The organism is Isoalcanivorax pacificus W11-5, assembly GCF_000299335.2.
Lineage (GTDB): Bacteria > Pseudomonadota > Gammaproteobacteria > Pseudomonadales > Alcanivoracaceae > Isoalcanivorax > Isoalcanivorax pacificus.
Genome location: NZ_CP004387.1, coordinates 1,317,559 through 1,375,229, shown reverse-complemented (window position 1 = coordinate 1,375,229; position 57,671 = coordinate 1,317,559). Strand labels below are relative to the sequence as shown.

General features: G+C 63.4%; 51 protein-coding genes (2 of these 51 only partly in view). 31 read left to right on the top strand and 20 right to left on the bottom strand.

All coding sequences use genetic code 11. The features are described from left to right. The 8 genes from S7S_RS06120 to S7S_RS06080 all read right to left on the bottom strand — a co-directional run. Positions 1 to 2,389: the 5' portion of a hypothetical protein gene (locus S7S_RS06120; protein WP_144401607.1), read on the bottom strand. Its footprint begins 449 nt before the window's first position; only the first 2,389 of its 2,838 coding nucleotides appear in the window; its start codon is at positions 2,387 to 2,389; the stop codon falls past the left edge of the window. Positions 2,390 to 2,430: 41 nt separating this feature from the next. Then, positions 2,431 to 3,623, bottom strand: a protein-coding gene (locus S7S_RS19195; protein ID WP_144401581.1) for an IS3 family transposase whose coding sequence is annotated in 2 segments (ribosomal slippage) — positions 2,431 to 3,315 and positions 3,318 to 3,623 — 1,191 coding nt in all. Because the reading frame shifts where the segments join, the coding sequence is not laid out codon by codon here. A gap of 33 nt (positions 3,624 to 3,656) precedes the next feature. After that, entirely contained in the window at positions 3,657 to 4,439 is a 783-nt protein-coding gene (locus S7S_RS06105; RefSeq protein WP_008738021.1) for a hypothetical protein, read from the bottom strand. Between the two features lie 281 nt (positions 4,440 to 4,720). Beyond that, complete coding sequence (locus S7S_RS06100; protein WP_008738011.1) at positions 4,721 to 5,587, bottom strand: hypothetical protein; 867 nt, start codon at positions 5,585 to 5,587, stop codon at positions 4,721 to 4,723. A 241-nt stretch (positions 5,588 to 5,828) separates the two neighbouring features. Next, positions 5,829 to 7,349, bottom strand: a complete 1,521-nt coding sequence (locus S7S_RS06095) for a fumarate hydratase (protein ID WP_008738009.1) — start codon at positions 7,347 to 7,349, stop codon at positions 5,829 to 5,831. Between the two features lie 99 nt (positions 7,350 to 7,448). Next, positions 7,449 to 8,333: an alpha/beta fold hydrolase gene (locus tag S7S_RS06090; RefSeq protein WP_008738008.1), complete on the bottom strand. Its 885-nt coding sequence runs from the start codon at positions 8,331 to 8,333 to the stop codon at positions 7,449 to 7,451. Further along, entirely contained in the window at positions 8,330 to 8,605 is a 276-nt protein-coding gene (locus tag S7S_RS06085) for an acylphosphatase (RefSeq protein ID WP_008738007.1), read from the bottom strand. Before S7S_RS06085 ends, S7S_RS06090 begins: the two co-directional genes overlap by 4 nt. Further along, a complete protein-coding gene (locus tag S7S_RS06080; RefSeq protein ID WP_144401606.1) occupies positions 8,602 to 9,927 on the bottom strand; it encodes a YihY family inner membrane protein in 1,326 nt (441 codons plus the stop codon). Before S7S_RS06080 ends, S7S_RS06085 begins: the two co-directional genes overlap by 4 nt. 128 nt (positions 9,928 to 10,055) lie before the next feature. Here S7S_RS06080 and arsC point away from each other — a divergent pair, with 128 nt between their 5' ends. The 16 genes from arsC to mnhG all read left to right on the top strand — a co-directional run bounded on the left by arsC (position 10,056) and on the right by mnhG (position 24,226). Beyond that, positions 10,056 to 10,412: an arsenate reductase (glutaredoxin) gene (gene arsC / locus S7S_RS06075; RefSeq protein ID WP_008738005.1), complete on the top strand. Its 357-nt coding sequence runs from the start codon at positions 10,056 to 10,058 to the stop codon at positions 10,410 to 10,412. A gap of 28 nt (positions 10,413 to 10,440) precedes the next feature. Then, positions 10,441 to 11,040, top strand: coding sequence for an NAD(P)H:quinone oxidoreductase (wrbA, locus tag S7S_RS06070; RefSeq protein WP_008738001.1), 600 nt, complete (start codon positions 10,441 to 10,443; stop codon positions 11,038 to 11,040). Continuing rightward, complete coding sequence (locus S7S_RS06065; RefSeq protein ID WP_008738000.1) at positions 11,037 to 11,396, top strand: DUF2069 domain-containing protein; 360 nt, start codon at positions 11,037 to 11,039, stop codon at positions 11,394 to 11,396. The genes wrbA and S7S_RS06065 overlap by 4 nt, the downstream gene beginning before the upstream one ends. A gap of 10 nt (positions 11,397 to 11,406) precedes the next feature. Continuing rightward, positions 11,407 to 12,081 carry an RDD family protein gene (locus S7S_RS06060; RefSeq protein WP_008737999.1) on the top strand — a complete coding sequence of 225 codons (675 nt, stop codon included), beginning with the start codon at positions 11,407 to 11,409 and terminating at the stop codon, positions 12,079 to 12,081. After that, entirely contained in the window at positions 12,081 to 13,058 is a 978-nt protein-coding gene (locus S7S_RS06055; protein WP_008737998.1) for a stage II sporulation protein M, read from the top strand. Before S7S_RS06060 ends, S7S_RS06055 begins: the two co-directional genes overlap by 1 nt. Continuing rightward, on the top strand, positions 13,055 to 14,530 hold the full coding sequence (locus S7S_RS06050; RefSeq protein WP_008737996.1) for a DUF4129 domain-containing protein: 1,476 nt from the start codon (positions 13,055 to 13,057) through the stop codon (positions 14,528 to 14,530). The genes S7S_RS06055 and S7S_RS06050 overlap by 4 nt, the downstream gene beginning before the upstream one ends. Then, positions 14,527 to 15,948: a DUF4350 domain-containing protein gene (locus tag S7S_RS06045; protein ID WP_008737989.1), complete on the top strand. Its 1,422-nt coding sequence runs from the start codon at positions 14,527 to 14,529 to the stop codon at positions 15,946 to 15,948. The genes S7S_RS06050 and S7S_RS06045 overlap by 4 nt, the downstream gene beginning before the upstream one ends. Then, positions 15,945 to 16,928, top strand: coding sequence for an AAA family ATPase (locus S7S_RS06040; RefSeq protein WP_008737988.1), 984 nt, complete (start codon positions 15,945 to 15,947; stop codon positions 16,926 to 16,928). The genes S7S_RS06045 and S7S_RS06040 overlap by 4 nt, the downstream gene beginning before the upstream one ends. Further along, a complete protein-coding gene (locus tag S7S_RS06035) occupies positions 16,925 to 18,256 on the top strand; it encodes a DUF58 domain-containing protein (RefSeq protein ID WP_008737981.1) in 1,332 nt (443 codons plus the stop codon). The genes S7S_RS06040 and S7S_RS06035 overlap by 4 nt, the downstream gene beginning before the upstream one ends. Before the next feature lie 268 nt (positions 18,257 to 18,524). Continuing rightward, positions 18,525 to 20,828: a putative monovalent cation/H+ antiporter subunit A gene (locus tag S7S_RS06030; protein ID WP_041025939.1), complete on the top strand. Its 2,304-nt coding sequence runs from the start codon at positions 18,525 to 18,527 to the stop codon at positions 20,826 to 20,828. After that, positions 20,825 to 21,247, top strand: coding sequence for a Na+/H+ antiporter subunit B (locus S7S_RS06025; RefSeq protein WP_008737977.1), 423 nt, complete (start codon positions 20,825 to 20,827; stop codon positions 21,245 to 21,247). Before S7S_RS06030 ends, S7S_RS06025 begins: the two co-directional genes overlap by 4 nt. Then, positions 21,247 to 21,594 (top strand): Na+/H+ antiporter subunit C, encoded by a 348-nt coding sequence (locus tag S7S_RS06020; RefSeq protein WP_008737975.1) that lies wholly within the window; start codon positions 21,247 to 21,249, stop codon positions 21,592 to 21,594. The genes S7S_RS06025 and S7S_RS06020 overlap by 1 nt, the downstream gene beginning before the upstream one ends. Further along, positions 21,591 to 23,105, top strand: coding sequence for a Na+/H+ antiporter subunit D (locus tag S7S_RS06015; RefSeq protein WP_008737974.1), 1,515 nt, complete (start codon positions 21,591 to 21,593; stop codon positions 23,103 to 23,105). Before S7S_RS06020 ends, S7S_RS06015 begins: the two co-directional genes overlap by 4 nt. After that, the gene (locus S7S_RS06010) at positions 23,102 to 23,575 is read left to right on the top strand and encodes a Na+/H+ antiporter subunit E (RefSeq protein ID WP_008737973.1); all 474 of its coding nucleotides are present in this window, start codon (positions 23,102 to 23,104) and stop codon (positions 23,573 to 23,575) included. The genes S7S_RS06015 and S7S_RS06010 overlap by 4 nt, the downstream gene beginning before the upstream one ends. Positions 23,576 to 23,589: 14 nt before the next feature. Beyond that, the gene (locus tag S7S_RS06005) at positions 23,590 to 23,862 is read left to right on the top strand and encodes a cation:proton antiporter (RefSeq protein WP_008737972.1); all 273 of its coding nucleotides are present in this window, start codon (positions 23,590 to 23,592) and stop codon (positions 23,860 to 23,862) included. Further along, entirely contained in the window at positions 23,855 to 24,226 is a 372-nt protein-coding gene (mnhG, locus tag S7S_RS06000) for a monovalent cation/H(+) antiporter subunit G (RefSeq protein ID WP_008737971.1), read from the top strand. Before S7S_RS06005 ends, mnhG begins: the two co-directional genes overlap by 8 nt. Before the next feature lie 49 nt (positions 24,227 to 24,275). Here mnhG and S7S_RS05995 read toward each other — a convergent pair whose 3' ends face one another. Together S7S_RS05995 and S7S_RS19985 are read right to left on the bottom strand one after the other, a co-directional pair. After that, a complete protein-coding gene (locus tag S7S_RS05995) occupies positions 24,276 to 25,229 on the bottom strand; it encodes a TIGR00341 family protein (RefSeq protein ID WP_041025938.1) in 954 nt (317 codons plus the stop codon). Beyond that, on the bottom strand, positions 25,183 to 26,214 hold the full coding sequence (locus S7S_RS19985; RefSeq protein WP_041025937.1) for a diacylglycerol kinase family protein: 1,032 nt from the start codon (positions 26,212 to 26,214) through the stop codon (positions 25,183 to 25,185). Before S7S_RS19985 ends, S7S_RS05995 begins: the two co-directional genes overlap by 47 nt. Positions 26,215 to 26,339: 125 nt before the next feature. Between S7S_RS19985 and S7S_RS05985 the strand changes: the two genes are divergently transcribed. The 6 genes from S7S_RS05985 (at position 26,340) to S7S_RS05960 (ending at position 32,609) form a co-directional block, all read left to right on the top strand. Continuing rightward, positions 26,340 to 26,819, top strand: a complete 480-nt coding sequence (locus S7S_RS05985) for an RDD family protein (protein WP_008737969.1) — start codon at positions 26,340 to 26,342, stop codon at positions 26,817 to 26,819. A gap of 198 nt (positions 26,820 to 27,017) precedes the next feature. Then, the gene (locus S7S_RS05980) at positions 27,018 to 27,641 is read left to right on the top strand and encodes a PepSY-associated TM helix domain-containing protein (RefSeq protein ID WP_008737968.1); all 624 of its coding nucleotides are present in this window, start codon (positions 27,018 to 27,020) and stop codon (positions 27,639 to 27,641) included. A gap of 8 nt (positions 27,642 to 27,649) precedes the next feature. Beyond that, positions 27,650 to 28,156 (top strand): DUF2271 domain-containing protein, encoded by a 507-nt coding sequence (locus S7S_RS05975; RefSeq protein ID WP_008737967.1) that lies wholly within the window; start codon positions 27,650 to 27,652, stop codon positions 28,154 to 28,156. A gap of 16 nt (positions 28,157 to 28,172) precedes the next feature. Next, positions 28,173 to 28,994: a DUF4198 domain-containing protein gene (locus tag S7S_RS05970; RefSeq protein ID WP_041025936.1), complete on the top strand. Its 822-nt coding sequence runs from the start codon at positions 28,173 to 28,175 to the stop codon at positions 28,992 to 28,994. Between the two features lie 46 nt (positions 28,995 to 29,040). Continuing rightward, positions 29,041 to 30,453, top strand: a complete 1,413-nt coding sequence (locus S7S_RS05965) for a sulfite reductase subunit alpha (RefSeq protein ID WP_008737959.1) — start codon at positions 29,041 to 29,043, stop codon at positions 30,451 to 30,453. A gap of 350 nt (positions 30,454 to 30,803) precedes the next feature. Beyond that, positions 30,804 to 32,609, top strand: coding sequence for an acyl-CoA dehydrogenase (locus S7S_RS05960; protein WP_035205006.1), 1,806 nt, complete (start codon positions 30,804 to 30,806; stop codon positions 32,607 to 32,609). A gap of 397 nt (positions 32,610 to 33,006) precedes the next feature. Here the strand turns inward: S7S_RS05960 and S7S_RS18790 are convergent, their stop codons facing one another. Both S7S_RS18790 and S7S_RS05950 read right to left on the bottom strand, forming a co-directional pair. Continuing rightward, positions 33,007 to 33,804 carry a helix-turn-helix domain-containing protein gene (locus tag S7S_RS18790; protein WP_008737951.1) on the bottom strand — a complete coding sequence of 266 codons (798 nt, stop codon included), beginning with the start codon at positions 33,802 to 33,804 and terminating at the stop codon, positions 33,007 to 33,009. 74 nt (positions 33,805 to 33,878) lie between these two features. Further along, positions 33,879 to 34,892, bottom strand: a complete 1,014-nt coding sequence (locus tag S7S_RS05950; RefSeq protein ID WP_008737950.1) for an AraC family transcriptional regulator ligand-binding domain-containing protein — start codon at positions 34,890 to 34,892, stop codon at positions 33,879 to 33,881. Between the two features lie 175 nt (positions 34,893 to 35,067). Here S7S_RS05950 and S7S_RS05945 point away from each other — a divergent pair, with 175 nt between their 5' ends. Further along, the gene (locus S7S_RS05945) at positions 35,068 to 35,499 is read left to right on the top strand and encodes an SRPBCC family protein (protein WP_035205002.1); all 432 of its coding nucleotides are present in this window, start codon (positions 35,068 to 35,070) and stop codon (positions 35,497 to 35,499) included. A gap of 59 nt (positions 35,500 to 35,558) precedes the next feature. Continuing rightward, positions 35,559 to 38,105 (top strand): efflux RND transporter permease subunit, encoded by a 2,547-nt coding sequence (locus S7S_RS05940; protein WP_008737948.1) that lies wholly within the window; start codon positions 35,559 to 35,561, stop codon positions 38,103 to 38,105. Between the two features lie 49 nt (positions 38,106 to 38,154). Here S7S_RS05940 and grxD read toward each other — a convergent pair whose 3' ends face one another. The 3 genes from grxD to S7S_RS05925 form a co-directional block, all read right to left on the bottom strand. Then, positions 38,155 to 38,475, bottom strand: coding sequence for a Grx4 family monothiol glutaredoxin (gene grxD / locus S7S_RS05935; RefSeq protein WP_035204999.1), 321 nt, complete (start codon positions 38,473 to 38,475; stop codon positions 38,155 to 38,157). A 97-nt stretch (positions 38,476 to 38,572) separates the two neighbouring features. Continuing rightward, positions 38,573 to 40,786, bottom strand: coding sequence for a TonB-dependent receptor family protein (locus tag S7S_RS05930; protein WP_008737945.1), 2,214 nt, complete (start codon positions 40,784 to 40,786; stop codon positions 38,573 to 38,575). Between the two features lie 156 nt (positions 40,787 to 40,942). Beyond that, positions 40,943 to 42,493 (bottom strand): hydantoinase B/oxoprolinase family protein, encoded by a 1,551-nt coding sequence (locus S7S_RS05925; protein WP_008737943.1) that lies wholly within the window; start codon positions 42,491 to 42,493, stop codon positions 40,943 to 40,945. A 240-nt stretch (positions 42,494 to 42,733) separates the two neighbouring features. On the opposite strand from S7S_RS05925, the gene S7S_RS05920 reads away from it, so the two are divergent. The 5 genes from S7S_RS05920 (at position 42,734) to S7S_RS05900 (ending at position 46,657) form a co-directional block, all read left to right on the top strand. Continuing rightward, on the top strand, positions 42,734 to 43,921 hold the full coding sequence (locus S7S_RS05920) for an aspartate aminotransferase family protein (protein WP_008737941.1): 1,188 nt from the start codon (positions 42,734 to 42,736) through the stop codon (positions 43,919 to 43,921). Continuing rightward, positions 43,918 to 44,832, top strand: coding sequence for an ornithine carbamoyltransferase (argF, locus tag S7S_RS05915; RefSeq protein ID WP_008737939.1), 915 nt, complete (start codon positions 43,918 to 43,920; stop codon positions 44,830 to 44,832). Before S7S_RS05920 ends, argF begins: the two co-directional genes overlap by 4 nt. A 55-nt stretch (positions 44,833 to 44,887) precedes the next feature. Then, complete coding sequence (locus tag S7S_RS05910) at positions 44,888 to 45,943, top strand: ABC transporter ATP-binding protein (RefSeq protein WP_008737936.1); 1,056 nt, start codon at positions 44,888 to 44,890, stop codon at positions 45,941 to 45,943. A gap of 127 nt (positions 45,944 to 46,070) precedes the next feature. Further along, complete coding sequence (locus S7S_RS05905; protein ID WP_008737935.1) at positions 46,071 to 46,325, top strand: type II toxin-antitoxin system HicA family toxin; 255 nt, start codon at positions 46,071 to 46,073, stop codon at positions 46,323 to 46,325. Further along, positions 46,322 to 46,657 (top strand): type II toxin-antitoxin system HicB family antitoxin, encoded by a 336-nt coding sequence (locus S7S_RS05900; protein ID WP_008737933.1) that lies wholly within the window; start codon positions 46,322 to 46,324, stop codon positions 46,655 to 46,657. Before S7S_RS05905 ends, S7S_RS05900 begins: the two co-directional genes overlap by 4 nt. A 32-nt stretch (positions 46,658 to 46,689) precedes the next feature. Here the strand turns inward: S7S_RS05900 and S7S_RS05895 are convergent, their stop codons facing one another. The 5 genes from S7S_RS05895 to S7S_RS05875 all read right to left on the bottom strand — a co-directional run bounded on the left by S7S_RS05895 (position 46,690) and on the right by S7S_RS05875 (position 53,435). Further along, positions 46,690 to 47,820, bottom strand: coding sequence for a GGDEF domain-containing protein (locus tag S7S_RS05895; protein ID WP_008737930.1), 1,131 nt, complete (start codon positions 47,818 to 47,820; stop codon positions 46,690 to 46,692). 76 nt (positions 47,821 to 47,896) lie between these two features. Further along, positions 47,897 to 49,042, bottom strand: a complete 1,146-nt coding sequence (locus tag S7S_RS05890; protein ID WP_008737928.1) for a GGDEF domain-containing protein — start codon at positions 49,040 to 49,042, stop codon at positions 47,897 to 47,899. A 406-nt stretch (positions 49,043 to 49,448) separates the two neighbouring features. After that, positions 49,449 to 50,936, bottom strand: a complete 1,488-nt coding sequence (gene glpK, locus S7S_RS05885; protein ID WP_008737926.1) for a glycerol kinase GlpK — start codon at positions 50,934 to 50,936, stop codon at positions 49,449 to 49,451. Between the two features lie 74 nt (positions 50,937 to 51,010). Further along, positions 51,011 to 52,648, bottom strand: a complete 1,638-nt coding sequence (locus S7S_RS05880) for an ATP-binding protein (protein WP_008737924.1) — start codon at positions 52,646 to 52,648, stop codon at positions 51,011 to 51,013. A gap of 64 nt (positions 52,649 to 52,712) precedes the next feature. Beyond that, on the bottom strand, positions 52,713 to 53,435 hold the full coding sequence (locus tag S7S_RS05875; RefSeq protein ID WP_008737922.1) for a response regulator: 723 nt from the start codon (positions 53,433 to 53,435) through the stop codon (positions 52,713 to 52,715). 846 nt (positions 53,436 to 54,281) lie between these two features. Here S7S_RS05875 and S7S_RS05870 point away from each other — a divergent pair. Beyond that, positions 54,282 to 57,179 (top strand): ribonucleoside-diphosphate reductase subunit alpha, encoded by a 2,898-nt coding sequence (locus S7S_RS05870; RefSeq protein ID WP_008737921.1) that lies wholly within the window; start codon positions 54,282 to 54,284, stop codon positions 57,177 to 57,179. Positions 57,180 to 57,304: 125 nt separating this feature from the next. Beyond that, positions 57,305 to 57,671 carry the 5' portion of a ribonucleotide-diphosphate reductase subunit beta gene (locus S7S_RS05865; protein ID WP_035204996.1) on the top strand. It continues 914 nt past the right edge of the window, so only the first 367 of its 1,281 coding nucleotides appear in the window; it begins with the start codon at positions 57,305 to 57,307; its stop codon lies beyond the right edge, outside the window.

Sequence of the window (57,671 nt, the reverse complement as noted above, 5' to 3'; positions counted from 1 at the left end):
CAAGCTGGTTGGCGCTATCGTAACTGAGAGAAACTGTGTCGGATGGGTTGTTCAGATCAGCCGATGAAATCAAATTACCCGCCGGATTGTAGGCCAGCGTATGGTTCATCAATACTGTGCTACCGGCATCGACACGGAATCCTGCCAGACGATGATAGCCGTCCACGCTGGAGGAATAGATATCACCATTACCAAATTGCAAGGTGGAAGGCATACCATTCACATGATAACCAGAGACCGTCGCATAACTTCCCGCCGAGAGTGGCCAGCCATACGAATTGGGATTGTGCAGAACCACTTCGCCAGATGGATAGGTGGTGCTGGATAGATGGCCATCCGGCGAATACGCGTAGGCCAGTGCAAACTGGTTGGCATCGACATGGAGGCTTTCGGAAAGAAGCCGTCCTTCCGCATCGTACGACATTTGCCAGGTTACGGGATGATCAACAATATCCGTCAGGTAGTATCCCTCGAGGGATGGAATGTATTCATATATCTCTTCATTACGGTTTCGCTCAGACATCAGCATATTGCCCACTGTGTCATAGGTGTAATCTTCACTCCACCGGTTGCGCACAATAGTATCCTGAAGATCGTCCAGAGGCTCCTGGATATAGGCAGTGGCATACATTCCGGTCTTTCTGTTCATGGCATCGTACTGGTACTGGATATTCAATCCGGATTGCCCACCCAGATCCGGGGTAAAAAACTCTACCGATATGTTTCCAGCCGTGTCGTACCCGTAAACCACCTCACCCGTCTCCGGATCATGGATACTGGCCAACTGGTTATAGTTGTAATAGGCATACAATCTCTGGATATCGGCCTGCGATACTCGCACGACTTCCCCGGCGGAGTTTCGTTCAATCACAATTTCATCAAGGTCATCCACCTGGATGCTCTCCAGCTCCCCCTCATCCGGACTGCTATAGGTGGCATAGGAATATATGGCCAGGTTTCCCATCTCGTCCTCTACCGTCTTGCTACCCGGCCCGTATGAAAATAATTTGTCACCATCATCGTGCTCTATCCTGAGCAGGCGGCTGTACCCATCGTAGATATATCCAAATTCAGAGCCATTGACCGACTCCTCCGTGACTCTGTCTTCATGGTCGTATGACCTGGCGATGCTAATGGATGGAGAGCCGGTTCCGGATATCTGCTCCTGGTATACGCGGCCAAAACCGTCAAAATGCTTGGTATTTTCGTATCCTTGCCGGGTTATTTCGACAGAATTGGCCGACCAGGAAAGCGCTATTGGTGCCGAAGCCGCCGGAAATATTCCTTCCAGGCGTCCTATGACATCATAGGACCATGAAGTGATTCCATTTGCATTTTCCTCACTGATTACTCTGCCGTAGGAATCCATTTCTCTTTCTATAAAGCCACCATCCGGGAAGCTGATATCTCCGGCCTTGCCATATTCATAATTTGAATAATTAAAGGGTGCGTTATTTCCTATCTGTTCGGAAGAAATTTCCCCTTCAGGTGTTCTGGCATAGTATGCCCAGCGGCCATCCTCAAAGGCTTCTATAACATTCCCGTTGGCATCCATGTTGTATAGGAAGGCAATCTTCTGCCCGTAATTCCATTGGCGGATAATACCTACTATCCATTTATCCAAGTCATAGAAGAATCTGACTCCCTCTTCCCGGGTACCAGATGGCCCGGTCCTGGTAATCGTCTGATAAAGCTGCGGAGCGGGATGCCACCCCTGCGCCAGGAAATCACTATACTGAGTAATATAAGTTCTGGATTCACGTTCTATCTGTTTTTCCGTCAGGTACGGTATCCGATATCTATCGTCAAAATGAATATAGAGTCCCGTCCCCCTGTTGCGCTTGTATGTTTCCTGCGAGACCTGTTGACCTTCCCAATAGTATCGCTCGGTAGAAGGCACACCACTCACGGGGGTATACTCCACCGAATCCAGCAAACCGATCTTCCAGACCGCCCCACTCTGACCACCCGATATCCCAAAATGCCGATACAGCGTCACCCCGTCATCACTCGTCACGGTAGTAGTGTCACTGACAGGTGAAGAGGCTGTTTGCGCGTATGTGTATGTCTCGGATGAGACTGGCACCGTCCCATTACGGCGCTGATACTGGTTCACCACGATGTTCCAGGTTGTATCCAGAACATCGGCATTGAATTGTTGCAATCCGTAGGTAAACTCATGCACTCCCCCGTGGGGGTTTGTCACGCTGCGCAAAGACCCCGCTCCAGAAGTTCCAGCCCCATTATAGGGCCAATAATCATAAGTCCAGGAAAGCCCCTCTGGGTCCGTGACCTGCGAAAGATACCGCGTCCTTCCTGCGTCCCCAAAATCGCCCGAAGCGTAACTGTAAACCCAGTCATCACCGTCATAGCTTATCTGTGTCAGCAAGGGGCTGTGATCTTCCCCCGATAAAACGGACACGCTTCATTTCACGCTGCCATTCTCTCGTATTCCACCGGGCTCAAATAGCCCAGACCTGAGTGCAGCCTGCTACGATTATAAAATTGGTTGATGTATCCCGACAGCGCCAATCGGAGCTGATGCTCGGTATTGAATTCCTCTCCATGGATAAGCTCTGCCTTCAAACTGTGAAAGAATGATTCCATATGGCCGTTATCCGTACAACGACCCGGTCGATTCATACTACTGCGAATACCGTGGCGCTCAAGCTCATTCTGCAGGAGGTGGGCGCCATACTCGGAGCCACGATCTGAATGGAAGATCATCCGCCGCTGCGGCACTCTTACTCTCAACGCCTGCTTGAGTGCCCGCAACGTCAGTTCTGCTGTCTTGTTCTTCCCCAGAGCCCAACCCACAATTCTCCTGGAGTAAACGTCCATCACCGTGGCCAGGTAATGCCATTCTTTCGCCACACGGATATAGGTCAGATCCGCCACCCATTGCTCATTCACTCCAGCAGGTGGCCCCGAATCCGCCCGAAGATTCTGATGGCGGGCGAAGAATTTCTCTATACCAGGCACCCGTCGATAGAGTGTTGCTGCCCGGCCAACCAGCCCCGCGTCCCGCATAAGCCGCTCCACGCGCTTTTGCCCCACCCGGATGCCTTGTCGAGCCAGTACTTTATGGACCCTTGGGCTGCCGTAGCGACCCTCACTTTTCCTGTGAGCCCGCTCGATATAGCCGGCCAGTTGGCGGTCCTCAAGCGCTCTCGCGCTGACAGGACGCTTCAGCCATGCGTAGTAGCCGCTCCGGGAAACCCCAAGCCATTCACACAGGTATCTGACACCTAGTTCTCGTCCGTGGACTTGGATGAATCCAAATCGCTCTGATGTTGTTCCGCCAGATACCGTTGCCACTTTTTTAGGAGGTCGTTCTCCTTTTTGAGGCGTTCATTCTCGCGTTTTAGCCGGGCCGTCTCGTTCAGCTCGGCGGCCCTGGGTGCTTTGGGATTCTTCATCACATCTACACGTTTGCGACCGTCAGACCTGATCTTGCCTTCCCGATACTCTTTACGCCAGCGCGATAGCATAAAGGGGTGGATGCCAAGTCCCTCGGCAACCTGCTGGATCTGGATTCCCTCCTGGTAGCTCATCTCGACGGCGCGGATCTTGAAATCGTCCGCATACCGCCAAGTTTTTCTTGGATTGTTGTACTTCGGCATTTCTACACCTCATCGGTTAGGAGAAGGTGTCCGTCAAAGCGGGGGAACTACACTGTCGCCTGAACTGCCCTGATAGGCGAATGTCACAATACGCCCATCGCCAGCCGATATCTGAGTCATCACCATGCCCATACCACCTAACGTTCCGGTTGGTACATAGCTGATATCCAGAGTATTTCCGTTTCTGTCGGTCACTTTAGTGACATACCAGACAGCCGGATAAGCAGTATCCGGCTCATAGCTAAAGGCATCAAAATCGTATCTCCTGCCATCCGGAGAGCGCATATAGAAGGTGCCATCCTGATTGCAATAGACCAGATCATTTCTTGATGATACGTATTCCGCCCCAAGATCAGCACTGACAGGCAGGGTCACAAACGCCAGCGCACGTGTGCTGCCGTCTCCCGCCACATATACAGGGTTACCTGACATAGTGGTGCTCCACAATCGGCTGCACATTCTGTCTGGGTCGGTAATTCGTATTTGCCCGTAATGCATACTCCAGCCAGCCCCAAGATAGCTGTATTCCGGAATAACGCCTGGATCAAGCGAGGTATAAGTTCTCTGGAGGATGATATCCAGGCCACCGTTCCCCGGTACCACCACATCTTCTGCGCGGGCAACCAGCTTGCCGGAGAATTTATCTACCGTAACCTGCGCCACATCACCGAAGTAACCAATCGAGGCGCTTAGAGATGGATCCGAATAAAAATCCGGAAGAAGGTTTTCGACATCCAAGGGGTCCGCCTGCGCACCTCCCCCTGACAGCATCATGATCACCGGCAAAAATAATATTAATATGACACTGGATTTCATTTCCCACCCCAGATATCCGTTTCAACTTTGAACAGATTAAAATCGAGTACCGGGATGCTCGTACGTTTTTGCCCTCATTCTTTGTAGGAAATCTCTTACAATGTCTTTTTTGCGGGACAAGTCATATTTTCTTTAATATCATAAAGCCCTGATTCAGAATTCCATTATCGGATAAATAAAACCTCTCCCTAAAAAAAATATAGCGACTAATCATATCTCCCAATCAAAGCTTCAGTTTCGATTGGCTGTTTCCGCTATAACCTCGCCGCACATTCGCCTTCTCAAAACAACCCGCCTTCTTGCGGACAACTCTCCGCTGTCAGGTTCTGCGACAACACAAACCGGTCTGCATCGGTACGCGCCTCAATATCCGCCACGCGCAGATAAGTCATGCGCCAGTATTCAGGGTTTTCCACAAAGCGGGATTCAATCGCCAGGTCGCCACGGGGCAGTTCGGCCTCGCGCATGATCACGGTCAGGGTACGGCCCGAACGGGCGATCTGATAGCCCTTGTTTGGATACGCCAGTTCGATACAGGACAGGAAAGTCTTCAGGGTGGTCTTCAGGGGTTGGCTCAGATTGTGCGCGATCGGCTTGTCCGGCACGCCGGCCAGCTCGCGTTGCACGTTGGCCTGGCTGATACGCTGCAACAGCGCTTCGCGCCGCTCCCGCTCCTTCTGCTCCGCCGCCGCCAATTGCGCGCGCAGCAGTTCTGCCTCCTGGCGCCGGCGCTCGGCCTCGCGCCATTCCTGTTCGCGGGCTGCTTCCACCGCCTGCCACTCGCGCGCCATCATTTCGGCAATGGCGCGCTCTTCTTCAGCCCGCAGGCGTTCGGCTTCTTCTTCCTCGGCTTTCATGACCTGCGCAGTACAGGCTTCCAGGACCAGTTCGAATTCTGTTTCCGGCAGCATCAAGCCACGTGTATGCAGGTCACCGAGATAGGCACAAGGGCCATGCAGCGCACCCAGTTCATCGATTCCCGCATAGGTGAGCCCGCCGACGCGTGCCGGAGGCGTCACCTGGGGCACCCAGGGCATCACCACATCGGAGATCGGGGTACAGCCAGCCGCCGCGAGCAGCAAAGCCAGCAAGGCACAGACGCCGCACGCACGGGCGCGGCGGCGCAATAACACAGCAGTCAAAAACATCCGCACGACCAAAACAGACAGATCAATCCGTATTTTGACAGGTGTGTTGCCGCAGTTTCCCTTGCGGCAACCTGAATAACAGGATGATCGCAACACGTCAGCCATGCTGGCGTGCAGCCATCAAACGGCCCTTGTTATACCGGATTCGACCGGCAACGTCATTGCCACCAGAGGTCGCGATGGCAACAGTGGCGCACAGGCCATAAAAAACACGCCCCTGTTTCGGGGCGTGTCGGCTGGCTCAGGCGCTTTCGGTGACCGGAATTCTGCCGATCTTTGCCTGCCAGATTTTCGGGCCGGTGCGGTGCACTGAAGTGCCTTCGCTGTCGACGGCCACCGTCACCGGCATGTCCTGCACGTCGAATTCGTAGATGGCTTCCATGCCCAGGTCCTCGAAGGCCACCACACGGGAGGACCGGATCGCCTTGGATACCAGGTAAGCCGCGCCACCCACGGCCATCAGGTAGACAGCCTTGTTGTCGCGGATCGCGTCAATCGCGGTCTGGCCACGCTCGGCCTTGCCGACCATGCCGATCAGGCCGGTAGCTTCCAGCATGGTGCGGGTGAATTTATCCATCCGCGTCGCGGTGGTGGGGCCAGCCGGGCCCACCACTTCGTCACCGACCGGATCGACCGGGCCGACGTAGTAGATAAAGCGGTTGGTGAAATCCACCGGCAGCGCTTCGCCTTTGGCCAGCATGTCGACCATGCGCTTGTGCGCCGCATCACGGCCGGTCAGCAGCTTGCCGGACAACAGCAGCGTGTCGCCGGATTTCCAGGTCTGCACTTCTTCCGGGGTAATGTTGTCCAGATTGACGCGCTTCGACTGGCCATCGTCGCCCCAGGCGATGTCCGGCCATTCGTTGATGTCCGGGGCTTTCAGATCGGCCGGGCCACTGCCGTCGAGCACGAAATGCGCGTGGCGGGTAGCGGCACAGTTGGGGATGATCGCCACCGGCTTGTTGGCGGCGTGGGTCGGGTAATCGACCACTTTCACGTCCAGCACGGTGGTCAGGCCACCCAGGCCCTGGGCGCCGATCCCCAGCGCGTTCACTTTCTCGAACAGCTCCAGACGCAGTTCTTCGGCGCGGGTCTGCGGGCCACGAGCCTGCAATGCGTGAATATCGATCGGGTCCATCAGCGATTCTTTCGCCAGCACCATGGCTTTTTCTGCGGTGCCGCCGATACCGATGCCGAGCATGCCCGGCGGGCACCAGCCGGCGCCCATTTTCGGCACCTGCTCCAGCACCCAGTCGACGATGGAATCGGACGGGTTGAGCATGGCGAACTTGGATTTGGCTTCACTGCCGCCGCCCTTGGCCGCGACCTGAATGTCCACAGTGTTGCCCGGCACGATGTCGTAGTGAATCACGGCCGGGGTGTTGTCTTTGGTGTTGGCACGCTTGCCGTCCGGGTCGGCCAGCACCGACGCACGCAGCACGTTGTCCGGGTGGTTGTAGGCGCGGCGCACACCCTCGTTGATCATGTCGGTCAGGCTCATGTCGCCTTCAAAGGTCACCTGCATGCCGACCTTGCAGAACACGGTGACGATACCGGTGTCCTGGCAGATCGGGCGGTGTCCGGTGGCGGACATGCGCGAGTTCACCAGAATCTGCGCCATGGCATCCTTGGCCGCCGGGTTTTCCTCACGCTCGTAGGCTTCGTGCACAGCGCGGATAAAGTCCACGGGGTGGTAATAAGAGATGTACTGCAGGGCATCAGCGACGCTCTGGATCACGTCGTCCTGGCGAATCACCGTCATGGGTCACTCCGGCTCGGGATATCGGGGGCGCGCATTATAGCCTGATGGCGCCCCGGCGGGCACCTTGCGTGCCCCCGCCGAAGGTCAAAGAAAAGGGTGTCAGCCGGCCGTCTGGACCGCTGTTTGCGCCAGATGCGCCAACAGCAGCTCATTGATCCGCTGCGGCCTCTCCAGATGCAGGAAATGCCCGGCCCCGGAGATCTGCTCCACCTGCAGGCCAACGGGGAAATCCCGCGCCTGCACGGCATGGTCCAGCAGCCGTGGGCTCATGCAGCCATCCTTGCGGCCGAGCATCACCAGGGTCGGCACGGCAATCGGCCGCGCCATCCAGCTGCGCGCCTCGCGGTGGGCGGCAGTCCAGAAACGCGGCAGGTGGCGGTACCAGTTCAGCGCACCGCTGAGCGCGCCCGGCTCGGCCAGTACACGCTGGGCATTGGCCAAATAGTCACCGCCGTCCCAGTCCGGTGACCAGCGCTGCCAGAGCCACTCGACCCCGGCCAGATCGTTGCGGCGCAGCACCCATTCGGGCACCAGCGGCAACTGGAAGAAATCCATGTAGGCGGACAACAGCAGTTGTTCCGGCACCCGCAGTACCGCCTGCGGCAGGCGCTTCAGTGGTGGTACCGCCAGCGTCGAGAGCGACAGGAACAGCTCCGGCGAACGGGCCGCCGCCAGGTAGCCCACCGCCGCGCCCCAGTCGTGGCCGACCAGGTGCACCGCGCCGCCAAGCTGATTGGCAAAGGCGCAGACATCCTCGACGGCGGCGCGCAGTGAATAATCGCCGTCCGGCGCCAGGCAACCGGGCGCGTAGCCGCGCATCGCCGGGGCCACGGCACAGTAGCCCGCCCCGGCCAGTGCTTCGAGCTGATGCACCCAGTTCAGATGACAATCGGGAAAGCCATGCAGCAACAGTACGGGTTCCCCATCCCCCGCCATCAGCGCCGGGAAGCGCAGATTGCCGTTGACCAGTTCAACGTGTTTCACCGCCGGACCTCAAAAATATTGTTATCGGTTGTGTCGTCGGGCAGCCGTTCGGTTTCCACCGTGTCTACCCGGGCCTCTGGCGGGCCATGGTGCAACCAGTCAAGCATCTGCTGCAATGCCCTGTCGCCGCCACGCAGTTGCGCTTCGACACTGCCGTCCTCGCGGTTGCGGACCCAGCCGGTGAGGCCCAGCGCCTGCGCCTGCTGCTGCGTACCGGCACGGAAACAGACCCCCTGCACCCGGCCACACACGCGCACACGCAGGGTTTTCATGCCGACACTTCCTGTTCGGGTGCGGTGCTGGCCGGGCGCTCGTCGCGGGCAGTGTCGGTTGCTGCCGGTTCGCTTTCTTCCCCGAACAGCGCCTCCAGCGACAGCGCCAGCGGCGCCTGCATGCCTTCGCGGGCCTCAAGGCAGCGCTGCTGCAGCGCGGCTTCCCAGGGCCGCCGCAGGGGCGCGCTGACGCGCAACTGTTTTGCAGCCGGCCAGGGCACCATGTCGGTGAGTTCCCCCAGGGTCAGCGTACGCAGGTCGCGGGTCAGCACGTAGGCGCCTTCCTCGGTACGCCGCACCAGCCCGAGATCGAACAGCAGGTTGCGGAACTCGTCCCAGCGCGCGCCACCGCCGGCCAGCATGGTCCGGCGCATCAGTGCCGGCTTGAGCACGGCGCCATGCTGCTGCTTGCGCCACAGCACCTCGAGGACGCGCAGCAACGCCTGCAGCCGGGGCACATCACGGCGATGCTCATGGAAGATCACCAGCGTGCGCACCAGTTCGGCGCCGGCCAGTACGATCACCCAGGAAATGAACAGCCACAACAGAAACAGCGGCACGGCCGCGAACGCGCCGTACACCACTTCATAATTCGGCGAAAAGCGGACAAACAGCACAAAGGCGCTCTTTGCCAGCTCGAACATCACCGCCGCCACGAAACCACCGATCAGCCCCTGGCGGATCGGCACGTGACAGTTCGGCACCACGACGTACAGCAACGTCAGCAGCCCGGTCGTGAACAGCACCGGCAACAGCGACAGCCACAGCCTTGCACCGCCAAAAAACGCCACCGTGTCGGTCACCAGCGACACCGACGCCAGATACGAGCTGATGCCCAGCCCGGCGCCCAGCAGCAGCGGCCCGAGTGTCAGCACCGCCCAATACATCATCAGGCTCACCAGCCCCTTGCGCGGCACCGCCACTTTCCAGATCCGGTTCATGGTCTGCTCGATGGTGCGCAGCAGCAGCACGGCGGTAATGATCAGCACCACGCCGCCGATCAGCGTCAGGTTGGTGGTCTGGCGGGAAAATTCGCTGAGATAGTCCTGTACCTGGGTGCCGGCCGACGGCACGAAATACTCCAGCAACCAGTTCTGGAACGTACCGCCACGTTCCTTCAGTGCGGGCACCATGGCGAGCACGGCGTAGGTCACCGTCATCACCGGCACAATGGCGAACAGCGTGGTGTAGGTGAGTGCCGCCGCACTTTCGCGGCACCCGTCCTCTTTGAACTGGCGTGTGAGCAGCAACACGAAATCGCGCACGGTACCGCCAGCGTGTCGCGCATGCTGCCGGACGATATGCCAGGTTGTTGAATCCATACCATTCATGTGTGTCCATCCCTGCCATCGGAGTGCGGTCTGACTGCCGGTCGACGGATTCAGCCGCGACATGGCGCAAGCGTGTCGACTAGAATATCCCGTCCCATACCGGAACACACGATCAGACTATGTCCAGTTACATCATCTATCACAATCCGCGCTGCTCGAAATCCCGCCAGACCCTGGCCCTGCTCGAAGAGCACGGTATTGCGCCGGACATCGTACTTTATCTGCAAACGCCGCCGAACGCTGCGACGCTGCGCAAACTGGTACGCCAGCTTGGCCTGGCACACCCGCACGCGCTGCTGCGCACTGGCGAAGCCGAGTATGCCGAAGCCGGCCTGTCGGCAAAAAGCAGCGCCGCCGCCGTGATCGACGCCATGGTGAAATACCCCAAGCTGATCGAGCGGCCGATCGTGGTGCATGGCGACCGTGCCGTCCTCGGCCGGCCGCCGGAGAACGTCCTCGCGCTGCTGGATCATTGATCCGGCCACGACCCAAGGAAGCGTGTCCATGGAACCCTACGTTCTGGTGCTCTACTACAGCCGCACCGGCAGTATTGCCCGGCTCGCCCGGCAGATCGCCATGGGCTGCGAAAAAGGCGGCCTGCCGGCCCGGTTGCGCACGGTAGCGCCTGTATCGGCGGTCAGCGAAGCGACCGCCCCGGCCGTGCCCGATGAGGGCGCGCCCTATTGCACGCTGGACGACCTGGCCGGGTGCAGCGCACTGGCCCTGGGCTCTCCTACCCGTTTCGGCAACATGGCCGCCCCCCTTAAATATTTTCTCGACCAGACCAGTGAGCTGTGGATGCAGGGCACCCTGATCGGCAAGCCTGCCGGCGTGTTCACCTCCACCAGCAGCCTGCATGGCGGCCAGGAAAGCACTCTGCTGACCATGATGATGCCGCTGCTGCACCACGGCATGCTGATCACCGGCATCCCCTACAGCGAAAAGGGTCTGCTGGAGACCACCGGCGGTGGCACGCCCTACGGCGCCAGCCACGCTGCCGGCATCAACAATGACACCACCCTGAGCGACACCGAAACCACGCTGGCCCGCGCCCTGGGCGAGCGGCTGGCACGCACCGCGCGACAACTGGCGGGGCGGTCATGACCGGGAGCTTCACCTTGCTGCTGAACCTGAACCGACTGTTTTTCTTCCTGCTGCTGGTGGCCGGCATCGGCGGCCTCTGGGGGCTGGCGCCGCCGGATGTGCCCGGCATCGCCAAGGTGTTCATGTCCCTGCTGCTGTATACGCCGCTGCTGCTGTTCATTCCCGCTGCCGTGCACGGCAGCGCGCGCCAGCTCACCTGGCTGAGCTTCGTGCTGATGTTCTATTTCTGCGGCTTTGTGGTGCAGCTGTTTTACCCACCGCCCATGCTCTATCTCGCCATTGTGCGCGTGGCACTGGTGTGCGCCCTGTTCACCACCTGCCTGCTGCTGATCCGCAGCCAGCCCGGCGACCGGTGAGCCGGTACGGATGATCGACGACCAGCATCACATCACCACCCCGGAGGGGGTGCCGCTGACGCTGGACCTGGCCGGCCCGGTGCCCCGCGCCCTGGCCTATTTCACCGATCTCGCCATCCGCATCGTCGTCTACATCATTGCCGCAGTGCTGTTCGGCCTGCTCGGCGGGCTCGGCAACGGGCTGATGCTGATCCTGATTTTCCTGCTGGAATGGTTCTACCCGGTATGGTTCGAAGTGATGCGCCAGGGCCAGACGCCGGGCAAGAAATCCTTCGGCATGGCGGTGGTGCGCGAGGACGGTACGCCGGTGGATTTCAGCGCCAGCCTGGTGCGCAATCTGCTGCGCACCGCCGACCAGTTTCCGCTGCTGTACCTGACCGGTTTCATCACCATGCTGCTGGACAGCCGCTTCCGCCGTCTTGGTGATCTGGCCGCCGGCACCCTGGTGGTCTACAGCCGCAGCGTGCCGGCGCGCAGTGCCACCCAGCACCACCAGACCCTTCCCCCCGACTGGACCACCAGCATCCAGGACCGCCAGTTATTGCTGACCTTCCTCGAACGCAGCCCCGGCCTCTCGCCGGCACGGCGCGGCGAGCTGGCGCGGCTGGCGTTCCCGGAGCTGGCACCGGAGGACGCTGAAGAGCGGCTGCGGCGCATGGCGCTGCATGTGCAGGGAGGCGGCTGATGCGCCAGCAACAGTTCGAGGCCCGCTACGCCGGCCTCTGGCAACATATCGAACAGACGCTCTCGCGGCTGGAGAAACCGGGCGAGCGCCACACCACGCCACCGGCGCTGAGCGCCGCCGAATTTCCCGCCGCCTACCGCCGCCTGTGCCATCACCTGGCGCTGGCGCGCCAGCGCGGCTACAGCCTGGACCTGGTGGAACAACTGAACGCGCTGGTGCTGCGCGGCCACCGCCAGCTCTACCAGTACCGCCCGCCGCTGCTGCCCCGGCTGCTGTACTTCGTGCGCGAAGGTTTCCCGCAGGCGGTGCGTGCGCAGTGGCGCTGGCACCTGGCCAGCGCGCTGGCCTTTGTATTGTCACTGGCGTTCGCCTGGATACTGGTGGCGATGCAGCCGGACATGGCCTACAGCGTGCTCGGCGAGAGCATGACGCTGTCGCTGGAGGACATGTACGGTGACAGCACGCTCAGTGATGGCCGCGACAGCGGCGATGACCTCACCATGTTCGGCTACTACATCTACAACAACATCGGCATCGCTTTCCGTACCTTTGCCGGCGGTCTGGCGTTCGGCATCGGCGCGCTGTTTGTGATGGTGTTCAACGGCGGCTTTTTCGGCGCCGCCGCCGGGCACATCGTGCACATTGGCGCCAGCGACAACTTCTTCACCTTTGTCGTCGCCCACGGCGCACCGGAGCTGACCGCCATCGTGCTGGCCGGCGGCGCCGGGCTGAAACTCGGCGTGGCCGTGCTTGCCCCGGGCCCGGTGTCCCGGCTGGCTGCACTACGCCACGCCGCACGCGCCACCGTACCGGTCATGTATGGCGTGTTCTTCATGCTGTTACTGGCAGCGTTTATCGAGGCGTTCTGGTCCCCCCGTGATCTGCCCGCCGCTGTGAAGTACACCGTCGGCGGCCTGAGCTGGGCGCTGGTGGCGCTGTACCTGTTCGCCGGTGGCCGGCGCAGGGCGCCGCTGTGAGCAACGGCCACCAGGCGCGTATCGCGCCGCGCCCCCCCTGGCAGGCGATTGACCTGGGTACGCGCCTGTACCGTCAGTGGTGGCGGCCACTGACGCTGATCTGGCTGCTCACGACACTGCCCGTGGCGGCATTGCTGTGGGCCTGGGCCGGGCCGGAAAGCCTGTTGGCACCGTTGCTGTTCTGGTGGCTCAAGCCACTGTGGGAACGGCCCCTGCTGGAGTACTGCGCGCGTGCCCTGTTCGGCGAACACACCCCGGTCCTGACGCTGCTGCGGCAGTTTCCCCGTTACGGCCTGTCCTACCTGTTCGACCAGCTCACCTGGCGCCGGCTGAGCCCGTCGCGGAGTTATTTCGCGCCGGTGTTCCAGCTCGAAAAAGGCGACCGCAAACAGATCCGTACACGCCTGCGCGCCCTGCAACTGCCGCCCACCAGCCACAGCGGCACGCTGACGTTGCTGGTGCTGCATCTGGAGCAGGGGTTGATGATCAGCCTGATGATGCTGGCCTGGGTGCTGGTGCCCTGGGAGGTCCATCTGGACCTGCAATACTGGCTGGCGGATCACATCGGGCAATATGGCCGCGCGCTGCTGGTGTGCTGGTATCTGGCCATGGTGCTGATGGAACCCTTGTACGTCTGCTGCGGTTTCGCGCTCTACCTGAACAAGCGCACCTGGCTGGAAGGCTGGGATCTGGAACCGGGCCTGCGCCGCATTGGCGCGCAGCGCCGCCCCGGCGTCACCGCCCTGCTGCTGGCCGCCCTGCTGCTGCCAGCCTTCGCGCCTCCCCCGGCGCAAGCCGATACTGCTGCCCCGGCCCGCGAGCAGGCCATCGAAATCATTGCCGACGACGACTTCATGTCAATGCGGCTGGAGCAAGGCTGGCGCCAGCGCGACGAATACCGCAACGACCTGCTCGACCGCGCCATCCGCTGGCTGCTCGATCAGGATTTCGACGGCAACGAACGCCCCCGCAACGACCTGTCCCTGGGCTGGCTCAATGACCTGCTGCGGATTATCGCCTGGGGCGCCCTGATTGCGGTGCTGTGCTGGTTACTGTGGAGCCAGCGGCATCGCCTGGGCCTGCCCGTGACCGACCCGGCGCCGCGCCGCACTGCCCCCACGGTGCGCGGCATGTCGATTGCCCGCGACAGCCTGCCGGACGACCCGGAGCAGGCGATCCGCGCCGCACTGGCCGCCGGCGATATCCGCCTGGCGCTGAGCCTGCTGTACCGGATCACCCTGTCCGAACTGCACCAGCGCCACGGCCTGCGCATTGCCCTTGGCGCCACCGAGGGCGAAGTGCTGCGCCAGCTTCAGCAGCGCCAGCCGTCTGATCCGCTGACCGGGTTTCTGGGGCGGCTGACACCGGTCTGGGTGGCGCTGGCCTGGGGCCACCGCCCGGCTGCCCCCGAACAGGTCAGCCAGTTGCTGGACGACTGGCGCGCCAGCCTCGCCACGGAGAGCACGGCATGATCTGGCGCGTGGTGATCATCCTGCTGCTGGTCGGCGCAACGGCGCTGGGCCTGAGCCGCTGCGAACGGCGCGAATTCGTGGTACACGAGCCGCCCGCCGCCGAGGCACGCCGCAACCCGCTGCTGGCCGCCGGACGTTTGCTCGAAGCCCGAGGCCTTGAGGTACGCCACCTGACCGGCAGCCCATCGCTGTTCCCGCTGCCGCCCACCGATGTGCTGCTGGTGCTGGACGAGCGCCGCGCCGGCCTGAACCCGGCGCGCGTCCGCGCCCTGTATGAATGGGTCGAAGCCGGCGGCGTCCTGATCGCCGTGGCGCCGACCCTGAACGACGTCCAAGCCGAACACGCGATTGACGACGCCCGCTGGCTGCGGCGGGACCCACTGCTCTACCCACTCGGTGTCACCGCCCGCATCAACGAACAGACGCTGCACGCCGACGACGACCAGCCCTTTGCCGACATGCTCGACAATGCCGGTGACCTGTTCAGCCGGCTGTGCCTGGCCGCCGAAGGCACCCAGCTGGAAGAAGACTGCCTGCGCAGCCTGTGCGACAACCCGCAGCCGGTGCATGACACCCGGGTCTATGTGGAGGACGACGACCGTCCCCGCTTCGCCGCCTTCGATGTGCACGCCACCCTCTGGCACGATGCCCTGTACGCCCCCCAGTACGGCGAAGCAAACCACACCGACACGCCACGCAAGAGTGTCGAATGGCTGGACGGCCCCACCCACCCCAAACAGCCGGGCGCCACCGCCGTGCCCGAGACGATGAAAGACAAGAAGCTGCTGGCGGTGACCGACCGCTTCGCTCCCTATTTCAGTGGCAACGCCGACAGCGACATCGGCACCCAGATCATCCAGATCAGCCTCGGCGAGGGCCGTGTGCTGGCCCTGTCCGATCTCGGCCCCTGGCACAACACGCAACTGCATTATCTGGATCATGCCTGGCTGCTGACGCATTTCGCCCAGGATCACCGCGCCGTCTGGTTCGTGCGCGGTGTCGACGCCGACCGACTGCCGGCCTGGCTGTGGCGCCATGCCGCGCCCCTGCTGATCGCGCTGCTGGTGCTGGTGACGCTGCTGGTCTGGCGGCAACTGCCACGCCGGGGGGCATTGCTCGATGACAACAGCGTCCCCCCTGGCGATTTTCTCGACCACCTGCTCGCCAGCGGCCGCCTGATGTGGCGGCACGGCGAGCCGGACGCCCTGCTGGCCGGCCTGCGCGAACAGGTACGCACGCGGCTGGCGCGGCACCCGGAAGCACGGGGTGCCGGAACAGACCGGCAGATCACCGTGGCCGCCCGGCTCTCCGGCCTGCCGGCCAGTGACATCCGCCGCGCCCTGGACACCACACCACAAGATGCCGACGACCTGCTGCAACAGGTCGGCACCCTGCAACAACTCAGGAGAAGCCTGTGACCGATATTTCCCAGACGCCCGCCGGCCTTGAACAGGCCGCGCACCTGGCACGCCGCATCGAACAGAGCCTCAACCGCGTGCTGGTCGGCCAGCACCAGGTAGTGCGCGAAGTGCTGCTGGCGCTGATCACCGGCGGCCATGTCCTGATCGAAGGCGTACCCGGCCTCGGCAAGACGCTGTTGGTGCGGGCGCTGTCGCGTAGCCTGGCGCTGAACTCGGCACGCATCCAGTTCACCCCCGACCTGATGCCCACCGACATTACCGGCCACGCCATCTACGACCCGAAAAGCGAGCGTTTCCGCATCCGCAAAGGCCCGGCCTTCACCCAGCTACTGCTGGCCGACGAGATCAACCGCGCCCCGGCCAAGACCCAGGCGGCACTGCTGGAAGTCATGCAGGAACGGCAGATCACCATCGAAGGCAGCGCCTTCCCGCTGGACATGCCGTTCATGGTGCTGGCCACGCAGAACCCGATCGACCAGGAAGGCACCTACCCGCTGCCGGAAGCCGAACTGGACCGGTTCCTGTTCAAGGTGCTGATCGACTACCCTGACGCCGCCGAGGAAACCCGCCTGGTGCGCATGGTGCTCGACGGCACCATCGCCGACAGCCTCGACGTGGCCAGCCTGACACCCCTCACCGACGGCCAGGGTGTGCTGGCCATGCAGCAGGCCGCACGTGGCCTGAGCCTGGACGAGGCCGTACTCGACTACGCCGTGCGCCTGGTGCGCGAAACCCGCGACTTTCCCGGCCTCGCCCGGGGCGCCAGCCCGCGCGCCAGTATCGCGCTGGCCCGCGCCGGCTGCGCCCATGCCCTGATTGAAGGACGCGATTTTGTCATCCCCGATGACATCAAGGCGGTCGCCCGGCCGGTACTGCGGCACCGCCTGTGCCTGAGTGCCGACGCGGAGATCGAGGGTGTGCGCATGGAGCAGTTGCTCGACCGGCTGCTCGACCAGGTCCCGGCGCCACGTCAATGATGATCCCCACCCGGCGCCTGCAGACGGCCGTGGCCCTGTGGAGCGGGCTGGCATTGCTGATGGCGTTTTCGCCACTTTTCAGCAGCCAGCTACCGCGCCTGCTGTGGTGGCTGTGGCTCGGTGCCGGGGCATTGCTCGGCACCCTGGCACTGCTGGACCTGATCCTTGCCCGGCGCCGCCCCGCGCCTCAGGCCGAGCGCCAGTTGCCCGCCGCCTTCGCCGCCGGCCTGCCCGGCACCGTGCGGGTCAGGGTCCGCTCGGTGACCCTGCCGGCGGGCAGCCTGCTGGCCGACCAGCATCCCGGCGACGACGCCCACACCGGGCTGCCGTTGAGTCTGGCGCCGGCCACGGAAGAAGACACCCTGGTGGACTATCCCTACCGCCCGGCACGCCGGGGCGTGGCCCACTTTGGTGCCATCCGGCTGTGGTGCCCCAGCCCGCTGGGTCTGTGGCAACTGCGTCACGACCTGCCCGCCGCCAGCGCCATCCCGGTGTATCCGGATTTCTCCTGGCTGCAAGGCGAGGGTCTTGCGGATACGCCACAGACACAACGCCAGCAGGGCCGCCACCTGCGGCGCAGCGCCGGCGACGGACAGGAGTTTCACCAACTGCGCGACTACCGGCCGGGCGACACCCTGCGGCAGGTCGACTGGCGTGCCACCGCCCGCCGCGGCAGCCTGATCAGCCGTGAATACCGCGACGAACAGAACCGCCATCTGATCCTGCTGCTCGACGGCGGCCAGCGCCTGGCCACCGCCGTCGGCCCCCGCACGGTGTTTGATCACGCGCTGGATGCATCGCTGTTGCTGGCCTCCAGCGCCCTCGACCAGGGCGACCGCCCCGGCCTGATGCTGTTTTCCGGCCAGCAGCCCTTGTGGGTACCGCCGTTGCGCAACCGCAGCGGCCTGCACCTGCTGCTGAATCAGGTCTACCCGCTGCACCCCGGCGAGCTGACCAGCGACTACAGCAGTGCCGCCGGCGACCTGCTGCTGCGCTGGCGGCGGCAGGCACTGGTGGTGCTGATCACGCGCCTGCAACCGGACGACAGCGACGACCTGCTGCACGCCATTCGCCTGCTGCGCGGCCGCAGCCGTATCCTGATCGGCGACATGCAGCTGCCAGACCAGCAGGCGCTGGCCCGCGCCGACGTCAGCGATGTGGACCAGGCCCTGCGCATCGCCGCCGACGCCCACTTCCAGCAGGAGCGCCAGGCGCTCTATGCGCGCCTGCGCCACGCGGGCGTGATGGTGACCGACGGCACACCGCAAACGCTTCCCGGCCGTCTCAACCGTCTCTACCTGAGCCTGCGTCGCGCCGGCCGCCTGTAGCCGGCCCTCCCTCCGCGCCCAGAAAAACATCAATATTTTCTAGTACTTATATATAGGTAGTGGTCAGGTGATGATTTGCCAAGCCGCGCTGAACACGGGTAGCATCCGTCCACTGGTGACACAGATCACGTTGTCATCAGGCCGGTTCTGGCGCTTCACTTTTTTGCCAGGTCAGCCGTTCAAACAATGACTGTCACTGCATGAATCAGGCGCGCCGGCGCCCCGGGTGATCCCCGCACCGACTGGCAGCGCCCCGGAACTGGATCCTATGCTGCTTGCTGTTCTGTCAGGTTTCCTGATTGCCGCGCTGGCGCCGGCCCTGTATCGGCTGACGCCGCGCTTCGCCGCGCCGCTGCTGGCTCTGCTGCCGGCCGGCCTGTTCATCTGGTTCGTCCAGTTGCTGCCGCAGATCAGCGCCGGCGGCAGCCTGCGGGTGAGCCACGCCTGGATTCCCGGCCTGTCGATCCATCTCAGCTTCCTGGTCGACGGCCTGTCCCTGCTGTTTGCATTGCTGATCAGCGGCATCGGCACCTTCATCGTCCTGTTCGCCGGGCGTTATCTCGGCGGCCACCGCGACCTGCCGCGCCTGATGGTGCTGCTGCTGTGCTTTATGGCCGCCATGCTCGGGCTGGTGCTCTCGGACAACCTGATCAGCCTGTTCGTGTTCTGGGAACTGACCAGCATTACTTCCTACCTGCTGATCGGCTTCAACCACGAAGATGCCAAAGCCCGCGCTTCAGCGTTGCAGGGCCTGTTCGTCACCGTCGGTGGCGGGCTGGCGCTGATGACCGGGCTGATCATGCTCGGGCTCGCCGGCGGCAGCTTCGAGCTGTCTGAAGTGCTCGACCAGCGTGAGGTATTGCAGGCGCACCCGCTGTTCGTGCCGATGCTGCTGTTGATTCTTGCCGGTGCCTTCACCAAGTCGGCGCAGTTTCCGTTCCATTTCTGGTTGCCGAATGCGATGGCCGCGCCGACCCCGGTGTCTGCCTACCTGCACTCGGCCACCATGGTGAAAGCCGGCGTGTACCTGCTCGCACGGCTGCAACCGGCGCTAGGCGGCAACAACCTGTGGCTGGTGCTGCTGGGGCTCACCGGCGCCGTCACCATGCTGCTGGGCATCTACCTGGCCTCGCGCTCCACCGGCATCAAGCGGCTGCTGGCCTATTCCACCGTGATGGCGCTGGGCACGCTGACCATGCTGATCGGCATCGGCACCGATAAGGCCCTGGCGGCAATGATCGCCTTTCTGGTCGCGCACTCGCTGTACAAGGGCGCACTGTTCATGATCGCCGGCGTGCTCGACTACAGCACCGGCAGCAAGGATTTTCTCGCGGTGCGCGGCATGGCGCGGCAGATGCCGATTACCACCCTGACCGCCATCCTGGCAGCGCTGTCGCTGGCCGGCGTGTTACCCCTGTTCGGGTTTATCGCCAAGGAGATGATGCTCGAATCCGTACTGCACGCGCCGCTGCTGGCGAAGGTGCTGACCCTGTTCGCGTTCCTGGCGGCCACCCTCGGCGTCACCGCCGCGCTGGTGATCGGTGTGCGCCCCTGGTTCGGCACGCCGCTGCCGACACAAAAGCCGTTCCGCCAGGCGCCTGCGGCATTGCTTGCCGGGCCGGTGGTGCTGGCGTTGCTGAGCCTGATGTTCGGTCTGTTCCCGGACTGGCCGGAAGCCACCCTGCTGGCCGCCGCGGCCAGCGCCAGCGCCGGCCACGCGGTGACGCCGGGCATGGCGCTCTGGCACGGCGTCAACACCCCGCTGCTGATGAGCCTGGGCGCGCTGGCGCTGGGCGCGTTGCTGTTCGCCCGCTGGGCCACCTGGCGGCGACTGACACAGGCGACGGAAACCCTGGCGCTGCGCGTCGGCCCGGAACGGCTCTATGCGCTGATGATGGATGGCCTGGTGCGCTTCTCCGCCTGGCAGACACGCGTGCTGCAGAACGGCTACCTGCGCTATTACCTGATCACCACGCTGATGACGATGACAGCACTGGTGTGGACGGCAGCCAGCCTCAATCACGACAGTTTCACCTTCCATCTCACGCTCAGCGGTATCGCCCCGCATGAATTCGTCATCGCCGGCACACTCGCCGCTGCGGCCATCGCGGCGGCGCTGACCAGCGAACGGCTCGGCGCCGTCGCCGCACTCGGTACGATCGGTTTTACCGTCGCGCTCACCTACGTGCTGTTCAGCGCGCCGGACCTGGGCATCACCCAGGTGCTGGTGGAAACGCTGACGGTGATCCTGCTGGTGCTGGTGCTGTTCCGCCTGCCCGGTTTCCTGAGGCTGTCGTCAAGGCCGGTGCGGCTGTTCGATGCCCTGGTCGGCCTGATCGTCGGCGGCACCTTCACCGTGCTGCTGCTGGCCGTCACCGCCACCCGCTACTACCACAGCATTTCCAGTTATTTCATCGAGCACAGTGTCTCTGACGGCTTCGGCCGCAACATCGTCAATGTGATCCTGGTGGATTTCCGGGCGCTGGATACCCTCGGTGAAATCGCCGTGCTGGCGCTGGCCGCCATCGGTGTGTTTGCCATGATCAAACTGCGCGCGGAGGACCATGCATGAACATGCAATCGCTGATCCTGCGCACGGCGGGGCAGTTCATCCTGCCGCTGCTGCTGCTGTTTTCACTGTTCCTGCTGTTGCGCGGCCACAACGAACCCGGCGGCGGTTTCATTGCCGGGCTGGTGGCGGCGTCTGCGGTGTCATTGCATCTGTTCGCGGTGGACACCGCCGCCGCGCGGCGCATTCTGCTGGCCGCACCGCGTGACCTGATCGGCTGGGGGCTGACCCTCGGCGTGCTGTCCGCCGTGCCATCGGTTTTCCTGGGCGAGCCGTTCTTCACCTCGATCTGGTTTGAACTGACACTGCCGCTGCTCGGCACCCTGAAGCTCGGCACACCGCTGTTTTTCGATGTCGGCGTGTACATGGTGGTGGTCGGTTCGGTGCTGACCATCGTGCTCAACCTGGCGGAGGAACACTGATGGAAACCCTGATGGCGTTTGTCGTCGGTGTGCTCTATGCCACCGCCATCTACATGATCCTGCGCCGCTCGATCGTGAAACTGGTGATTGGCCTGGTGCTGCTCTCCAACGCCGCCAACCTGCTGCTGTTCACCAGCGCCGGCATGACCCGTGGCGCACCGCCGCTGGTGCCACACGGTGCAACAGTGCCGGCCGGCGTAGTCGCCGACCCACTGGCGCAGGCACTGATCCTGACCGCCATCGTGATCGGCTTCGGCGTCCTGGCGTTTGCCGTGGTGCTGATCCGCCGCGCCTACGAAGTGGTGCAGGCCGATGACATGAACCAGATGAAGGATACCGATACTTGAGCAGTTCCCTGTCCCTCACGGTGGCCCTGCCGATCCTGATCCCGCTGCTCAGCGGAGCGCTGTCGGTGACCGGCTGGCGTTCGCTGCGCGTACAGCGTGGCATTGCCCTGCTCGGCACCGCCGCGCTGCTGGTGGCCTCGATATTGCTGCTGCATGCCACCTGGCAGGCCGATTTCGTGGTCATGGAAATGGGCAACTGGCCGGCGCCGTTCGGCATCGTGCTGGTATCGGATCTGCTCGGTGCGATCATGGTGCTGCTCACCGGCATCACCGGCTTTGCCACCGCCGTGTACTCACTCAGCACCATCAGCGAACGCTACAGCCGTTTCGGCTACTACCCGCTCATGCACCTGCTGCTGGCCGGCGTCAACGGCGCCTTCCTGACCGGCGATATCTTCAACCTGTACGTCTGGTTCGAGGTAATGCTGGTGGCGTCCTTCGCGCTGCTGATCCTCGGTGGCGAACGGGCGCAGATGGAAGGCGCCATCAAATACGTGACATTGAACCTGGTGTCCTCGGCCATGTTCCTGTCCGCCATCGGCCTGCTGTACGGGCTGGTCGGCACGCTGAACATGGCCGATATCGCAGTGAAACTCGGCGAGGTGGAAGACACCGGCCTGGTGACCGTGATCTCGATGCTGTTCCTGGTCGCGTTCGGCATCAAGGCCGCCGCGTTTCCGTTTTTCTTCTGGTTGCCGGCGTCGTATCACACGCCGCAGGTGGCGGTGTCGGCGCTGTTCGCCGGGCTGCTGACCAAGGTCGGCGTGTATTCCCTGTTCCGCGTGTTCACGCTGGTATTCAGCGCCGCCGAACCGCTCACGCACACGCTGCTGCTGTGGACCGCCGGCCTGACCATGCTCACCGGCGTGCTCGGCGCCGCCGCGCAGTTCGAGTTCCGGCGCATTCTCTCGTTCCACATCATCAGCCAGATCGGCTACATGATCATGGGGCTGGCGCTGGCACCGCTGTCGGCCCTGGCACTGGTGGGCGGCATCTTCTACATCATGCATCACATCATCGTGAAGGCGAACCTGTTCCTCATCAGTGGCCTGGTGTTCTGCCTGCGCGGCAGCTACGACCTGAAACAACTCGGCGGGCTGTACCGCGAAAAACCGCTGCTGGCGATCCTGTTCCTGATCCCGGCGCTGTCACTGGCAGGGCTGCCGCCGCTGTCCGGGTTCTTTGCCAAATACATCGTCATCCGCGCCGGCGTCGAAACCGGAAGCTGGTGGCTGGTGGGCACCGCCCTGGTGGTGGGCTTGCTGACGCTGTATTCGATGATCAAGATCTGGGCCGAGGTGTTCTGGAAAGCTGCGCCGCAGGACACCGGCCTGACGCCACCGCAGACCGGCAGCCTGGTGCCGCTGTACCTGACCATCGCCGGCCTGGCAGCATTGACCGTGTGTGTGGGCCTGTTCGCGCAACCGGTGTTCGAGCTGGCCGAACGGGCCGCTGAACAATTGCTGAACCCGTCACTGTATATCGACGCAGTACTGGGAGGACGTTCATGAACGCCCTGACCTGGAACATTGTCCTGGCGCTGATCTGGGTCGGCATTACCGGCGAATTCAGCAGCGCCAATCTGGTCATCGGTTTTGTGCTCGGCTACGTGATCCTGGCGTTCGCCATGCGCGACGTGAAACATTTCACCCACTACGCGAGCAAAGTGCCGAAGGTGATCCGCTTTATCGGCTTCTTCGTGCGCGAGCTGGTGATGTCGAACCTGCGCGTGGCCTACGACGTGCTGACCCCGACGCACTACATGCGCCCGGCCGTGATCGCGGTCAAACTGGAAGCCCGTACCGATGGCGAGATCACCATTCTCGCCAACCTGATTTCACTCACTCCCGGCACCCTCAGCCTGGACGTCTCCAGCGACCGCAGCGTGCTGTACCTGCACGTGATGTACCTGGACGACGAACAGGCCGTGCACGCCAGCATCAAGGCGCTGGAAGCCCGGGTGCTGGACATTCTGCGCTGACCGGAGCCACGCCCATGCCCGCCTTCGTCATCTGGATCAGCTACGTGATGCTCAGCGCGACACTGATCCTTGCCTTTATCCGCCTGGTACGCGGCCCGTCGCTGCCGGACCGGGTCGTGGCGCTGGAACTGATGGCCTCACTCACCGTGGGCTTTATCGGCGTCTATGCGCTGACCAGCGACCAGACCGCGTTTCTTGACGTGGCCATGGTGCTGGCGCTGACCGCCTTCCTGGCGGCGGTCGGCTTTGCCCGCTACCTGGAACGCGGAGGACACCGCGATGATTAACAGCCTGCTCGCCAGCGTGTTCGTGCTCAGCGGCTGCTTCTTCATGTTGCTGGCCGGCCTCGGCGCGTTGCGCATGCCGGACCTGCTGATGCGCATGCACGCCACCACCAAGGCCGGTGCGCTCGGCATCGGCCTGATCATGGTCGGCGTGGCCATTCATTTTCTCGACAGCGGCGTCACCACGCGGGTGATGGCGATCGTGCTGTTCATCATCCTGACGGCGCCGGTGGCAGCACACGCCATCGGCCGCGCCGGGTATTTCGTCGGCGTGCCGCTGTGGGAACACATGGTCAAGGATGAGCTGAAGGGACGCTACAACGAAGAAACGCATACGCTGGCCTCGCCGCCGGAAGACGAGCATTGATGCAGCGGCGGGATGCGCTGCGCGCTTCCCGCCGCACCGGCAACCCTTTTCACAACGCCAGCCGGTAGGCGATCTCCAGCGACACCGGACGGCCAAACTCCTGCGTCAACTGCTCTTTCAATGCCCGCACGTCGTCCGGCTCCAGCCGGCTGGCACTGGCCGCGTCAGCGCGGATCAGCAGGTCCGGCTGGCGCAGCGTCACCGTAATGTTGCTCAGGCGCAGGAGCTTGCCGTGCACCACATACTGGCCGCTCAGCAGCTGATTCTCGATCTGCCAGTGATGCTTGATGTTGTTGAAGGAAATACCGAGAGGAATCGAGATCAGCACCAGCAGCAACATGGTCCAGCCCAGGCCCCGGGTGGCACGCTTGATCGGTGCATAGCCCAGCACCATGAAGGTCACCACCCCGGCCAGCGTGATGCCAACCAGGTTGGTGAGGAACAACAGCATTGCGCCGCTGATCACATGCCAGTCCAGCCAGCCGACACCGATGCCGGCCACGCACAATGGCGGCACCAGGGCCACGGCGATCGCCACCCCGGGCAGGCTTTTCATCACATTCTCGCGGGCGTGTGCGTAAGCACCGGCAATGCCCGAGCCCACCGCGACACCGAGGTCCAGCAATGACGGTTGCAGCCGCCCGTTGATCTCCGGCGTGATCTTTTCCAGCGGAATGATCAGCGTCACCAGGGCCGACGCCAACAGCGCCAGCCCCATGCCGACGGCAATCGATACCGCAGAATCCTTCAGCAGCGCCGAGTCGTTGCGCAGCGCCCCCATGGACAGCGAAATGATCGGCGCCATCAAGGGCGCCAGCACCATCGCGCCGATGATCACGGCGGCACTGTCGAGAAACAGCCCGAGCACCGCCACCACACTGGAGAGAATCATCAGCGTGACGAAATCATTGCGGATGCGGGCATTGTCGCGCAGCAGCAGGAACAGATCCTTGAAATCATCCTCCACGGCCCGCGTGAAAAACGGCAGGTGCTTCTGGATCATTTCCACCCGCGCCTCGTTCTGCGGCAGGTTCTCGGTGCGCATGGTGTCCTTTTTTTCGCTGCCGGCTTCCTGCCGTGCATGGAACGCCGCGCTGCAATTGATGCGCACCGCGCGCGGCTCGACCAGCACCGCCAGGGGTATCCGCCTCACGGCGACGGCCGTCGACAAAATAGGTCAGTGAACGGCCGGCCTGCAGCGTCAGCCGGTCACTCTTGATGAAACTCACGGCGCCGGGCAGCTTTTTGCCCTGGCGGCGGCGTTGCAGCATGCCGATAAACAGAAACGCCAGGTATTCGGTCACCGACGTCGGCGCAATCAGTACCGCCGATACCTTTCCGTCCTGGGACGAGGTGCTGGCATTGACCAGCCGCGCTGCCGCACTTTGGGCGTCGTTCTCCACCAGCACCATGCCGGTGATCGCCGTCCTGATCTCCACGTCCTTGCCGGTGGTCAGGGTGACCGGGAACGGGCGAATGCCGAACAGGTGGGCAACGCTGACAAAAAACGAACGGATCAGATACCAGGCCCGGCTGCGCCAGGTCGGCTGGGTGCTGACATAGCCCTTGCTGCGCTGATCCAGAAACGGCGTGTCACCGAGCATCACCATGCCCAGCACCACTTCGTCATTGCACAGCGCCACATCCACCGCGCTGCTCTCACTGTCAAAGGCCAGCGCCAGTGTCTCCGGTAACTTGCGCGGCAGTTCAAACAGCCGGTAAGTCACTGACGACTGATGCAGGGGCACCATGCCGACAGAAAAGTCGTGCAGCCGTGCGTCATGAATGACCCGCGACAGGTCGGCATCATTCACCACCGCCACCACGTGGCGGCTGTCGGCAAGATGCGCTGCGGGGTCCTTGAGAAAGAGATCCAGCTCAATGCTGGTCAGGGTGATGTGTTGTTCGGCCGCATAGGCCGTGACTTTTTCCAGCAGATTGTCAGCGCCGGCCCGGTAGACGGCCAGCGCGGCACTCACTTGCGACATACCGCATCCTCTGATGTCCATATCGGCATCCCCGCATGGTACACCACAGGGTGACAACGTCGCCGCCTTCCCCTCACGCCGCTATAGTAAAACGCCCTTCGCCCACCTCTGACCAAGGACGCAGCATGACCAGTAACCCCTATGCCGCCCCCGGCACCCCGCTGGAAAACAGCCACAGTGCCGCCGACGGCCCGCACTATCTCGGCTTCTGGCCTCGCCTGGCCGCCTCCATCGTCGACAATCTTCTGTTAATGCTGGTCACCTGGCCGCTGCTGTTGCTGATCTACGGCTTCAGCTACCTGGAGCAGCAGAGCGTGGTCGCCGGCCCCGCCGATGCCCTGATCAGCTGGGTGCTGCCGGCTGTGATCATCATCGTCCTGTGGCGGCGCATCCAGAGCACGCCGGGCAAACTGATGTTCCGCGCCCGCGTCGTCGATGCCGACTCCGGGCAGCCTGCCAGCACCGGTCGCTATGTGCTGCGTTACCTCGGCTATATCCTCTCGGCGATACCGCTGGGCCTGGGCTTTATCTGGGTCGCCTTCGACAAGCGCAAGCAGGGCTGGCACGACAAGATGGCCAACACCGTGGTGGTGCAGCGTCGCTGACCGCTCCCGGCCTTACATTATTTACACTCCCCGCCGCTTCCCCGCACGAACCCGGCAAACGAAGGCCCCGCCTTCATTTGCCGGGTTGCCGGAATCATGCAAAAAAAACGAAAGTGCCTCCCGGCACTTGAAATCCATTCTCATTTGCATTGAAGTATCGCCGCCGACACACCTTTGCACCGGGGAAACCGCCACACCGTGACTGACACCACCGCCGGACAACGCAGCTTCTGGCTGCGCCATCTGCACCGCTGGCACTGGATCAGCTCCGCGCTGTGCCTGATCGGCATGCTGCTGTTTGCCTTCACCGGCATCACCCTGAACCACGCCGCACAGATCGAAGCCCGGCCGGACATTACCGAACACGACATCGTGCTGCCCGAATCGCTGCTCGCCAGCCTGTCCATGCCGGACAGCCCGGACGCCCCACTGCCGCCGGTACTGCGCGATTTCCTGATACAGCAAATCGGCGTTGACCCCGGCCACCGGCCAGCAGAGTGGAGCGACAGGGATATCTACCTGGCGCTGCCGCGCCCCGGTGGCGACGCCTGGCTGAGCATTGATCTGGCCAGTGGCGAGCTGCTCTATGAACACACCGACCGGGGCTGGATCGCCTGGCTCAACGACCTGCACAAGGGCCGCAACACCGGCACCGCCTGGGCCTGGTTTATCGACATCTTCGCCGTGGCCTGCCTGGTGTTCTGCCTCACCGGGCTGTTTCTGTTGCACCTGCACGGACGGCAGCGCCCGGCCACCTGGCCGCTGGTGGGCCTGGGCCTGGTCGCGCCGCTGCTGCTGATCATTCTGTTTATTCATTCGTGAGGGATACGATGCGCACGCTTGTTTCCGCTGCCCTGCTGCTGGCCACCGCTTCCGCCGGTGCCGCCGAACTGTCCGTCAGCGTGGATATTCCGCGCCTGAACGTGGCCGAGTATCACCGCCCTTATGTGGCCATCTGGATCGAGCCGGAACAGGGCACGCCGACCACCCTGGCCGTCTGGTACGACGTCAAGCTGCGTGACAGCGAAGGCGAAAAATGGCTCAAGGACATGCGCCAGTGGTGGCGGCGCGACGGCCGTGGCCTGTCGATGCCGGTGGACGGCGTGTCCGGTGCCACCCGTGCCGTGGGCACCCACACCGTCAGTTTCCAGAGCGGCCAGGCGCCGCTGGGCGACCTGCCACCAGGCCACTACACCCTGCTGGTGGAAGCCGCACGCGAAGTCGGCGGCCGCGAAGTGCTGAGCATTCCCTTTACCTGGCCGGCGACCGGCGCCTTCAGCGAAGGCGTGACCGGCGACACCGAACTGGGCGGCATACGCCTCGACATCACCCCCTGATCATCGGAGACCATTCATGAAGCAGCCTGTTGCCACCCGCCTGTTGCCCGTGGCCCTGACACTGGCCAGCCTGGCCCTGCCGCTCACCGCCCAGGCCCACCGCGCCTGGATCTTGCCGGCCGCCACCGCACTCTCCAGCGACAACGCCTGGGTCACCTTCGACGCCGCCATTTCCAACGACATCTTCCACCCGGATTACCACGCCATGTCGCTGAACAATCTGGTGGTGACCGCCCCGGACGGCAGTGCCGCAGAGATCCAGAACGCCCACTCGGGTAAATACCGCAGCACCTTTGATCTGAACCTGACCCAGCGTGGCACCTACAAGGTGACCTCCGCCGGCAGCGTCGTGATCGCCCTGTGGGAAGAAAACGGCGAGCGCAAACGCTGGCGTGGCAACGCCGAGGGCCTGAAGGATGCCATCCCGGCCGGTGCCGACAACGTGCGCGTCATCGAGAGCGCCCGCCGCCTGGAAACCTACGTGACCGCCGGCGCGCCGACCCTGGAAGTGTTCACACCCACCGGCAAGGGCCTGGAGCTGGTGCCTGTCACCCACCCGAACGATCTGTTTGCCGGTGAAGAAGCCACCTTCCAGTTGCTGCTCGACGGCCAGCCGGCGGTGGGTGCGGCAGTGGAAGTCATCCCTGGCGGCATGCGCTACCGCAACCAGCAGGACGACATGACCGCCACCACCGACAAGCAGGGCCGCTTCAGCCTGACCTGGCCGGCGGCCGGCATGTACTGGCTGAGCGCCGAACTGCAGGATGACAAATCGTCGATCCCGAACGCCAGCCGCCGCGCCAGCTACACCGGCACTTTCGAAGTCCTGCCCCAGTAACCCGCCGCGGGCCGGCCACGCCGGCCCGCAACAACCTGGCTGACCGATGTTCCGTCACCCGCTCACCTGGCTTTGCGCTGCCGCCCTGCTGCTCACCGTCATCGCCTTCGGTGACAGCCCCTGGCTGCGCACCCCGGCGATCAGCGCCACCCTGGTCGTGCTGCTGTATCTGGCCGCCTGCGGCTACTGGCTGCTCTGGCAGCCCCGGCAGGCGCAGCGCCGGCTACGGCAATTGCTCGGCCGGCAACAAGAGGGACCGGCCACACTGATCGCCTACGCCAGCCAGACCGGCACCGCCGAACAGCTCGCCTGGCAAGCCGCCACACAACTGGCCGAAGGCGGCGTCGCGGTCGAGGTGCTGCCGCTGAATCAGGTCGATGCCGCCCGGCTGCAGGCCTCAGCGCGCGCCCTGTTCATCGCCAGCACCTACGGCGAAGGCGACCCGCCGGATAACGCGGCGCTGTTCGCGCGCCGCGTGCTGGCCACGGCACAGGATCTCGGCCACCTGCACTGCGGCGTACTGGCCCTGGGTGACCGCAGCTACGCGCATTTCTGCGGCTTTGGCCACCAGCTTGATGACTGGCTGCAACAACAGGGCGCTGTACCGCTGTTCGACCGGCTCAGTGCCGATGACGGCGACCGCGACACGCTGGACGCCTGGCAGGCGCAACTGCGCCATCTGGGTGCCGCCGAGGCGCGCCATGCCGAGACCGTACCCTGGACCACCGCGCATCTGGCGGAGCGGTACCAGCTCAACCCTGGCGGCCCCGGCGCCCCCGCGTTTCACCTGCGTCTGAAACCGGCCCAGCCACTGCACTGGCAGGCCGGCGACATCGTCGAGATCGCCCTGCCAGGCCAGCCGGCGCTGACGCGGGAGTATTCCATCGCCTCCGTGCCCGGCGATGGCGGCATCGATTTGCTGGTCCGGCAGGTACAGCATCAGGACGGCCGCTTCGGTCCCGGCTCCGGCTGGCTCACGGTCGGGGCCAGCGAACAGGATGCAATACCGGTGCGCATCCGTCGCAACCCCGCCTTTCATGGCAGCGACACGCCCCTGATCCTGATCGGCGCCGGCACCGGGCTGGCTGGCCTGCGCGCGCACCTGCGCGAACGGGCGCAGCAGGGCCGGCACGACAACTGGCTGCTGTTCGGCGAACGGACGCAGACGTTCGACAGCTTCCATCAGGCCGAACTGGATGGCTGGCTGGCGCGCGGCCATCTGCAACGGCTGGACCGGGTGTTCTCGCGCGACAAAGGACAACACCGCTACGTACAGGACGTGCTGGCCGCCTCCGCAGGCACGTTGCGCACCTGGCTGGCGCGTGGCGCCACAATACTGGTCTGCGGCAGCCTCACCGGCATGGGCCACGACGTGGACCAGACGCTTCGTGCCATGCTCGGCGATGACGAAGTGGACGCACTGATCAGTGCAGGACGATATCGTCGCGACCTGTATTGATTTCCGGGAGGCATCAAAAAGCCATCAGAAAAACAGCTCATGACATAACGCACACAGCAAGGCATATCTGCCAGAAACACCCCTCGCGCACATAAAAAAAGCGCCGTCACAAGACGGCGCTCTAAGGGGAGGATCACTCAAACAAACCCAATCACAGAATCAGCCATGTTCGGCATAACCCGTCGGAGGAGACGGCCGCCGGGTTACTGAAAATTATGACCGCCCCCTTTGCGAATAAGTTCACCGCACTGAAAAAATAATTTTCCCTCCCGGACACTGCGCTACACTCAGACCCGATCTCAAGCCCGCACACCCCCCTCACAAGCCCGATGACAAGAAGAGGCAAAGTGATGTCAGACAGCCCGATCATGCACCGCCGCCATCTGCAATTCCTGCTCTACGACGTGCTCCAGGCCGACGACCTGGCCCACTGGCCACGCTTCAGCGAACACAGCCGCGACACCTTCAATGCCGTGCTCGACCTGGCCCACGATCTGGCGGTGGATACCTTCCTGCCGCACAACCGCAAGGCCGACCTGAACGAGCCGCGCTTTGAAGACGGCCGGGTGATACTGATCCCCGAGGTGAAACAGGCCCTGGATGCCTACGTCAAGGCCGGCTTCATGAGCGCCATGGCCGACAGCGACCAGGGCGGCATGCAACTGCCCTTCCTGATCGACAGCGCCGCCAGCGCCTCCTTCTCTGCCGCCAACGTGTCCACCTTTGCCTACCCGCTATTGGCCAAGGGCGTGGCCAACCTGCTCAGCGCCCACGGCACGGCGGAACAGCAACGCCTGTACCGCGACCCCATCATCGCAGGCCGCTTCTACGGCACCATGTGCCTGAGCGAACCACAGGCCGGCTCCTCGCTGGGCGACCTGCGCACCCGCGCAGTCAGGCAACCCGAGGGCCACTACCTGCTCGAAGGCGCCAAGATGTGGATCAGCGGCGGCGAGCATGACCTGGGCGAGAACATCATTCATCTGGTGCTGGCACGGCTGCCGGACGCACCCGCCGGCGTGCGCGGCATCAGCCTGTTCCTGGTGCCGAAATTCCACGTGCACGACGACGGCAGCCTCGGCGAGCGCAACGATGTGCAACTGGCCGGCGTGAATCACAAGATGGGTTATCGCGGCACCGTGAACACCTTCCTGAAATTCGGCGAGCAGGGCCGCTGCACCGGCTATCTGGTCGGGCGCGAGAACGAAGGGCTGGCCAACATGTTCCATATGATGAACGAGGCCCGCATCGGCGTCGGGCTGGGCGCCACCATGCTCGGTTACGCCGGCTACCTTCATTCACTGCAATACGCGCGCGAACGCACCCAGGGCCGCCACCCGGACCAGAAAAACCCGGACGCGCCGCCCGTGCCGCTGATCGAACACGCCGATATCCGCCGCATGTTGCTGCAACAGAAAACCTGGACCGAGGGCGCCCAGGCGCTGGCACTCTACGGCGCCCGCCTGGTGGACGAAAAAGCCCACGCCCCCGAGGAAAAAATCCGGCAGGACGCCACCCTGCTATTGGACTTCCTGACGCCCATCATCAAAGCCTGGCCGTCGGAGTGGTGCCTGCGCGCCAACGAACAGGCGATCCAGATTCTCGGCGGCTACGGCTACACGCGCGAATACCCGGTGGAGCAGTTCTACCGCGACAATCGCCTCAACCCGATCCACGAAGGCACCAACGGCATCCAGGCCATGGACCTGCTCGGCCGCAAGGCAATGATGCAGGGCGGCGCCGCGCTGGCACTGCTGGCGCAACGCATCACCGCGACGCTGGACATGCTGCGCGATAACCCGCGCCTGCAGCCGCTGGCGGTCGAGATGCAGGACTACCTGCGCCTGGCCGGCGACACCACCGCCCTGCTCGGCCAGACACTGGCCCGTGGCGAGGTGCGCCTGGGCCTGGCCAATGCCAGCCATTACCTCACGCTGATCGGCCACCTCTGCGTCGGCTGGATGTGGCTGAAGCAGGCACAGGTGGCGTCGGAGAAACATCCCCGCGCCAGCGACACGGACGCGGACTTCCTTGAAGGGAAAATACTGGCCTGCGAGTTCTTCTTCCGGCATGAGCTGCCGATCATCCGGCACAGCGCCGCGCTGCTGAAATCACTGGACGACACCACCCTGAAAACCACCTCCGCCCATCTGTAATCACAATCAATGTCCCGTAGGGTGGGTAGAGCCAAAGGCGAAACCCACCGGGTCCATGCCCGTCAATCACTCCCGCAAAATCATCGAAATCACCCGCTATCCACTCCTTAAAAAATCATCGAAATCGCCCGTCAACCACTCCCGTGAAATCATCAAAATACCTATTAATCGCTCTCGCGGAATCGCCGAAATTTCTTGGCTTGGGAGGTGGGTAGTTTCGATGGTTTTGTGCGAGTGGTGCGTTGCATGGACATGGTGGGTTTCGCCTTTGGCTCTACCCACCCTACGGGCACCCTTTCGTGGTGGGGCCACAAAAAAGGGGATATTCCAAAGGAATATCCCCACTTCAGCATGGCAAAACTCTCGCATTCACCGCACTGGCGGTGAATGCGGGACATCATCGATCATCCGGCAATATTTCGACTTGAACGGTGCTGCTGTCTTTCAGCAGCGACGACGGCGGCAGGCCGAACATGCGGCGGAAAGTCCGGCTGAAATGCGCCGAATCGGCAAACCCGGCATGCAGTGCCGCTTCCGTGAGGGAGATACCGGCCTGCACCCGCTGCACCGTGTCACGGACGCGCCGCCACAGCAGATAGTGGCTCAGCGGCAGACCCAGTTCCTGCTTGAACAGATGCTGCAGCCGTGACACCGACAGCGCCACCGACGCCGCCAGTGCCTGCACCGGCGGCGGCTGTTCCAGCCGTGCAACGAGCAGGCGCCGCACCCGTTCCACGCGCCGGTCGCGCACCAGCGGCGGCAGCGGCAAACGCCCGAGCACCTGCATCACATGCATGAAAAACCGCATCGCCTCGACGCCGCTCCAGCCGTCTTCCGGCACGCCGGCGAGAATGCCGAGCCGCTCGCCGTCGCTGAGCGGCACCACCGGCCGGCCGGCAAAACGTCCGCCGAAGCCCCGGTAGGCACGGCCATCCGGGTCCACCTGCATGATCAGCACACCGTCGTCCTGGGTACGCAACTGTTGCGGCACGCAGGGCGCCACGCACAGGCCGTTACTTTCCTGCCAGGGCGCATCATCATGACGAAACAGAAACGGTTTGCCGGTGGCCACCAGGATCGACGCGTTGTAGTGCGCATGCGGCTGGTTGTCCACCGCACAACCCACCATCAACGCGTGGCCGCCATGCACGTACAGGCAGCCGCGTCGTGCGGCAGACGGGGTGGCTTCGGCCATGGCGTGGCAGTCTCCGGTCAGCATCAGGTCGGCCGGGCAGATTAACCGGCCCTCACGGAACTGTCGACGTGTGATCAGCGATGCCGGCGCCGGTATTCACCCGGCGCGCAGCCTTCCCAGCGCTTGAACGCGTGGTAGAAATTGGCGATGTCCGAGAAGCCCAGGTCCGCCGCCAGTTGCTCCATGTCGCAGCCGTCTGCCAGCAGCGCCTTGCGGGCGTAGTCATGCCGCACTGCATCACGCAGGCCGGCGAAGCTGACGTTTTCCTGGCGCAGCCGCCGCTGCAGGGTGCGCGCGCTGAGGTTCAGTGCCGCCGCCACGTCAGCGATGGCCGTGTCCTCACCGCCCAGCCGCTGCCCCAGCACATTGCGCACCTGCATGGCCATGCCCTGGGCCCGGCTCAGGCTCGCCAGCAGACGGTCAGCCTGACGCCGCAGCCGCTGGTGATAGTCGGGATAGGCCCCGGCCAGCGGCAGGCTCAGTGTCTCGGGACGCACAAGGATGGCATTTTCCGGCTGGTCGAAACGCTGCGGCACCGCAAAATAATCATCGTAGGGCGCGGTATCCGGTGGCGCGCTGTGGCAGAACTCCACCGCCAGCAGCCCCAGCCGGTCACCCGTCAGCGAGCGACCGATCGCCACCATGGTCGCCACCACCGCCTCGTTGTGGGCGCGCAGACGGGTGAAATTCAGGCTGCCGTCAGAACTGCCCGCCAGCCGCACGCCGCCATTGGCCTCACCCAGTGAGAGCTGCATATAGGGCACCATCAGGTTCTTGTAGTGCAGCAGCAACTCCAGTGCTTCGCCCAGGGTATTGGCAGTGGCCATCAGGTTGCCGAGCAGGTCCAGGTTGCCGTAGTGATTGTCACGGCCCACACGCAGCCCGAAAAAAGGCTCGTGCTCCACCGCCGTAAAGGCTTCACTCAGCAAGGCATCCAGCTGTGCCAGGCTGATGTACTGGTCACGCCGGCCAACGCTGTCGGGGTCGATGCCGACCCGCTCGAACATCGCCTGGATGTTCAGGCGGCCTTTCATGGCCAGTTCGAGCAGGCCCGGCAAGACCGAGGCCGGTAACAGATTGCTCCACATGCGGCAGTGCGCTCCTGGTCCGGGCAGAACCCTTCGCCGCTGACGCTATGACAGCGGTGCCGACGGGTCAACAGCCCCGCCCTGCCATTGCTGGCCGCATCACGACGGGTTCGGTACTCTTGGTCACCCCTGACGGGGAGCAGGCCATCAGGAAATAACACGCACAGGAATGTTTATGTTCAAACGCTACTACGCCGACATGGTCACCGAGGCCGCCGTACCGCCCGCCCAGGCGTTCCGTTTCTTCTGCAACGTGCAGGACTGGGCCGACTGGTCCAGCGTGATCGCCAATGCACGCCTGCTCAACGGCGACTGGCGCCGTGGCGCGCTGCTGATGTTCGCACCGAAACTGCCGGGCCTGCCGGCAGCCCCCCTGATCGTGCCGATTCTGGAATTCGAACCGGACCATCGCATCACCTGGGGTGTGAACCTGCCCATGGCCCGCATGCTGCACCGCTTTACCTTCACCCCGGTGGAAGGCGGCAGTTGCCGCATTCACCATGAAGAATGGTCCGAAGGTGTGATCAGCCTGCTGACGCTGCCGGTGACACGTCGCCTGCGCGCGTTCAATGAACGCTTCGCGCGTGAACTGGCAGCCATGTTCTGAGGTCTGTACCCGGTGGCCTTGCCACCGGCCCCGCCCCACCAGCGAGTAAGGATTAGCCCGTGACCAAAACCCTGTTTGCGCTGTACCAGCGCCTGGTTCTGCAACACCCCGTCATCTGGGTGCTCCTGGCGCTGCTGGTGTCCGGTTACGCCGCCTGGGAAAGCCGCCACTTCCGGCTGGATGCCTCCGCCGACTCGCTGATCCTGGAAAATGACAAGGCGCTGGAATTCTACCGCGAAGTGTCGAAGCGCTACGGCGGCAGTGAATTTCTGATCATCACCTATGAACCGACACAGAGCGCCCTGTTCAGCCGCGAGGCCCTGTCTGATCTCGCCACGCTGCAAGGCCGCCTGGCCGAACTGCCCCGGGTGGCGTCGGTGTATTCCATGCTCGACGTGCCGCTGCTGTTCAGCCCGCAGGTGCGCTTCAGCGACCTGGCCAACGGCTACAGCACGCTGCGCGACGAAGACGCGAATCTGTCACTGGCGAAAGAGGAATTTACCGGCGGCAGCCCGCTGTACCGGGATCTGCTGGTCAACCGCGATGGCGACACCACCGCGCTGCTGATCAATTTCGAACGTGACGCAACCTATTATGAGTTGCTCAATCGCCGCAATGCGCTCCGCGATCAGGAACGGGCCGGGGAACTGGACAACGCCGGTGCGCAGCAACTGGCCCGCGCCAACCGCGAATTCAGCGACTATTCAGCCAAACGCCAGGCCGAAAGCGCCGCAGAGATTGCCACCATCCGCGCCATCATGGATCAGCACCGCGACAGCGCGCAGCTGTTTCTCGGCGGTGCGCCAATGATTGCCTCGGACGCCGTCGGTTTCGTACGCAGTGACCTGGAAGTGTTCGGCATCGGCGTCACGCTGTTCCTGATCCTGGCACTGCTGGTGATCTTCCGCCGCCTGCGCTGGATCGCCCTGCCGATGCTCTGTTGTGGCCTGACCGTGCTGTGGGTTTCCGGCTGGCTCGGCCTGATGGACTGGAAAGTGACCGTGATCAGCTCGAACTTCGTCTCGCTGCTGCTGATCATCACCATGTCCATGACCATCCACCTGATCGTGCGCTACCGGGAACTTCAGGCCGAACAGCCGGACGCCGACCAGCCGGCCCTGGTGCGCGACACCATGGGCCACATGCTGCGCCCGGTGATCTACACCAGCCTGACGACCATGGTCGCGTTCGCCTCGCTGGTGTTCAGCGGCATCCGCCCGGTGATCGACTTCGGCTGGATGATGACCATCGGCATCGGCCTGGCACTGGTACTGTGCCTGGTGCTGTTCCCGGCGGTCCTGGCACTGCTGCCAAAACAGCCGCCGCAGACACTGCGCGATTTCACTCGCCGCGCCACCTTGCGCATTTCCGATTTCAATCGTGGCCACGGCATCAAGCTGCTGGTCGGCTGCGCCCTGGTGGTGATCGTATCGCTGATCGGCACCAGCCGCCTGACGGTGGAAAACCGCTTCATCGATTACTTCCAGAAAGACACCGAAATCTATCAGGGCATGGTCGAGATCGACCGCAACCTGGGCGGCACCACGCCGCTGGACATCGTCATTGATGCCCCCGCCGGCCATCAGCCGCGTGTACTGGAAGATGATCCGTTTGCCGATCCGTTCGCGGGGGGCTTTGGTGACGAGGGCTCTGACGACTTTGGCGACGATCCCTTCGCCGATCCGTTTGCCGCAACACAACAGGCCGACCCGCTGGAAAACGCCTACTGGTACACCCCGCAACGGCTGGAGCAGTTGCTGGAGATCCAGCACTACCTGGAATCGCTGCCGGAAACCGGCAAGGTGCTGTCCATCGCCTCGACCTACGAAGTGGCGAAGATGATCAACAATGGTCCGCTCAGTTACGTGGACCTGATGCTGCTGGCCAGTTTCGTGCCGGAAGACCTGCGCGGGCAACTGGTGCGGCCGTATCTGTCCGAAGACGGCAATCAGGTGCGCATCAGCGTACGGGTGATCGATTCCGACAAGAACCTGAACCGCAACGACCTGCTGCAGAAAATCCAGCACGACCTGCAGCAGAACTTCGATCTGGCGCCAGAGCAGGTCAAACTGACCGGTGCCATGGTGCTCTACAACAACATGCTGCAAAGCCTGTTCGACTCGCAGATCAAGACGCTTGGTTTCGTGTTTCTGGCGATTTTCGTGATGTTCCTGGTGCTGTTCCGCTCACCAGGCATTTCGCTGATCGCCATGCTGCCGAACCTGTTCAGCGCGGCGTTCATCCTCGGCCTGATGGGCTGGATCGGTCTGCCGCTGGACATCATGACCATCACCATCGCCGCCATCACCATCGGCATCGCCGTGGACGACTCGATCCACTACATCCACCGTTTCCGCGAGGAATTCCCGAAAGACCAGGACTACCTGGCCACCATGCGCCGCTGCCACGGCTCCATCGGCACAGCGATCTACTACACCTCGCTGACCATCATTGCCGGTTTCTCGATCCTGGTGGTGTCAAACTTCAATCCGACGGTCTATTTCGGGGCACTCACCAGCCTGGCCATGCTGGTGGCGCTGCTGGCGAACCTGACGCTGCTGCCGGCCATGCTGGTGACGGTGAAACCGAAAATTCCGCCCGTCTGACGGCACAAAAAAACCCGGCCATGCCGGGTTTTTTCTGCTTGCTGCGATGTCAGGCTGCGGTGGCGTCTTCCACCATCGGCCCCAGCTCACCGCTGCGGTGCATTTCCAGGATGATGTCGCTGCCGCCGATCAGCTCGCCCTTCACCCACAACTGCGGGAAGGTCGGCCAGTTGCCGTACTTCGGCAAATTGGCGCGAATCTCCGGGGCTTCGAGAATGTTCACATAGGCAAATGGCTTGCCGATCGCGGTCATCACTTCCACCGCGCGCGCCGAGAAACCGCACTGCGGGAACTGCGGCGAGCCCTTCATGTACAGGATCACCGGGTTCTTCTCGATCTGCTCGCGGATCACTTCCATTACGTCGTCCATATGCTCTTTACCCTAAAACGGTGTCGGACAGGGGCGCCTAGTCTACCAACAGTACCGAAAACTCTCTATCGGACTGTCCGACAGGCGCCGCGCCGCCTCAGAAGCTCAGCCGCACGCCCGCGCCCACGTAGCGCGGCATGTTCACCCGTGCCCCGGCCGGGCTGCGGGCGACGATCTTCTCCTCGTCGAACACATTATCCACCTTCACATAGACCTCGGCGGCCGGGGTCAGCGGGTAGGCGGCAGCCAGGTCCACCGTGACGTAGCTGTCGGTCTCAAACAGGCGGTTGCTCGGCCGGACGATGCCGTATTCACGGTCACACTGGTTATCGATGCACATACTGCTGACGTAGCTCAGGCTGGCGTAGGCCTTCCAGCCCGCACTGTGCTCCAGGCCCACCGTGGCGGAAGCAACATGCTCTGGCAGGTACGACAGGTTGTCACCGTACAGCACCGAGCCGTCATCCGAGCTCTTGGTGATCTTGTTGCGGGTGTAGGTGTAGGCCAGCCGACCCGGTACCCTGTAGGCCCCCTGACTGTACAGATCGGCAGTCAGCGCCAGTTCCAGGCCATATACATCCGCCTCGCCCTGCTGAGTACTGCCGGTGGTGGCACCGCCTGCACAGGGGACCGCGACGGAACAGTTCTGCACGGCATTCCGGTAATCACTGTAGAACAGGATCGCGTCCATGCCACGGCTGCCGTCGCGGAAGCGCGCGCCCAACTCATAGTTGAGGCTTTCCTCACCTTCGTTGCCACGGTCAGCACCGGCACCGGCGGGTGCAAAACCCTGATGCACACCGGCCAGCAACGTCCAGACTTCATCCAGCGCGTAGGTAGCGCCCAGGCCGGCGGTCAGCTTGTTCACGTTATTGCTGCGACGGGTGCTGATCACGGTGCGGCCTGGATCGCCATACTGGCGCAGACGGGTATTGATGTCCTCATAGCGCAGCGCCGTCGTCAGGCGCAGGTCGCCCAGGGTGATGTGGTCCATCAGCCAGGCGGAAAACGCATTGGCATCCTCCAGCGCATTATTGCTGCCGGTGGGCGCAATGCTGCTCTGGTAAACGAGGCTGCCATTGATCTGGTCGAACACATCCACCGGCTGGAAACGGTCCACTTCGTCCTGGTGCCAGCGCACACCGGTGACTACATCATGGCGCACCTCGCCGGTGAACAGCGCCTGGCTCAGTTCGAACTGCACGCCCTGGGCAGTATAGCTGCGGTCGTTGGCCTTGATCTGGATACCCGCCACATCCGCACTGCCGTCCAGCGCCGCCTGCGCCGCCGCATTACCATTGTTGGCGCTGTTCAGGAAGGCGCTGATGCTCTGGCCGTTAATGCGATCGACCTTGTACCAGTTACGGGCGGTCTCGTTGCGGTACACCGTGCTGGCCAGCACGGTATCCAACCCGAACGCAATCTGGTGCCGCAATGAAAAGCCCTTGTGGCGGTTTTCCATCCGGTCCCGTTCCGTCAGACCATAGCGGCGGGTACTGTCGCGCCGGAAATCCGCCTCCGTGAGCCCGATATAGGACTGGTCGGAATACTCATCCGAATACTGCGCCTTGATATCCACCTGCTGGGCAAACGCCGCGTCGGCGGCACTGCGCCAGCGCAGCTTGGCGACATAGTCCTGTGTGTCATAGCCGGTACCGCGGTCGGAGCGGTCGATGTCCTGAAAGCCATCAACCTGCTTCTGATAGGTCTCCAGCAACAGGCCCCACTGCCCTTCTGTCGCACCGTAATGGCCATGCAGTTTCTGCGTGCCGAAGGCGCCCACTTCCGCATTGAGCATGCCGCTGGCCTGCTCGGGGATCGACGTGGACAGCAGGTTCAATGCACCGCCAACGGTGAACGGTCCGTACAGAAGCGTCTCCGGCCCTTTCAGCACTTCCACGCCGCGCATGCGCCCGGCGGTGGGGAAATAATACGCCGCCGGGGCGGCATAAGGCGCCGGCGCCACCAGGATGCCGTCCTCCATCACCGAGATCTTTTCGTTACGACCGCTGCCGGAGCCGCGAATGCCGATGTTCGGCCGCAGGCCCAGGCCATCTTCCTCCTGGAAATAAACCCCGGGCACATCACGCAGGATGCGGTGAATATCCGTGTGCTCGAACTTTTCCAGGTCTTCCTCACTCACGACATACACCGAGCCGGACATTTTGCGGGGATCATTCGGGTCTTCGACGATCTCGACCCGGTCCAGCCGCGCTGGCTGGCGGGAGGGGTCGGTGGAGGTGGCGCTGGCAAATTCAGACAAGCCCAACACAGCCAGCCCGGAGGCCGCCGCGAGGTGACGGATACGCATGGATGTCGCTCCTGCAGAGATGTCGTTATATGAACGTCCTGTGACGCGCAGGAGTGTAGAAACTTGTGACGTGAATGAAAACGATTCTCTCTATGAAACGCATGATTATTTGATCAGGCGGTCCAAAATCTCGTTATGTCGATATTTGAACCACATTCACGACCGACCAAAGCCGCCACCCCCGGCAGACGCGACCCGTAATCGGTCCCCCGGCATCGCCTGGAAACTCACCTTGCCCGGCAACGGCTCGCCGTTGAGCTGGTTCTCCCCGAGCGCCCCCGGCTGCCCACCCGCCAAGCCCCAGGGCGCATGACGACGGCGCTCTGTCAGTAACGTCACCTGCGCCGGCGCCAGGAATTCCAGCTCGCGCACCAGCCCGTCGCCACCCGTCTGCGCACCCGCGCCACCGCTGCCCCGGCGCAGGGCGTAGCGCCACACGCGCAACGGATAATGCCGCTCCAGACTCTCGATCGGTGTGTTCAGGGTATTGGTCATGTGCGTCTGCACCGCGCTGAGGCCATCCGCCTGTGCCGAGGCACCCATGCCGCCGCCCATGGTTTCGTAATAGTCCCAGCCGGGCTGGCCGGGCTGCGCCCCCTGCCCCATGGCGAGGTTGTTCATGCTGCCCTGGCTGGCCGCCGGGATACGCTCGGGCATGGCCTGCGACAGCGCGCCCAGTACGGCATCGACAATGCGTGAACTGGTTTCCACATTACCGGCCGCCACCGCCGCCGGGCGCCGGGCATTGACCAGCGAACCCTCCGGCGCGCTCAGGCTGACCGGCCGGAACAGCCCGGCGCAGGCGGGCACCGCTGGCGGCAGCAGGCAGCGGAAACAGTAATAGACCGCCGCCGCCGCGACCGACAGCGGACAGTTGATATTGCCCGGCACCTGCGGTGCCGTACCGGTGAAATCCACCTGCGCGCGCGCTCCGGCGATGGTGACCGTCACCACCACGGGAATATCCACCGTGCCCTGGCCATCGTCATCCAGCACATCGGCGAAGTGGTAGCAGCCGTCGGGAATGGCCGCGATCATCTGCCCGGCCAGCCGCTCGCCGTAGGCATTGAGGGCAGCCACCCCATCCTGAATCCAGTGCTCGCCCCGTTCGCTGACCAGCGTCGCCAGCCAGCCGGCCCCTGCCTCGCAGGCGCTGGCCTGCGCAACGAAATCACCAAAGCGCGGGGAGTGTTCCGGGTCCATGGCGCCGCCGGCCAGCCGCTGCACCAGCGCCTGCTGCCAGGCGCCGTCACGTCGCAACCACTGCGGCGCAATCACTTCGCCCTCTTCTTCCAGATGTCGCGACACCGGCATGGAACCCGGCGCGGTGGCGCCGATATTGGCGTGGTGCGCGCGCGTCACGGCAAACGCCAACGGGCGCTCCCCGAGGCCGAATACGGGCGCCACCACCGTGACGTCCGGCAAATGCGTGCCGCCCAGGTAGGGATCATTGACCACCAGCAACGCCCCCGGCTGCCAGTCCCGGCCAGACACCAGATCGCGCATGGCATAGGCCATGCTGCCCAGGTGCACCGGAATATGCGCGGCCTGCGCACACAGCTCGCCGTCGGCATCAAAAATGGCACAGGAGAAATCCAGCCGGTCCTTGATGTTCGGTGAAAACGCACAGCGGCGCAGCAAGGCCCCCATCTCTTCACAGATACCGGACAGGCGATTGGCGAAAATGCTCAGTTGCACCGCGTCCATGAAACGTCTCCTGATCAGTCACTCGGTGTACACATGGTCACGTCATGCTGGGCACGCACACATGCCCTGCGCGAAGGCCTGCGCATAATTGCACCCTTCTGCCGGGACCGCTATTATCGAGCGCTTGCGGCAGCCCTGGCTGCCGTTTTTTGTTTCGGCGGCCGATGCCCTGCGCACCGGCCACCCGCACCCGGCAACGCCGGTTCGCAGATGCCTGACACAGGCAGGAAAGGCCCGAGGATGACCAACAACTACCTGATGCCCACCTACGCGCGGCAACCACTGACCTTCACCCGGGGTGAAGGCGTGTGGCTGTTTGACACCGATGCCAACGCCTACCTGGATGCCATTTCCGGCATTGGCGTCTGCAACCTTGGCCATTGCCATCCGGAAGTCACGCGAACCCTGGCGCGTCAGGCCGGCACACTGATGCACACCTCGAACCTGTACCACATTGATGCCCAGGAGCGCCTGGCTGCCGTGTTGTGTCAGATCAGCGGCATGCAGAAAGCCTTTTTCTGCAACTCCGGTGCCGAGGCCAACGAAGCCGCGATCAAGCTGGCGCGGCTGTACGGTAACCGGCGCGGCGTCAGCCTGCCGACCATCGTGGTGCTGGAAAACGCCTTCCACGGCCGCACGCTGGCCACCCTGACCGCCACCGCCAACAAAAAGGCCCAGGCCGGTTTTGAACCGCTGGTGGACGGCTTCGTGCGTGCGCCGTGGAACGATCTCGACGCCATCCGTGCACTGGCCAGCCAGCACGACAACATCGTCGCCGTGCTGGTAGAGCCGATCCAGGGCGAAGGTGGCGTGCGCGTGCCGGCGGACGATTACCTGCCCGGCCTGCGCGCGCTCTGCGACGAACACGAGTGGCTGCTGATGCTGGACGAAGTACAGAGCGGCAACGCGCGGACCGGCGACTATTTCTTCTGCGTCGGTGCCGGTGTGGTGCCCGATGTACTGACCACCGCCAAGGGCCTCGGTAACGGCTTCCCGATCGGTGCCTGCCTGGCCGCCGGCCGCGCCGCCGACGTGCTCAGCCCCGGCAGCCACGGCAGCACCTACGGCGGTAACCCGCTCGGCTGCGCCACCGCGCTGACCGTGGTGGAAACCCTGTCCGAACAGGTCATGCCGACGGTCAAACGCAAGGGCGAACTGCTGTGCCAGGGCCTGCGCGACGCGCTCGCCGACCTGCCGATGGTCACTGAAGTGCGTGGCAAGGGCCTGATGGTCGGCATTCAACTGGATCGCGATTGCCCGGAGATCGTACAGCTGGCCCGCACCCAGGGCGTGCTGGTGAACGTCACCGCCGGCAGCGTGGTCCGCCTGCTGCCGCCGCTGGTGATCAGCGAACAGGAAATCAACACGCTGGTGACACGCGTTGTCGCCGCCGTGCGGGAGTTTGCCCGCCAGCAGGAGGCCGCATGAGCGTGCGCCATTTTCTCACCTTGCGCGACCTCAGCCGCGACGAACTCGGCTACCTGATCCAGCGCGCCATCGAGCTGAAAACCATGCTCAGGAATGGCCAGCGCCACGAAGTGCTGCGCGGCCGCACACTGGGCATGATTTTCGAAAAGGCGTCCACGCGCACGCGCGTCTCGTTTGAAGTGGCGATGACCCAGTTCGGCGGCAGCTCCATTTTCCTGTCGCCACGTGATACCCAGCTGGGCCGGGGCGAACCGATCGAGGATTCCGCACGCGTCATGTCGCGCATGGTCGATGCGGTGATGATCCGCACCTTCGCCCACAGCACGGTGGAAACCTTCGCCGCACATTCGTCGGTGCCGGTGATCAACGCGCTGACCGATGATTTTCATCCATGCCAGTTGCTGGCCGATATCCAGACCTATGTGGAACATCGCGGCAGCATCCAGGGCAAGCGCGTGGTGTGGGTCGGTGACGGCAACAACATGTGCAACTCCTACATCAACGCCGCGCGCCAGTTCGACTTCGAACTGGTGATCAGCAGCCCGGAAGGGTTTGATCCCCGCGCCGACCTGGTCACCGAAAACAGCGACCGCGTGCGCATCGAACGTGACGTGCAGGCCGCCGTCGAGGGCGCGCATCTGGTGGTCACCGATGTCTGGGCTTCGATGGGCCAGGAAGAGGAACAGGCACAGCGCGTGCAGGCGTTCAGTCAGTACCAGGTCAGCCCGGCGCTGATGGACCGCGCGGACAAGCAGGCGCTGTTCATGCACTGCCTGCCAGCGCACCGGGGCGAGGAGGTCAGCCTGGATATGCTCGACGACCCGCGCGCCGTGGTCTGGGACGAGGCGGAAAATCGCCTGCATGCCCAGAAGGCGCTGCTGGAATTCCTGCTGATCGGCCCCACCGGCTGAGACGGTGCGGATTTCTGCTATAGTGCTGGCCCGTCACCGTTGACGAGCCAGCACGATGCCCCAGCCTCTTTCCCAACCGCTGCAGCTTGACCGCATCCATTGCCGCTACGACGAGCACGAGGTCGTGCGCGACGTCAGCTTTACCCTGGAACGCGGCCAGATTGCCTGCCTGCTCGGCCCCAGCGGCTGCGGCAAGACCACTACCCTGCGCGCCATCGCCGGTCTGGAACCACTCACCGGCGGCGACATTCGCATCAATGGCCAGCGCGCTTCCAGCGCCGGATTTACGCTGCCGCCGGAGCAGCGCGGCCTGGGCATGGTGTTCCAGGATCACGCCCTGTTTCCGCATTTGTCCGTGGCCGAAAATGTCGGCTTTGCCCTGCGCCGCGTCAGTGCCGCCGAACGTCAGCGACGGGTCGATGAATGCCTGGCCATGGTGCGCCTGCAAGGCATGGGCGGGCGCTACCCGCACGAACTGTCCGGCGGCCAGCAACAGCGCGTCGCGCTGGCGCGGGCCCTGGCCCCACGCCCGCCGCTGATCCTGCTCGACGAACCTTTTGCCAGCCTGGACCTCGACCTGCGCCGCCAGCTCAACCAGGAGCTGCGCGCCATCCTGTTGCACGAAGGCACCACCGCCGTGATCGTCACCCACGATCAGGAAGAGGCCTTCGCCATTGCCACCCACGTCGGCATCCTGCGCGCGGGTGAACTGATGCAATGGGATAGCCCCTACAACATCTACCATGCGCCAGCGACCCGCTTCGTGGCGGAATTCGCTGGCGCCGGGGCCTTTTTGCGCGGCATCGTCGACGACGACAACCACGTCAGCACCGCCGCCGGCCGGCTGCACAGCCACCGGCCACTGACACGCCCCGCCGGCAGCCAGGTGGATGTCCTGTTGCGTCCCGAAGACGTGGTGCCGGCCGAACAGGGCGCGCTCGCCACACGTGTCCAGCACCGGGTATTCACCGGGCCGAACATTCTCTACCGGCTGGAAATGGACAATGGCGAACAGTTGAGCTGCCTGACCGGCAGCCATGTGGATGTGGACGTTGGCGCATTGCTCAAGGTGGATATCGCTGCCAAGCATCTGGTGCTGTTTGGCAACTAAAGCGCGCCGGCCTTTCCCTCTGGCATGGATGTCGCGCCCTGACAGCCCGTGGCACGCTTATCCTGCTCCCTGTGCGGGCGCTCCGTTGAGCATTGAATGCAGTACCACATAGCAGTACCATTCTGACATGAAACGCAAACACGGCCGGACACTTGCCAGCCTCTTCAGCCGCCCCACGCCCGGCAGCGTGCCGTGGAAAGACATAGAGGCACTCTTCCAGGCGCTGGGCGCCGAGATTGAGGAGCGTGAAGGGTCTCGTGTCGCCATCTTTCTGTTCGGCGAAATTCGCGTGTTCCACCGCCCCCATCCTTCGCCGGATACTGACAAGGGCGCAGTGGCCAGCATTCGCAAGTGGCTGGAAGATAACGGAGTCATGCCATGAACAACATCATGATCATCAATGGCTACCGGGCAGTCATTCAATTTGACCCGGACATCGAGATGTTCCGTGGCGAGTTCACCGGGCTGAACGGCGGGGCTGATTTCTATGCGGACAGCGTTGCTGCCCTGCGCAAAGAAGGTGAAATTTCCCTGAAAGTCTTTCTTGATGAGTGCACAAAGCGTGGCGTCCAGCCCAACAAATCGTACTCCGGGAAATTCCAGGTCAGGCTGCCTTCCGAGTTGCATGAATTCGCCGCCGATGCGGCGCAGGCACGGGGTCAAAGCCTGAACCAGTTCGTTGCGACGGCGATTGAACACGAGCTCCGCTCATAATCGCGGGCTATTGGATTTAGTATGAACAGGGTCTAGGCCGGCACCGCCAGCGGCAGCGCCTCTTCAGTGATCACCTGGTCACGACCACGGGTCTTGGCCTGATACAGGCAGCGATCCGCCCGTGCCAGCGTTTCATTCAATTCTTCACCGACCCGATACGCCGCAATGCCGATCGACACCGACGCCGACAGCGCCGGGTCCAGTGCGCTGAAATCCTCGCCCGCCAGCGCCACGCGCAACCGCTCGGCCACCTGCGCGGCACCGTCCAGATCACTCTGCGTCAGCACCAGCACGAATTCCTCGCCACCGAGCCGCCCGGTGTAATCCGCCTCGCGCAACGATGCGCGCGCGATCTCGGCGAAACGGCGCAGTACCTCATCACCGGCGGCATGGCCAAAGCGATCGTTGATGCGCTTGAAATGATCCAGGTCGACGAAACAGACCGCAAACCGGTATTCACCGGATTCCGCCAGCGCCTGCTGTTGCGTCAGCACTTCCATGATGTGGCGGCGGTTGAACAGCCCCGTGAGTTCATCACGGATCGCCATCTCGCGCACTTTCATCAAAGCATCGCCCAACTGGCGGTTTTTTGCCGTCAGGTTGGTGCGCAGCGCATTGATGCCGACACCCGTGATGACAAAACTCACCGATGCCATGCAGAAGATCAGCCACTGCAACATTTCCAGCGTCAGGTTCATCTGCACGCTGCGGTTGTGCCAGACCAGCACCAGTACCAGCAGATAACCGCTGACCGCGCCAATCGACATGATCAACAGCCCCGGCAGCGACTGCCGGAACGAGGCCAGCAGCATGGCGGCGAAGAACAGCATCGCAATACTGATCCGGAACTCGTCCATGAAGTAGGCGCTGGTCATCATCGAGGTGGTCAGCCACAGGTTCCAGGGCAGCGACAGGCTCGGGTCACGGCGCCGACGGAAACGACCGGAAAATACCAGCAGCGTCAGCAACAGGTTGCCGGCCCAGATACCGCCGAGCAGCATGGCCAGGGTCGGCCCATTGGCGACCATGTAGCCGCCCTGGAAATAAAACAGGCAGATCATGGTGTGCAGGCCGCTGATCGCCAGCGCGGTGCGCGCATGGCGGCGCGCCAGCCGCTGGTCATCCAGCGACAGGGCATCGGCCTGCTCCAGCTCACGAATCATGTCCCCCCCTTACCCTGACACTGTGCGCGGCAGACGCCGCAAGCACACTGGATACGTCCGCAGACGCATCCAAAGATTATTCCGGCACCGGCAGTGCGTCGCCGGTGCCGTCGAGACGGCCGCGGTGGGCAACCACGGTACGATTGCGCCCCTGGCTCTTGGCGCGGTACAGCGCATCGTCCGCGCGCGCCAGCCAGTCTTCCAGCGTTTCGCCGGCAGTGTAGTCGGCCAGCCCCTGCGACACTGTGACCCTGAGCGCAGGCGCGTCGTCGAAGCGCTCGGCCGCCAGGTTGCGGCGCAATTGTTCAAGCACATTCCGTGCCTGCTCCAGATCGGTCTTCACCAGCACAATCAGGAACTCCTCGCCGCCGAAACGGGCACAGAAATCGCGCCCGCTGAGCAATTCCCCGGCACGCCGGGCGAACAGCCGCAACACCTCGTCACCGAAACCGTGACCATAGGTGTCATTGATCTGCTTGAAATGGTCCAGATCAGCGTAGGCCACCACCACGCCGAAGGCGCCCCGGCCCGCCATTTCACGAATCTTGGTCAGGCGTTCCATGGCGTAGCGACGGTTGTACAGGCCGGTCAGTTCATCGCGTACTGCCAGCCGCTGGATACGGTCGACGATTTCGCCGAGATCGCGGTTCCGCTGCGCCAGCTTGTTGCGGATCATGCCGATCTCGCCGGCCAGGCTGACTACTGCCAGTGTCATCATCAGGAAGGCCGCCCACTGGATCAGCTCGGCGGTGACGTCCACCGCCTCCGGGTGCCAGTGCGCCACCAGCGCGATGATCACCAGATAGGCCAGCACGCCGAAGGCGCCGACCCAGGCCAGATCACGCCGCCGGCTGCGGAACACGCCGGTCTGCAGGATGGCAAAGAACAACAGCATCACACACAGCCGCACCTGGTCGGTGTAATAGGCGGACACCAGCAACACCAGTGTCGACCACCAGATCACCGGCAAGGTCAACGAGGGGTCACGGCACAGGCGGTTAAAGCCAAGCAGGGTAAACAGGATGAAACCGATATGGCCGCCCCAGATCACCAGGAACAGCCGGGTGAAGACATCCGAGCCACCACGAAAGAAGTCCAGTTGCGCCGCGATCCAGCAGACCAGCGTATGCGCCAGGCCACCCGCGACCATGGCGAACAACACCCGGCGCACGGTACGCGCCTGATCGGGATCTGCTCCCCCGGTAATAAACCATCCCTGCATTGTTGTCCGCCTGCATCCGGGGTGCGTCGCACCCGTTCCGGCGCCCCGACCCGCCTCCTGCGGCCCTCCGGCAGCCTGTCGGTTGGCCGCTGGCCAACCCCCTTCGAGCACCAGCCTCTGGTACTAGCTTTCTGATATCTCTTAGGCAAATAGTATTAGTTGATGTGACTTACATCACAACACTTTGTCGCCAGTTGGCTACCACTCATCCAAAATATGGCATTTTGATACCACTCGTCGGGTGAGGACTTGCCAGAAATGCCCCGGAAGCGGGGCAGAGGACGGGGAAAGCCGACGACAAAACCTACCCTTGAAGGTGGAAATGTCGCCGAGGCTCAGAGGGAGGGAAGCGCGGCGCGTTCCGCCGCGTTTTCGAGGCCGGGACAGGGCCTGACAGCCCTGCGGCTCAGACGCGCCGGCAGACCTTGGCGACCGCATCGCGCCAGCCGGCATGGCGTTCACGGCGGTCCTGCTCGTTCAGGCGCGGGGCAAAATCCCGGTCGCACTGCCAGTGCTGGCCGATCTCGTCCAGTGACGAGAATACCCCCACCTGCAGGCCCGCCAGATAGGCCGCGCCCAGGGCCGTGGTTTCAGTGATCACCGGGCGGTCCACCCGCACACCGAGAATGTCCGCCAGACTCTGCGCGAGCCAGTTGTTCACCACCATGCCGCCGTCGACGCGCAATGCAGTGGGCCGGCCGGCGCCATCGGCAACCATGGCTTCCAGCAGGTCGAGCGTCTGGTAACAGACCGCTTCCAGCCCGGCGGTGACCACCTCGGCAATCCCGGTGTCGCGGGTCAGGCCCAGCAACGCGCCGCGCGCATGCGGGTCCCACCAGGGCGCCCCCAGGCCGGTGAAAGCCGGCACCATATACACGCCCTTGGCGCTGCCGACGCTGCGCGCCAATGCTTCCGTCTCGCTGGCGTGGCTGATCAGCCGCAGGCCATCCCGCAGCCACTGGATCGCCGCGCCGGCCACAAAGATCGAGCCTTCCAGTGCATAGGTGGTCTTGCCGCCAAGGCGATACCCCACCGTGGTCAGCAAACGGTTATGCGAGGTGACGGCTTCCTCGCCAGTGTTGAGCACCATGAAACAGCCCGTCCCGTAGGTGCTCTTCACCATGCCCGGTGTAAAGCAGGCCTGCCCCACCAGCGCAGCCTGCTGATCACCGGCGATGCCGGCCACCGGCACCGGGGTGCCGAACAGGCCGGCATCGGTCTGGCCGAAATCGGCGGCGCTGTCACGCACGTCCGGCAACAGCGCTGCGGGGATGCGGAACAGTGCCAGCAGGGCGTCATCCCAGCGCTGCGTGTGGATATTGAACAGCATCGTGCGCGACGCATTGGTGGCATCGGTGGCATGGACACGCCCGCCGGTGAGTTGCCACAGCAGCCAGCTGTCGATGGTGCCAAACGCCAGTTCACCGCGCTCGGCCCGCTCGCGCGCACCGTCCACGTTGTCCAGCAGCCAGGCCAGCTTGGTGGCGGAAAAATACGGATCGAGCAGCAGCCCGGTGCGTTCCTGCACCAGCGCCTCATGGCCCTGTTCGCGCAGTTGTTCACACAGCGCGGCGGTACGGCGATCCTGCCAGACAATGGCCGGCGCCAGCGGCGTACCGCTGGCACGGTCCCACAGCACCGTGGTTTCGCGCTGGTTGGTGATACCGATGGCGGCCAGTTCCGACGCATCAATGTGTGCATTGGCCAGCGCCTTGCGGCACAGCGCCAGGCAGTCAGTCCAGATTTCCCGCGCATCGTGTTCGACCCAGCCGTCGTTCGGATAATGCTGGGCAAATTCCTTCTGCGCCTGGCCGAGAATGGTGCCGGCGGCATCGAACACGATGGTGCGCGAGCTGGTGGTGCCCTGGTCGATGGCCAGCAGATAACCCTTCATGTTGCACTCCCTTGATTTCTGGCACACAGCGGTGCCGTGCGCCCTGACGGGGCGCCGTTGTTGTTTTTTACGCGTTACAGACCGCTGAGAACGTGCAGGCCGCTGCGCTGCTCGCGCGGCCAGATCACCCGGAACAGCGCACCGCCGGCGGCGCTGTCGGTGACTTCAATGCGCCCACCATGCCACTCGACGATACGCTGCACAATCGACAGCCCCAGCCCGTAACCGCCGCTGGCGCGGTGGCGGCTTTTATCCAGCCGGGCAAACGGCTTGAAGATACGCTCGCGCTCGGAGAACGGTATGCCCGGGCCGTCGTCGGCCACTTCCATGACCGCCATGCTGCCCTGAATGTGATAGCGCAGCACGATCTCGCTCTTGGCATAACGCAGCGCGTTGGTGACCAGGTTCTGCAGGATGCGGTGCAGGTAGCGTTCCTCACCTTCGGCACAGCGTTGCGCTGGCGTAAAGCGCTGCCAGTCGGTGGCATCGCGCACCGTCAGCGTGCCGCTGATCGGCTCGATCTCGCGGCATATCTGCTCGAACAGCGGCTCGATATCCACCTGCTTGAGCTCGATGGTCGGCGTGCCTTCTTCCAGCCGTGCAAAGGTCAGGATTTCATCGATCAGGCGATCCAGTTGTTCAATATCGCGGTCAAGCTCATCCAGTTTGACGCGCCGTTCCTCGCTGTCATCACAGTCGGCCAGCATCTCCAGCCCGAAACGCAGCCGCGCCACCGGCGTGCGCAGTTCGTGCGATACCGCGCGGGTCATCTCGCGCTGGGATTCGATCAGCCGGCGAATATGTTCGGTCATGCCATTGAAGGTAGCGCCCAACTGGCCGATGGCGTCCTGCCCGCGCACGTCGGCCCGCGCATCCAGGTTGCCGCTGCCGAGCTGGCGTACCGCGCCGTCCAGCTTGCGCAACCGCGTCTGCAGCGGCCGCACCAGGAAATAGGTGACAAACCCCATCGCACACAGGCCCAGCAGGCCGACCATCACCGACATCTCGATCGGCATCCAGTCGAACAACGCCAGCGGGCCGAGCACCAGCACTTCGCCGGTGTTGCCGATGGGCGCATAGACCATCACTGCCGAGCGGCTGCGGCTGGTGCTTTCGTCCAGCGCCAGCACCACTTCGCGCCGCGCCAGCCGCTGGCGCTGTTCGGCATCCAGCGTCAGTGCGCTCTGTGGCATGCGGGTCAGCTGGTAGCCGAACTTGCCCTGCAAGCGGGTGAACTCGGCGTCCCATTCCGCCAGCGGGTATTGCGCCAGTTCGTCCAGCAGCAACAGCGCCGTGGCCCGTGCCTGTTGCTCGGAGACTTTCTCCATGCGGGTAAAGATGTAGGTGTCTTCGCCAGGCAACTGATACATGAGGTCGGCGAACGACTCCGGCTCGGTCAGCCGCATGACCACCAGGCCCTCGCCAAGCTCCAGTTGCTCGCGATAGGACAGCCCCAGCGAGGGCTCGTCGCGCAGCTCGATCTCCGCGCCCATCAACCGGCTCAGCAGTTGCCGCCGTGCCTCACGCTCTTCGGGGGTGTCCTGGCGCTGCAGGCCGCGCGCCATGAGATAGAAGGTGCCATGCGCCATCTTTTCCCGGTACAGGTCCGAGCGATAGCCATTGATAAGCTGCACCATGCCGTAGGCGAACGCGCCGACCAGCAACACGGCCAGCACCATGCCGGCATAGATACGCAGGAAAATGCTGTTCACGGCCTGACCCCGTCAATGCGGGCCCGGTGCGGTGACCGGGCCTGGCCATTCAGGTGCGTCCGGCTCAGACCGGCCCCACTTCCTTGACGAACAGGTAGCCCTTGGAACGCACTGTCTTGATCCGGCGCGGGTTGTCCGGATCATCGCCGACCTTGGGCCGGATGCGGGAGATGCGCACATCAATGGAGCGGTCCTGGCCGTCGTACTGGATGCCGCGCAGTTTCTCGAAGATGGTCTCGCGGGAGAGCACATTGCCGGCATTGGAGGCCAGCAGCCAGAGCAGGTCGTATTCGGCGCTGGTGAGGTCCACCGACTTGCCCTCGAGCACCACTTCACGGGCCGAGTTGTCGATCACCAGATTGCCGAACTCCAGCCGCATCTGCGGCTGGTCGCGCTCGTGTTCGGTTTCCACCCGGCGCAGCAGCGCGCGGATGCGGGCCAACAGCACACGGGGCTTGACCGGTTTGGCGACATAATCGTCAGCGCCCATTTCCAGGCCCAGCACCTGATCCATGTCGTCGGTGCGCGCGGTCAGCATGAGAATCGGGTTGCGGAAGGCCGGCCTGACCTCGCGGCACACCGTGAGACCATCGGCCCCAGGCAGCATCAGATCGAGCACCACCAGATCCGGTTGGTCAGCGCGAATGCGCCGCACGGCTTCCTCGCCGTCATTGACCACCGTCACGTCCATACCGTTACTTTCCAGGTATTCGCGTGTCAGGGTCGCCAGGCGTTCGTCGTCTTCGACAATCAAAATACGCGGAGGGTTATCCTGCACTGAGCTCATTCCGTGCCGTTCCTGTTGTTATCGTTCCTGACCAGTGCATCCCCCGAGGGTCCGGTGCCTGCCATGGAAACGATGTTTTTATCCATCTTCCGGCCACCGGAAGCCGGGATAACACAAGTTATACGCATCCGATACAGCCCGGGCAACAGTGTTACCGCTTTCATCCGCAGCGGGCCACATAACGGCATCTGACGCACCCTGCCGGGGTAACACTCCAACCCGAGGCTGGACACAATATATTGTGTTTATGTGAGAACTGCCATGCAGTCTCGATAACTCACCTGTCGCCCACATTTTTCCCACAAGGTTATCCACAAGCACGGGCTTGCAACCAACATCAAACCGCTATAACTTGTACCTCACGGCAACCGCAAACCCAATATGTTGGGTTTCGACCGCCCGGGGCGACGCACAAGAATGTTTCTGCGAGGCCCGGCCAGCCCAGGCAAATCAATATGGCAGGCCGCCCGCAGCCAGGGATGCGCAGGCAGACACATGACACTACATATTGTGTTGAGCAGCCACCAGACACACCGCCACTCTCCCCCCGCCGGCGCACAGACGTGCCTCCCGGTGGCGGCAGAGGGTCTCGTCCTCCGGTCTTGCGCCGTGACGATCCGGTCTGCATCGCGTCCTGTTGACGCGGCAGCCACCCCGAATACCGCCACCCGCCCCCACGCGTACCGCGCGTGGGGGCGGTACGCGTGACACGCGTCGGCCACCGGCCGCCCCGTTGATACGCCGGCCAAGGCCGGCGCACGAATTGAAGTGAACCACCCGATATTCAGCACCATCACAACGTATTAGAAGCCTCCGGGCACAACACATAATGGAGAGCGAGTCATCATGCAGACGGACACCCAAACTTCGCCAACCGCCAGCGGCCAGGCACCTCAGGACAACCAGCGCGACGAGACGCTGGCAGCCACCGCACCCGGCCAGCTGCGCGTGATCAAGCGCAACGGCAAGGTGGTGCCCTACACCGATGACAAGATCGCCATCGCCATTACCAAGGCGTTCCTGGCCGTGGAAGGCGGCACGGCGGCCGCGTCTTCCCGCATCCACGAGAAAGTCGCGCAGTTGTCCGAGCAGGTCACCGCCACCTTCCAGCGTCGTCTGGTCTCCGGCGGCACCATCCACATCGAGGAAATCCAGGACCAGGTGGAACTGGCGCTGATGCGCAACGGCGAACACAAGGTCGCGCGCAGCTACGTGCTGTATCGCGAAGAGCAGTCCCGCAAGCGCGCCGAGAAAGCGAAGACCACCGACACCGCCGCGCCGGCCCAGGGTGGCGGCGTGCAGGTCACCATGGAAGACGGCAGCACCGCGCCGCTGGACATGGCCCGCCTGGAAGGCCTGGTGATCGCCGCCTGCGACGGCCTGGCCGACGTCAAGCCGGACAAGATCATCGGCGAGACCGTGCGCAACCTGTACGACGGCGTCTCCATCCGCGACGTCAACACCTCCATGGTGATGACCGCCCGCACCCTGATCGAACAGGAGCCGAACTACTCGCTGGTGACCGCGCGCCTGCTGATGGACAACCTTCGCGCCGAAGCGCTGCAGTTCCTCGGCGTGGCCGAGCGTGCTGACCAGGCAGAAATGGAAGCGCTGTACAAAGACGCCCTGAAAGCCTACGTCTTCCGTGGCATCGAGCTGGAACTGCTGGACCCGGAACTGGGCCGCTTCGACCTGGACAAACTCGGCGCCGCCATGAAAGGCGAGCGCGACATGCAGTTCACCTATCTGGGCCTGCAGACGCTGTACGACCGCTACTTCCTGCACAGCAATGACGTGCGTTTCGAGCTGCCGCAGTGCTTCTTCATGCGCGTGGCCATGGGCCTGGCCGTGCGCGAAGACGACCGCGAAGCCCGCGCCATCGAGTTCTACGACCTGCTGTCCAGCTTCGACTACATGAGTTCCACGCCAACGCTGTTCAACGCCGGCACGCTGCGTCCGCAGCTCTCCAGCTGCTACCTGACCACCGTGCCCGACGACCTGTTCGGCATCTACGGCGCCATCCAGGACAACGCCATGCTGTCCAAATTCGCCGGCGGCCTGGGCAACGACTGGACCCCGGTGCGCGCGCTGGGTGCCTACATCAAGGGCACCAACGGCAAGAGCCAGGGCGTGGTGCCGTTCCTGAAAGTGGTCAACGACACCGCCGTGGCGGTGAACCAGGGCGGCAAGCGCAAGGGCGCGGTCTGTGCCTACCTGGAAACCTGGCACATGGACATCGAGGAATTCGTCGAACTGCGCAAGAACACCGGTGACGACCGCCGCCGCACCCACGACATGAACACCGCCAACTGGATTCCCGACCTGTTCATGAAACGGGTGATCGAGGAACAGGAGTGGACCCTGTTCTCGCCGAACAACGTGCCCGACCTGCATGACCTGTACGGCGAAGCCTTCGAGAAGAAATACCTCGAATACGAAGCCATGACCCGTGACGGCCGCCTGAAACTGTTCAAGCGCATCCCGGCCGTGAACCTGTGGCGCAAGATGCTCTCCATGCTGTTCGAGACCGGCCACCCCTGGTTCACCTTCAAGGACCCGTGCAACCTGCGCAGCCCGCAGCAGCACGTCGGCGTGGTGCACTCCTCCAACCTGTGCACCGAGATCACGCTGAACACCAACAAGGACGAGATCGCCGTCTGCAACCTCGGCTCGATCAACATGCCGCGTCACATCCTGCCGGAAGGCGGCCTGGACCTGGTCAAGCTGGAGAAAAACGTGCGCACCGCCGTGCGCATGCTGGATAACGTGATCGACATCAATTACTACAGCGTGCCGCAGGCACGAAACTCGAACCTGAAGCACCGCCCGGTAGGCCTGGGCATCATGGGCTTCCAGGACGCGCTGTACATGCAGAAGATCGCCTATACCTCACCGGAAGCGGTGGAATTCGCCGACCGTTCCATGGAAGCCGTGAGCTACTTCGCCATCAACGCCTCCAGCGAACTGGCCGCCGAGCGTGGCAGCTACGCCACCTTCGAAGGCTCGCTGTGGAGCCAGGGCATCCTGCCGATCGATTCGCTGGAAATCCTGGCCCGCGAGCGTGGCGACGAGAAATACCTGAACGTGGATCGCAGCCAGACGCTGGACTGGAACAAGCTGCGGGACGTGGTCCGCACCCAGGGCATGCGCAACTCCAACGTGATGGCGATCGCGCCGACCGCGACCATCGCCAACATCACCGGCGTATCGCAGTCCATCGAGCCGACCTATCAGAACCTGTACGTGAAATCGAACCTGTCCGGCGAGTTCACCGTGGTCAACCCGTTCCTGGTCAACGACCTGAAAGCGCGTGGCCTGTGGGACAACGTGATGGTCAACGACCTCAAGTACTACGACGGCTCGGTGCAACCGATCGACCGCATTCCGCAGGATCTGAAAGAGATCTACCGGACCGCGTTTGAAGTGGAACCGCGCTGGCTGGTGGAAGCAGCCAGCCGTCGCCAGAAGTGGATCGACCAGGCGCAGTCGCTGAACCTGTACATCGCCCAGGCGAACGGCAAGAAGCTGGACATCACCTACAAGATGGCCTGGCTGCTGGGTCTGAAGACGACCTATTACCTGCGCGCCATCGGTGCCACCACGTCCGAGAAGTCGACCATCAACGATGGCCGCCTGAACAGCGTTTCCGCCGCCCCGGTGGCCGAGACCGCGAGCTTCGAACAGGCCGCAGATGTACCGCAGGCCTGCTCGATCGACGATCCGGATTGTGAGGCATGCCAATAAAGGGTCGCCGGTGGCGACCCGATTGCGAGCTGCGGGCCACGCGCTTTTTGGCTCGCAGCCTCGAATTTTAAGTACGCGAAGCCTGTCAGAATGCTTTGCGAGAGATAAGTGAAAGGAGATTTTTGATGCTGAACTGGGACGATTTCCATGCCGAAGAGAAGCCGGTCGCCCGTCAGCCTGCGCCGCCCCCGGCACAGGAACCTGCACCTGCAGCGGCTGCGCCGTCTGCGCCTGCTGCGGCACCGGCAGCGCGAGCAGAACCTGCTGCTGCGCCCACAGGAGCCGGACGAGGAAGCGACGACGCCCCCGTCTCCGACGCCGTAGCCCGTGCCCGCGCCTCGCTGGAAAAGATGGACGTCAGTGAAGGCGTGGCCGAACTGGAAGGCGCCGCCGGCCGTGTGCAGGTGGACGACAAGCGCATGATCAACTGCCGCGCCGACCTGAACCAGCTGGTGCCGTTCAAGTACGACTGGGCCTGGCAGAAATACCTCG

What these genes read in the sequence shown, in the direction of transcription:
- S7S_RS06105 (WP_008738021.1), bottom strand. Translation starts at nt 4,439, where the DNA reads ATGAAATCCAGTGTCATATTAATATTATTTTTGCCGGTGATCATGATG.
- S7S_RS06100 (WP_008738011.1), bottom strand. Translation starts at nt 5,587, where the DNA reads ATGTTTTTGACTGCTGTGTTATTGCGCCGCCGCGCCCGTGCGTGCGGC.
- S7S_RS06095 (WP_008738009.1), bottom strand. Translation starts at nt 7,349, where the DNA reads ATGACGGTGATTCGCCAGGACGACGTGATCCAGAGCGTCGCTGATGCC.
- S7S_RS06085 (WP_008738007.1), bottom strand. Translation starts at nt 8,605, where the DNA reads ATGAAAACCCTGCGTGTGCGCGTGTGTGGCCGGGTGCAGGGGGTCTGT.
- S7S_RS06080 (WP_144401606.1), bottom strand. Translation starts at nt 9,927, where the DNA reads ATGGATTCAACAACCTGGCATATCGTCCGGCAGCATGCGCGACACGCT.
- arsC (WP_008738005.1), top strand. Translation starts at nt 10,056, where the DNA reads ATGTCCAGTTACATCATCTATCACAATCCGCGCTGCTCGAAATCCCGC.
- wrbA (WP_008738001.1), top strand. Translation starts at nt 10,441, where the DNA reads ATGGAACCCTACGTTCTGGTGCTCTACTACAGCCGCACCGGCAGTATT.
- S7S_RS06065 (WP_008738000.1), top strand. Translation starts at nt 11,037, where the DNA reads ATGACCGGGAGCTTCACCTTGCTGCTGAACCTGAACCGACTGTTTTTC.
- S7S_RS06060 (WP_008737999.1), top strand. Translation starts at nt 11,407, where the DNA reads ATGATCGACGACCAGCATCACATCACCACCCCGGAGGGGGTGCCGCTG.
- S7S_RS06055 (WP_008737998.1), top strand. Translation starts at nt 12,081, where the DNA reads ATGCGCCAGCAACAGTTCGAGGCCCGCTACGCCGGCCTCTGGCAACAT.
- S7S_RS06045 (WP_008737989.1), top strand. Translation starts at nt 14,527, where the DNA reads ATGATCTGGCGCGTGGTGATCATCCTGCTGCTGGTCGGCGCAACGGCG.
- S7S_RS06035 (WP_008737981.1), top strand. Translation starts at nt 16,925, where the DNA reads ATGATGATCCCCACCCGGCGCCTGCAGACGGCCGTGGCCCTGTGGAGC.
- S7S_RS06030 (WP_041025939.1), top strand. Translation starts at nt 18,525, where the DNA reads ATGCTGCTTGCTGTTCTGTCAGGTTTCCTGATTGCCGCGCTGGCGCCG.
- S7S_RS06025 (WP_008737977.1), top strand. Translation starts at nt 20,825, where the DNA reads ATGAACATGCAATCGCTGATCCTGCGCACGGCGGGGCAGTTCATCCTG.
- S7S_RS06020 (WP_008737975.1), top strand. Translation starts at nt 21,247, where the DNA reads ATGGAAACCCTGATGGCGTTTGTCGTCGGTGTGCTCTATGCCACCGCC.
- S7S_RS06010 (WP_008737973.1), top strand. Translation starts at nt 23,102, where the DNA reads ATGAACGCCCTGACCTGGAACATTGTCCTGGCGCTGATCTGGGTCGGC.
- S7S_RS06005 (WP_008737972.1), top strand. Translation starts at nt 23,590, where the DNA reads ATGCCCGCCTTCGTCATCTGGATCAGCTACGTGATGCTCAGCGCGACA.
- mnhG (WP_008737971.1), top strand. Translation starts at nt 23,855, where the DNA reads ATGATTAACAGCCTGCTCGCCAGCGTGTTCGTGCTCAGCGGCTGCTTC.
- S7S_RS05995 (WP_041025938.1), bottom strand. Translation starts at nt 25,229, where the DNA reads ATGATCCAGAAGCACCTGCCGTTTTTCACGCGGGCCGTGGAGGATGAT.
- S7S_RS19985 (WP_041025937.1), bottom strand. Translation starts at nt 26,214, where the DNA reads ATGTCGCAAGTGAGTGCCGCGCTGGCCGTCTACCGGGCCGGCGCTGAC.
- S7S_RS05985 (WP_008737969.1), top strand. Translation starts at nt 26,340, where the DNA reads ATGACCAGTAACCCCTATGCCGCCCCCGGCACCCCGCTGGAAAACAGC.
- S7S_RS05975 (WP_008737967.1), top strand. Translation starts at nt 27,650, where the DNA reads ATGCGCACGCTTGTTTCCGCTGCCCTGCTGCTGGCCACCGCTTCCGCC.
- S7S_RS05970 (WP_041025936.1), top strand. Translation starts at nt 28,173, where the DNA reads ATGAAGCAGCCTGTTGCCACCCGCCTGTTGCCCGTGGCCCTGACACTG.
- S7S_RS05965 (WP_008737959.1), top strand. Translation starts at nt 29,041, where the DNA reads ATGTTCCGTCACCCGCTCACCTGGCTTTGCGCTGCCGCCCTGCTGCTC.
- S7S_RS05960 (WP_035205006.1), top strand. Translation starts at nt 30,804, where the DNA reads ATGTCAGACAGCCCGATCATGCACCGCCGCCATCTGCAATTCCTGCTC.
- S7S_RS18790 (WP_008737951.1), bottom strand. Translation starts at nt 33,804, where the DNA reads ATGGCCGAAGCCACCCCGTCTGCCGCACGACGCGGCTGCCTGTACGTG.
- S7S_RS05950 (WP_008737950.1), bottom strand. Translation starts at nt 34,892, where the DNA reads ATGTGGAGCAATCTGTTACCGGCCTCGGTCTTGCCGGGCCTGCTCGAA.
- S7S_RS05945 (WP_035205002.1), top strand. Translation starts at nt 35,068, where the DNA reads ATGTTCAAACGCTACTACGCCGACATGGTCACCGAGGCCGCCGTACCG.
- grxD (WP_035204999.1), bottom strand. Translation starts at nt 38,475, where the DNA reads ATGGACGACGTAATGGAAGTGATCCGCGAGCAGATCGAGAAGAACCCG.
- S7S_RS05930 (WP_008737945.1), bottom strand. Translation starts at nt 40,786, where the DNA reads ATGCGTATCCGTCACCTCGCGGCGGCCTCCGGGCTGGCTGTGTTGGGC.
- S7S_RS05925 (WP_008737943.1), bottom strand. Translation starts at nt 42,493, where the DNA reads ATGGACGCGGTGCAACTGAGCATTTTCGCCAATCGCCTGTCCGGTATC.
- S7S_RS05920 (WP_008737941.1), top strand. Translation starts at nt 42,734, where the DNA reads ATGACCAACAACTACCTGATGCCCACCTACGCGCGGCAACCACTGACC.
- argF (WP_008737939.1), top strand. Translation starts at nt 43,918, where the DNA reads ATGAGCGTGCGCCATTTTCTCACCTTGCGCGACCTCAGCCGCGACGAA.
- S7S_RS05910 (WP_008737936.1), top strand. Translation starts at nt 44,888, where the DNA reads ATGCCCCAGCCTCTTTCCCAACCGCTGCAGCTTGACCGCATCCATTGC.
- S7S_RS05905 (WP_008737935.1), top strand. Translation starts at nt 46,071, where the DNA reads ATGAAACGCAAACACGGCCGGACACTTGCCAGCCTCTTCAGCCGCCCC.
- S7S_RS05900 (WP_008737933.1), top strand. Translation starts at nt 46,322, where the DNA reads ATGAACAACATCATGATCATCAATGGCTACCGGGCAGTCATTCAATTT.
- S7S_RS05895 (WP_008737930.1), bottom strand. Translation starts at nt 47,820, where the DNA reads ATGATTCGTGAGCTGGAGCAGGCCGATGCCCTGTCGCTGGATGACCAG.
- S7S_RS05890 (WP_008737928.1), bottom strand. Translation starts at nt 49,042, where the DNA reads ATGCAGGGATGGTTTATTACCGGGGGAGCAGATCCCGATCAGGCGCGT.
- glpK (WP_008737926.1), bottom strand. Translation starts at nt 50,936, where the DNA reads ATGAAGGGTTATCTGCTGGCCATCGACCAGGGCACCACCAGCTCGCGC.
- S7S_RS05875 (WP_008737922.1), bottom strand. Translation starts at nt 53,435, where the DNA reads ATGAGCTCAGTGCAGGATAACCCTCCGCGTATTTTGATTGTCGAAGAC.
- S7S_RS05870 (WP_008737921.1), top strand. Translation starts at nt 54,282, where the DNA reads ATGCAGACGGACACCCAAACTTCGCCAACCGCCAGCGGCCAGGCACCT.